Raw genomic sequence first — 57,671 nt, forward strand, 5'->3', positions numbered from 1 at the left:
GCTTTCACTTTAATGAAAGCGTGCAGGTCAAGTTTTTTCTCATTGTAAGCAATGATCACTTCCTCTGCAGAGTAGAACGAAAGGTTTTCACCTTTTACAACACGGGTAGCATCAGTTTTGCGGCCCTTAGTAATATAGTAAAGACCCAATACCATGTCCTGAGATGGTACAGTGATAGGCGTACCGTTAGCAGGGTTCAAAATATTGTGCGATGCCAGCATCAGGATCTGGGCTTCCAAAATTGCCGCGTTACCAAGTGGTACGTGCACGGCCATCTGGTCACCGTCAAAGTCGGCGTTGAACGCGGTACAGGTTAATGGGTGCAGCTGGATAGCTTTACCTTCCACCAGTTTAGGCTGGAAAGCCTGGATACCCAACCTGTGCAGCGTAGGCGCACGGTTAAGCAGTATCGGGTGGCCTTTCAGTACGTTTTCAAGGATATCCCAAACCAGCGGGTCTTTACGGTCAACAATTTTCTTTGCAGATTTTACTGTTTTAACCACACCACGCTCAATCATTTTGCGGATGATAAATGGTTTAAACAGCTCGGCTGCCATATCTTTTGGTAAACCGCACTCGTGCAGTTTAAGGTTAGGGCCTACCACAATTACCGAACGTGCCGAGTAGTCAACACGTTTACCCAGTAAGTTTTGACGGAAACGGCCTTGTTTACCTTTCAGAATGTCTGAGAGCGATTTCAGGGCACGGTTACCTTCCGTTTTAACGGCATTAACTTTACGCGAGTTATCGAATAACGAATCCACAGCTTCCTGCAGCATACGTTTTTCGTTACGTAAGATCACCTCCGGCGCTTTGATCTCGATCAAACGTTTCAAACGGTTGTTACGGATAATTACACGGCGGTAAAGGTCGTTCAGATCTGAAGTAGCGAAACGGCCACCTTCCAGTGGTACTAACGGGCGCAGTTCAGGCGGGATAACCGGAACGATCTTCACGATCATCCACTCAGGGTTATTCTCGATACGGCCTTGTGCTTCGCGGAAAGCTTCAACAACCTGCAGGCGCTTCAAAGCTTCGTTTTTACGTTGCTGTGAGGTTTCGTTTGCAGCCTGGTGGCGCAGATCGTATGATAATTGGTCAAGGTCAAGGCGTTTCAGCAATTCTTCCAATGCTTCGGCACCCATTTTGGCCACAAATTTCTGCGGGTCTTTATCGTCAAGATATTGGTTCTCTTTTGGCAGGGTATCCAAAACGTCCAGGTATTCTTCCTCGGTCAGGAAGTCCATAGCACTGATACCGTCAGCTTCTTTAATACCTGGCTGAATTACTACATAACGTTCGTAGTAGATGATCAGGTCGAGCTTTTTAGTAGGTAAGCCCAGCAGGTAACCAATTTTGTTTGGTAACGAACGGAAATACCAGATATGCGCAACAGGCACCACCAGGTTGATGTGGCCCATACGCTCGCGACGAACCTTCTTCTCGGTTACTTCAACACCGCAACGGTCGCACACGATACCCTTGTAACGGATACGTTTGTACTTACCGCAATGGCACTCATAGTCTTTTACCGGACCGAAGATACGCTCGCAGAATAAACCATCACGCTCGGGCTTGTAGGTCCGGTAGTTAATGGTTTCTGGTTTTAAAACTTCACCGCTCGAACGCTCAAGGATAGACTCTGGCGAGGCTAAACTGATGGTAATGGTGGTGAAATTGCTTTTTATTTTATTATCCTTTTTGTAAGACATATTTCTTTTTTTAAAGGTATTTTTTTGTTAGCTCAAAGGTGAAAGGCCAAAGGTGAAAGGTTTTTCCCTTCCTCATTAATCGGGATGAGAGGTAAAAAGATAAGGCACCTTTCACCTTTATCCTTTTACCTTTCACCTCTTTCAACCTTATTCTAAGGTGATATCCAAACCTAAGCCGCGTAACTCGTGAACCAATACGTTGAATGATTCTGGTACTGATGGTGTAGGCAGGTTTTCGCCTTTAACAATAGCTTCGTATGTTTTGGCACGGCCAATAACGTCGTCAGACTTAACGGTTAAGATCTCCTGCAGGATGTTAGCTGCACCGAATGCCTCTAACGCCCAAACCTCCATCTCACCAAAACGCTGACCACCGAACTGTGCCTTACCACCCAATGGCTGTTGAGTGATCAAAGAGTACGGGCCTATAGAACGGGCGTGCATCTTATCGTCAACCATGTGGCCCAGTTTCAGCATGTAGATGATACCTACAGTAGTTTGCTGATCGAAGCGCTCACCTGTTAAACCATTGTATAAGTAAGTACGGCCCGATTCTGGTACGCCTGCTTTAGCAATCCACTCTTCTACCTGCTCGTGGCTTGCGCCATCGAAAATCGGGGTAGCGAATTTCATACCCAGCTCTTTACCGGCCCAGCCCAATACAGTTTCGTAGATCTGGCCAAGGTTCATACGTGAAGGTACACCCAGCGGGTTCAACACAATATCAACCGGGGTACCGTCTTCCAGGAATGGCATGTCCTCATCGCGAACGATGCGGGCAACAATACCTTTGTTACCGTGGCGGCCGGCCATTTTATCACCAACTTTAAGCTTACGCTTTTTAGCGATGTAAACTTTAGCCATTTGTACAATACCCGATGGCAGCTCGTCGCCTACGCTGATCGCGAATTTATCGCGGCGGTAAGCACCCAGTTCTTCGTTCAGCTTAATGTTGAAGTTGTGCAACAGGGCTTTGATCTGATCGTTCTTGTCGTCGTCGGTAGTCCACTTGGTTGGGTTGATGTTATCGTAAGGTAACTCAGCCAGCATTTTCTGGGTGAATTTAACACCTTTAGCAATCAACAGTTCCTTGTAAACATTGTACACACCTTGCGATGTTTTACCGTTAACAATTTCAAACAGTTTATCAACCAGTGTATTCTTCAGTTCTTTAACTGCTTTATCGTGTTTGGTATCCAGTTTTTCTAACTGTGCTTTTTCTTCGGCTTTCGAAGTCTTTTTAGCACGGCTGAACAACTTGGTATCGATAACCACACCGGCGATAGACGGAGGTGTTTTTAAAGACGCGTCTTTAACATCACCTGCTTTATCACCAAATATGGCACGTAACAGTTTTTCTTCCGGTGATGGGTCTGATTCACCTTTAGGGGTGATCTTACCGATCAGGATATCGCCTTCCTTAACCTCGGCGCCTACACGGATGATACCGTCTTCGTCCAGGTCTTTGGTAGCTTCTTCCGATACGTTCGGGATATCCGGTGTCAATTCCTCTTCACCGCGTTTTGTATCACGTACTTCCAGTTCAAACTCCTCGATGTGCAACGAAGTGAAGATATCCTGCGATACCACACGTTCCGAGATCACGATCGCATCCTCAAAGTTGTAACCTTGCCAAGGCATGAATGCCACTTTAAGGTTACGGCCAAGGGCTAACTCGCCATCCTGTGTTGCATATCCTTCGCAAAGTACCTGTCCTTTTTCAACCTTCTGGCCCTTCTTAACGATAGGCTTCAGGTTCATGGTAGTACTTTGGTTGGTCTTTTTGAACTTGGTCAGTTGGTAAGTTTTGGTGTCGCCATCAAATGAGACCAGCCTGTCAAGCTCGTTACGGTCGTAACGGATCTTAATTTCGTTTGCGTCAACATACTCAACCACACCATCGCCTTCTGCGTTGATCAGCGTGCGCGAATCTTTAGCTACACGGCCTTCCAGACCAGTACCTACAATTGGCGACTCCGGACGCAGCAATGGCACGGCCTGGCGTTGCATGTTCGAACCCATCAGGGCACGGTTAGCGTCATCATGTTCTAAGAACGGGATAAGCGAAGCCGCGATTGATGTGATCTGGTTTGGCGCAACGTCCATGTAATCCAGTTTTTCCGGCTCAATTACCGGGAAGTCGCCTTCATAACGTGCTTTTACGCGCGGGTTCTCAAAAATACCCTTATCATCGTAATAAGCGTTGGCCTGGCCTATGGTTTTACCGTCCTCATCTTCTGCCGACAGGTAAATTACTTCTTCTTCAACCTTAACCTTACCTTCAACCACACGTTTGTACGGGGTTTCGATAAAGCCCAGGTTATTGATCTTGGCGTGTACGCACAGCGACGAGATCAGACCGATGTTCGGGCCTTCAGGTGTCTCGATGGTACATAACCTGCCGTAGTGGGTGTAGTGAACGTCACGAACCTCGAAACCGGCACGCTCGCGCGACAGACCACCCGGCCCCAGGGCCGACAGACGACGCTTGTGCGTGATCTCTGCCAGTGGGTTGGTCTGGTCCATAAACTGCGATAGCTGGTTGGTACCGAAGAACGAGTTGATCACTGATGACAGTGTACGCGCGTTGATCAGATCGGTTGGTGTGAACACCTCGTTATCACGAATGTTCATACGCTCGCGGATGGTACGTGCCATACGCGCTAAACCTACACCAAACTGTGCATACAATTGCTCACCAACGGTACGTACACGACGGTTTGACAAGTGGTCGATATCATCCACCTCGGCTTTAGAGTTGATCAGTTTGATCAGGTATTTAACGATAGCGATAATGTCCTGTTTGGTCAGTACCTTAATATCGTTAGATGTATCCATCTTCAGCTTACGGTTGATGCGGTAGCGGCCAACATCGCCCAAGTCGTAACGTTTGTCAGAGAAGAACAAACGATCGATGATACCACGTGCTGTTTCTTCATCAGGTGGTTCAGCGTTACGTAATTGACGGTAGATGTGTTCAACCGCTTCTTTCTCTGAGTTAGAGGTATCCTTTTGTAAGGTATTATATATAATGGTATAATCACCGCTGGTGGCCGAATCTTCCTTGTTCAGGATGATGGTTTTCACACCTGCGTCGATGATCATATCGATATGGTCGTCTTCTAAAACGGTCTCGCGCTCAAGGATGATCTCGTTACGGTCGATAGATACCACTTCACCGGTATCCTCGTCCACAAAGTCTTCCACCCATTTTTTAAGCACCCTTGCGGCAAGCTTACGGCCAATAAATTTCTTTAAACCGCTTTTGCTTACTTTTACTTCGTCGGCCAGTTCAAACAATTCCAGGATGTCTTTATCCGAATCATAACCGATGGCGCGCAGCAAGGTAGTAACCGGGAATTTCTTCTTACGGTCGATATATGCATACATCACGTTGTTAACGTCTGTAGCAAACTCGATCCACGAACCTTTGAAAGGGATTACACGGGCCGAGTATAATTTAGTACCGTTAGTGTGGCGGCTTTGGCCGAAGAATACACCAGGCGAACGGTGTAATTGCGATACAATTACACGCTCGGCGCCATTGATAACAAAAGTACCTTTAGGGGTCATGTATGGGATGGTACCCAGGTACACGTCTTGTACAATTGTCTCAAAGTCTTCGTGCTCCTCGTCGTTACAAGATAGGCGCAGCTTGGCTTTTAAAGGCACACTGTAAGTTAAACCGCGCTCGATACACTCTTGTATATCGTAACGTGGCGGATCAATAAAGTAATCAAGAAACTCTAAAACAAAGATGTTCCTTGAGTCAGAAATCGGGAAGTTTTCGGCAAATACTTTAAACAGCCCTTCTTTATAACGGTTGTCTGAAGTAGTTTCCAGTTGGAAAAATTCCCTGAAAGATTGCAACTGCACATCCAGGAAGTCGGGGTAATCAATTACGTGCCTGCTGGTTGCAAAGTTTACTCTTTTATTTGTTGTGTTTGCCAAGGGATTATAATTTTAAGTCTATTATTTGTAGATGTGAGATGTGAGATTTGAGACGTGAGATATGAAATTGCCTTTATACGGGCTTTTCTCACATCTCAAATCTCATATCTCAAATCTATAAAACATTATAAACGGCAATAGACCCCGACCAAAAAAGGTCCGGGGTCTTTATGCTTTAGGTGCTATTGGGTTAAATTACTTAACCTCAACTACAGCTCCTGCTTCTTCTAATTGTTGTTTCAAGCTTGCAGCTTCTTCTTTAGTTACACCAGTTTTTAATTCTTTAGGTGCACCGTCAACTAAGTCTTTAGCTTCTTTCAAGCCTAAGCCAGTCAGGTCTTTTACTAATTTAACAACTGCTAATTTAGCGCCACCAGCTTCTTTCAGGATAACGTCAAATGAAGTTTGTTCTGCAGCAGCAGCAGGAGCGTCATCGCCACCAGCTGGGGCAGCAGCAACAGCTACTGCAGCAGCAGCAGGCTCAATACCGTACTCGTCTTTTAAGATTTGAGCTAACTCGTTAACTTCTTTTACTGTTAAGTTTACTAACTGTTCAGCAAATGATTTTAAATCCGCCATTTTATTTAATTTTTTACTTTAATGCTTTTTGTTTTAATGTCATGCTTAACTTGAGGTGCATGAATTAACCTCTTTCTTGTAATGTTTTAACAACGCCGGCCAAAATGTTACCGCCCGATTGAAGAGCAGATACAACATTTTTAGCAGGAGATTGCAGTAATCCGATGATCTCGCCAACCAGTTGTTCTTTCGATTTCAGGTTGATCAATGTATCCAGTTGGTTATCACCAATGAAAACGGCCGAGTCAATATATGCTGCTTTGATGATTGGTTTTTCGCTGCCCGATTTCCTCAGTTGTTTGATCAGCTTTGCAGGTGCAGTTGCTGATTTTGAGAAAAGGATAGACGACGAACCTTTCAGCACATCATAAATTGCAGTGTAATCGCCACCGGCAGCTTCCATCGCTTTTTTAATTAAGCTGTTTTTTGCTACCTGGATAGTGATATCACTCTCGAAACATTTACGGCGGATGTTATTGATCTTAGCAACCGTAAGGTTTGAAGTGTCGGTAATGTAAAAATTACCATATTCCTTCATCTGTTCAGTAAGGGCAAGAACAAGTTCGTGTTTTTCTTCTTTATTCATGATTAGATCCCCGCTACTGTTTTAGTTTCAACCTCGATGCCCGGAGACATGGTTGAAGAGATATGGATACTTTTAAAATATGTTCCTTTGGCTGCTGATGGTTTTAGCTTAGAAATTACTTGCAGTACTTCTAAAGCGTTTTCATAAATTTTATCAGCAGAGAAAGATACTTTTCCTATCGAAGTGTGGATGATACCGGTTTTGTCAACCTTGAAATCGATCTTACCACCTTTTACCTCGGTTACAGCTTTACCAACTTCTGGTGTTACTGTACCCGATTTAGGGTTAGGCATCAGGTTACGCGGGCCCAATATACGACCCAAACGACCTACCTTAGCCATCACACTTGGCATAGTGATGATAATATCAACATCAGTCCATCCGCCTTCAATTTTGGCAATGTAATCGTCCAAACCTACGTAATCTGCACCTGCGTCTTTAGCTTCCTGCTCCTTATCCGGAGTACAAAGCACCAGTACACGTACAGTTTTACCGGTTCCATGAGGTAATGTTGCGATACCACGTACCATTTGATTGGCTTTACGCGGATCGACACCTAAACGAACATCGATATCAACCGATGAATCGAATTTGGTGTTAGTGATATCCTTAACCAGGCTTGTTGCGTCCTGTAAAGAATACGACTTATTAGCCTCAATTTTGGAGAGTGCCACTTTTTGATTTTTTGTTAATCTTGCCACTGTCTTAAACTGATTTGTGTTTGTAATTAATTTTTGATCTGAGATTAAATCTGCGGATCAAATTAGTTCCAGGGAGCCGTACCTGATACGGTGATTCCCATACTGCGAGCAGTACCAGCAACCATTTTCATGGCCGATTCTACTGTAAATGCATTCAAGTCTGGCATTTTATCTTTTGCAATAGTTTCAACCTGCTCCCAGGTAACTTTCGCTACCTTTTTACGGTTTGGCTCTGCAGACCCGCTTTTTAAACCTGAGGCCTCCAATAACTGGATAGCAACAGGAGGGGTTTTAATGATAAAATCGAATGACTTGTCAACGTAAACAGTGATCAATACAGGTAACACTTTGCCAGGTTTATCCTGGGTACGTGCATTAAACTGCTTGCAAAATTCCATAATGTTCACCCCTTTAGCACCCAATGCTGGGCCAATTGGAGGTGATGGGTTTGCAGCGCCGCCTTTTACCTGCAGCTTCACCATCGCACCGACTTCTTTTGCCATTTTACTTTAATTATTTAATACTCAATGTTAGTAGTGGAAGCTATGTAACATTTATCTTTAAAAGTGAGTGGTTGATTGAGTTGCATTAAGTGAGTAGTTATCACTTTTTCGCTTTATCAAGGCACTCTTTTATATTTTTTAAATCAGTTTGGAAAACTAAATCAACTACTCACGCAATCAACTTAATCAACCTATAACTAACTATTCTTTCTCTACCTGCATGTAATTCAATTCAAGCGGCGTACGGCGCCCGAATATCTTTACCATTACTTTCAGCTTTTTCTTTTCTTCGTTAACCTCTTCTATCACACCGCTAAAGCCATTGAACGGACCGTCCATTACTTTAACAGCTTCGCCAACATAATAAGGCACGTTCATGGTTTCGCCTTGTGCGCTCATTTCGTCAACCTTACCTAAAATGCGGTTAACTTCGGCCTGACGCAGTGGAATGGCATTACCAGCCTTATCGCCTAAAAAGCCTATTACGCTGTTCACGTTTTTAATTACGTGTTCCAGCTCGCCGTCAAGCGCTGCTTCCATCAGTACATAGCCCGGGAAATAGTTACGCTCTTTAGCTATTTTTTTTCCATCGCGCATCTGGTAGTATTTTTCGGTAGGTATTAATACCTGCGGTACCAAATGCGATATGCCCAAGCGGTTAACTTCGGCATCAATGTATTGCTTAACTTTTTTTTCCTTGCCGCTGATAGCGCGTACTACATACCATTTCAAATTTTCACCCATCTCTGTCTATCAAATTAAGCAAGTGAAGTGTAAAAATGGCTTAACACATAGCTAATAGCAGTGTCCATACCAAAAATAACCAGCGCGATAATTAACGAGGCAACCACTACCAGTACGCCGCTGCTTTGCAGTTCGCGCCAGGTTGGCCAGGTTACCTTTTGGGTTAACTCTATGTATGATTCTTTTATATATTCAACTACTGCAGCCATTGTTTATTTCGCTTTATATATGGCACGGGAACAAGGATTCGAACCCTGATCAAAGGTTTTGGAGACCTCTATTCTACCGTTGAACTATTCCCGTGTATATTTTACCCTAAATCCCTAAAGGGATTTTTGATTTTGTTATTCTTCTAATTAGTAACAAAGTACTTAGGCATTTGCCTAAGTACTTTGAATATAATTAACCTATCCTTATTCCCCCTTTAGGGGGTTAGGGGGTTTATTTTAAGATTTCAGTTACCTGACCGGCACCTACTGTACGACCACCTTCGCGGATAGCGAAACGTAAACCTTTTTCCATCGCGATAGCGTTGATCAGTTTTACGGTGATAGTAACGTTGTCGCCTGGCATAACCATTTCTACACCTTCTGCTAACGAGATCTCGCCAGTTACGTCAGTGGTACGGAAATAGAACTGAGGACGGTATTTGTTAAAGAACGGAGTGTGGCGGCCACCTTCTGCTTTCGACAATACGTAAACTTCTGCTTTGAAATCGGTGTGAGGAGTTACTGAACCTGGTTTGCAAATAACCATACCACGACGGATATCAGTTTTTTCAATACCACGTAACAATAAACCTACGTTATCACCAGCTTCACCACGGTCAAGGATCTTACGGAACATCTCAACACCAGTTACGGTTGATTTTAAGTTCTCGGCACCCATACCCAGGATATCAACAGGATCGCCAGAGTTGATTACACCACGCTCGATACGGCCAGTTGCTACAGTACCACGACCAGTGATCGAGAATACGTCTTCAACAGGCATCAGGAATGGAAGATCAGTCAGACGTGGAGGGATTGGGATGTAGCTATCAACAGCATCCATCAACTCCATAATTTTTTCAACCCATTTCGGATCAGCGTTCAGGCCACCTAAAGCCGAACCTTGGATCACAGGGATATCATCACCAGGGAAATCGTAGAATGATAATAATTCACGAACTTCCATCTCTACTAATTCTAACAGTTCCGGATCATCAACCATGTCAACCTTGTTCATGAAAACAACAAGTGCAGGTACACCTACCTGGCGTGCTAACAGGATGTGCTCGCGGGTTTGTGGCATCGGACCATCAGTAGCAGCTACCACGATGATAGCACCGTCCATCTGAGCAGCACCGGTAACCATGTTCTTTACGTAGTCGGCGTGACCTGGACAGTCAACGTGTGCGTAGTGACGGTTAGCAGTTGAGTACTCAACGTGAGCAGTGTTAATAGTGATACCGCGTTCTTTTTCTTCCGGAGCCGAGTCAATTGAATCAAATGAACGTGCTTCAGATAAACCTTTATCAGCTAATACTTTGGTGATCGCTGCGGTAAGGGTTGTTTTACCGTGGTCAACGTGACCGATTGTACCGATGTTTAAGTGCGGTTTACTGCGGTCAAATTTTTCTTTTGCCATGATTTATTTATTAATGTTTGTAGGTTAATTTTCCTTATTTAAATAGGCATTTTCATACCTGTTGAGCCAACAATGGGATTTGAACCCATGACCTCTTCCTTACCAAGGAAGTGCTCTACCCCTGAGCTACGTCGGCTTATTTTTTAGTTTGCGGCTTGCAGTTACCAGCTTGCAGTATGTTAATTGACTGCCTACCGCTATCTGCCTACTGCTCACTGTTTAAAGAGCGGAAGACGAGGTTCGAACTCGCGACCTATAGCTTGGAAGGCTATCGCTCTACCAACTGAGCTACTTCCGCTTTTAATTCAGTTAGCAGCTACCAGTTTGTTTATGATAACAAACCGATAACTGCTTGCTGAAAATTTGTGGGGAGAGAAGGATTCGAACCTTCGTAGCCGAAGCAACGGATTTACAGTCCGTCCCATTTGACCGCTCTGGTATCTCCCCAAAGCTTTATCCCGGATATCGCATTTTACATTTCGGATTTGGGTAAATCCGAAATCGAATCTTCGAAATTCGAAATTAAAACTGAGCCCCCAATCGGGATCGAACCAATGACCTACTGATTACAAGTCAGTTGCTCTACCAGCTGAGCTATGGAGGCTTAAATTTTTTCTTTTTAAAGAACCACCCTTTCAATTAGTGGGCTTGGTTAACCACCTCTCCGAAAGGGATTGCAAATCTACAAAAAATAAAGGCTGTGCAAAATATTTTTGCAAAAAAAAATCGACGGGCATTTCACCCGCCGATTTCGCCTTGTTTAAAGGCCTGATTATCTTTAATATTCGTCTTCAGCGGCTGTCAAAACGGCTTTTTTTACAGTCTCGGCAGCAGCGGCTTTTTTCTGTTTATGCTTTTCAATTTGCTTGCGCAGGCTCTCCAGGGCCAGGTCGGTAGCCTCTTCAAAGGTCTTGCATTGCTCTTTGGCGAACAATTGATTGCCCGGCAACTGAATTTTTATCTCCGTTATTTTGTTGGCTTCATCTTCTACGTTCTCTAATTTCAGGTAAACCTCGCCGCTAATGATCTTATCGTAAAACAGATCTAACTTATCTGCTTTCTTCTGGATAAAATCCAACAGCTTCCTGTCTGCTGTAAAATGGATCGATTGAACTGTGATCTTCATTTTTCCTCCTTGTTTTATGCCTTTGGATGGGCTTGTTTATAAATAGATTTTAGTCGTTCCACGGAGTTGTGGGTATATACCTGGGTGGCACTCAGGCTGGCGTGGCCCAAAAGCTCTTTAATAGCGTTCAGGTCGGCGCCCTTGTTTAAAAGGCTGGTGGCAAAGGTGTGCCGTAGCACATGGGGGCTTTTTTTGTCCTGGGTCGATATATCAGATAAGTACGCTTTCACTTTAAGATAAATGAACTTTGGGTATGCGTTCACTCCTTTATTGGTAACGACCAGTGTTAGGGAATTGTTATTAAAATTTTGATTTTTTTTTAACTCCAGGTACTCGGCCATTACACGCTTCAGTTCCTTATTAATAGGGATAATACGCTCCTTATTGCGTTTGCCCAATACTTTTATCGTACCCTCGTAGTTATTGATATCGCTTTCTTTTAAGCCTACCAGTTCGGCCAGGCGGATACCGGTACCGAACAGCAATTCAACTATCAGTTTATCGCGCAGCTTGTCAAAATCAGTGCCCACATCCTGGTCAAGTTTGTTAACCAGTTTATCGGTTTCTACCACTACCGGCAGCCGCCTGGGCGTTTTAGGTGTTTGTATTTTGGCGGTGGGGTTGGCACTGATAAGTTGGCTTTGCAGCAGAAACTTAAAGTATTTACGCAATACTGCCACCCTGCGGTTAACGGTGCGCGCGCTGATGCCATTATCCATCATATCCACCATCCAGTTGCGGATATGGTGATGCGTAATTTCTGATGGCTGGGTGATTAGTATTTCGGGATGGTTAATATGGGCAAAAAACTGCTCCAGATCGGCCCGGTAGGCGGTTACGGTGTGTGGCGAATACCGTTTTTCAAATTGAAGATAGTTGATGAACCGCTCTAAAAACATAAAAACTACTTGTACATCCTTCCGGGAGAATGAATGTACAAATAGTTTTTTTATATATTTTCAGAAAATGTAAAAATTCTTTTTTGAAGAAGAATTACAGGGTTTCTGTGTTCATGCTTTGCTTGTATATGGCATGTTTGATCTCGTGCCTGCGGGCTACAGATTTTTTCTCGAATGCCTGGCGACTGCGTAGTTCGCGTAATACACCTGTCTTCTCAAATTTCTTCTTAAAGCGTTTCAATGCTTTGTCTAACGATTCGCCGTCTTTTACGTTGATGATGATCATAATCCTTATATACCTCCTTTCAGGGACGGCAAAGGTAAGTAAATAGTTTTGATCTGCAAATAGTTAATTGAAGATTAGTGAATTAGATATATTGCTTTTATGCACAATTGTTGTTTACCCGCTATATTTAAAGGCATGAAGCGATCTGTTAAGGCTATTATCATTTGTATAATTTGGGCGATATTGATCATATGGGATCATTATATCGATAAATATCTCGGTGGCCTCGTCCACTTTATATCAATATGCGCTATCCTGGTTTTAACTGTACTGATCCTGATCAATATAGTAAAGGAGTTTATCAATATCTATAAATGCCGGCGCCATTTATCATGGTCTGTTTTTGCCCCGCTAATGCTTTATTTATCAGTACCATTTTTGGGAGGTTTAATTGACCCCGCGAAACTGGAAAGCACTGTAGTAATGCGTGGCTGCTATGAAGGCACCCAAAACCAGGCATACCTATTTTTCAGGGCAGATAATACATTTGAACTTAACTGGACGGGCGTGTTTTTTTATGATAAATGGTATACCGGCAGCTGGAAAAAAAGCAAGGATACTATTGTACTGCAATATAATGGCGATACCGTGAAGGCTTTAGGCGATAAGGTGATTATACGCGATGGTTATTTTAAACCCGTTGGCAAACATGCCGATACGGTTAAATACCATAAACCTATGTTTTATCTTGGTTATTGTAAAGGGGAAAATTAAAAATCATTCCCGATTGGTGGGCGTTGCCTCCGGCGCGCGCTATCCGCTCATACTACACAAGGCCTTAGCCACTGGCCGGTATCCGCTGCTATCGCTAACGCTGTTTGGCTGGCTATTTCTTGTATTTCAGCTTAGGGTTTCTGCTGGTGTGGAATACATGGAGAATGTACACTTCATTTGTTCTCGCCCTATAATCATAAACGATGAGGTAAGGAAAAATATTTACTACAGCCTCTCTCCTGTTTCCTCTTCCTTTTTGATAGGCTTCGGGATGAAGTGAGATATGGATTAATGTTTCTTTAACAGCCTCTACAAATCGCTTCCCTAAACCTATGGCTTCTCCCTCATACCAATCAGACGATTCCTCTAATTCCTTTATCGCAACAAGGGATAGTTTAACATCGCAAGCCATCTATTTCAACCGGTTCATCAAATGATCGATCGACTGTTCCAATGTCATACCCGGATCCTTTCCGCTTTCCAAATCGGCCGATCTTTTATCCAATTCAGCCATTAACTCCTCATCATTCCACCATTCATATTTTTCAATAGCTTCGTTTTTAATATTCGAATACATCGCTTCTACCGAAGCGTCATCAGCTGTATCGATATAATGATGCAATTCCTGTCTTATGGCTAACGTATCCATTCTTATCCGTATTTATACAAATATAACGAAATCTACCAGGAATAAATTATTCTCCTAAGCCCTTTTGCAGATTACGATCAGGCAACCGCGCCGGGCGGAAGCCTTGCAAAATATATTGATATCAGTTTTAATTTTTGGTGGCGTAAGTTTGTCAGTACCCTTAAAAAACAAGGGAGTGGTGAAAAAATGAAATTTTGAACAAAAGCACTTATTTAATTACATATCAATACGTTACGTGTTCAATTTTTGTTCAAAAAAACAAGGTTTTTTGTTCATTTTTTTTATTAGCTGAAACAAGCGATGTTGTTTAACCTAAGTACTCCCCCCCAAAGCATGTACCACTTAGCTAATGACAGTACAATTCAACCGATAAAAAACTATCCCTTCAACACCTCCCTGCTGATCACGATCTTCTGGATCTCGCTTGTCCCCTCGCCTATAGTGCATAGTTTAGCATCACGGTAAAACTTCTCAACCGGGAAATCCTTGGTATAACCATAACCGCCGAAGATCTGCACCGCCTCGTTAGCGCATTTCACCGCCACTTCCGATGCATAGTATTTGGCCATTGCTGCTTCCTTAGTCATGGGCAGGTGGCGGTTCTTCAGATCGGCAGCCTGCATAATCAATAATTCTGCAGCTTCTATCTCGGTAGCCATATCGGCCAGTTTAAAGGCGATGGCCTGGAAATTAGAAATAGGCTGACCGAACTGATGACGTTCCTTAGCGTAATTTACCGCCGCCTCAAAAGCGCCTTTGGCTATCCCCAGCGAAAGGGCCGCGATAGAGATACGGCCGCCATCCAATACCTTCATGGCTTGTTTAAAACCTTCGCCCTCGGCGCCTAACAGGTTGGCTTTAGGTACGCGGCAATTATCAAATATCAACTCGGTAGTTTCGGATGCGCGCATGCCCAGTTTGTTCTCTTTTTTACCATGGGTAAAGCCTGGAGTCCCTTTTTCTATCACCAGCGCCGATATCCCCTTCGAATCGCCTTTTTCGCCGGTGCGCACCATCACTACAGCCACATTGCCGCTTTTGCCGTGGGTTATCCAGTTTTTAGATCCGTTTACCACATATTCATCGCCATCTAAAACGGCAGTAGTATTCATGCGGAGGGCATCAGAACCGGTATTGGCTTCGGTCAGGCCCCAGGCGCCAATCCATTCGGCAGTGGCGAGTTTTGGTAGCCAGCGTTGCTTTTGCTCATCATTACCAAAAGTCATGATATGGCCGGTGCAAAGCGAGTTATGCGCCGCTACCGATAAACCTATCGATCCGCATACTTTGGCAATCTCCACAATCACGGTCACATATTCCTGGTAACCAAAGCCCGACCCACCGAATTGCTCTGGAACCATTACGCCCATCAGGCCCAGTTCGCCTAATTGTTTAAATAGTTCGATGGGGAAGGTTTGGGCCTCATCCCAATCCATCACATTTGGTTTGATATGCTTTTCGGCAAAATCGCGGGCCATCCGGCCTATCATCTGCTGGTTTTCGTCGGTGTTAAAATCGAAGCCTGCAAGGCTGTGTACTGCAAAGGTATCCATGTATGGTTTTATAATCTGGCACAAGATACAATAAAAAAATAAATACTATGCATGCATAGTATTTATACCAAATCAGGATGCAGTTCAAAAACAAGGTGCTATGCTTTGATACGAAATATCCGCCCGAAAATATTTTTTTAATTTATTGCTCATCAGCCGCTTTTGTGCAATCTTTACGGCAATTTTAAAACCAATCCCCTGTTAATCATTATCAACATCAATCACTAAATGAAAAAAGTAATCCTTGTTACGGGCGCATCATCGGGCTTAGGCCAGGCAACCGCTACCGCCCTTGTTGCCGCAGGCCACACCGTTTATGGCGCCAGCCGCAGCGCGGGCAAAAATAAAGACGTATCGTTTAAACCTTTAACTATGGACGTTACCGACGACGCGTCGGTAAGCGCCGCCGTAGATACTATTATAAAAGCCGAAGGCAAAATAGATGTGCTGATCAACAATGCCGGTAACGGTATCACCGGCCCACTTTATGCTATGCCGGTTGAATATGCTAAAAAACAATTCGAGGTTAACTTTTTTGGCGTAGTGCGCGTGTGCAGCGCCGTATTGCCTAATATGATAGAAAAAGGCGAGGGCATGGTCATCAACGTTGGTTCGCTGGCTGGTTTATTTGGTTTGCCTTACCAGGGTTTATATAGCGCCAGCAAATTCGCTATCGAGGGTTATTCGGAAAGCCTGCGTATGGAATTAAGAAGCACTGGTGTAAAAGTAACCGTACTTAACCCGGGCGACTTTAAAACCGATTTTACCGGCAACCGCGAAAAAGTTCCGTTCACCCTGAATAACGCCAAACTGAAAGGTGAATTTGAAGCCGCAGTAGCCGCTATGGAAAAAGACGAAAGCATTGGCGCCGCCCCTTCTAAATTAGCTGCCGAGGTGGTTAAGATAGTTGGTAAAAGCAGCGTTAAACATAACTACCTGATCGGGGCCATTGGCCAAACTATCGCGGTAACACTAAAATCGGTACTACCGGGCGGTTTGTTTGTTAAGCTGATGAACGACCATTACGGGATAAATTAGATAAGTCCGGAAGCCGGGAAAGACCGAAAGTCCGGAAAGTATTATTAACCAAAACCCTGCCCATCCCGAAAGGTAGGGTTCATAAACAAAGCGGCCCTTGAAGTTTTCAAGGGCCGCTTTGTTATCACTCACTCGCCGCTACAAGCGTCCACGCTTGTCGCAACTCCTAATTAAGCGTCCACGCTTAATTTAAAAACGTGAGCGTAGACGCTCACACCAGCCTAACATTCAAGCGTGGACGCTTGAACGGGCGGTAGATTATCATCACAAAACAAAGCAGCCATCACATTTGTGATGGCTGCTTTGTTTTGTAAGAGAGCTTAATGGATTAACGACCACCGCCGCCACCCTGGCCACCGCCGTTCTGATCACCTTGTTTCAAGTCGTCGTTCAGGCCGGTCTTTTTAGGCGCCATTGGGTTATCTTGTTTAATGGTAACCTTACCAAAATTATAACTAAACGTTAAACCAACCGAGCGGAATGGGAACGCGGTATGGCTGGTTTGCACCAGGTGCTTGCTGCGGATCTCCTGGTCAAAGTCGATAGCGTTTTTAAATGGCGACAGGGTATTGATACCGATAGAAGCTTTTTTCTTCATGATATCCTTACGTAAGCCAAAGCCGATGAAACCGAATGAAGGGTTCTGGCCCTGGATGGTACGTGTAGGCGAATTCAATATCGCGAATGTCTCGGCATTGAAACCACCTGGCAGGGTCAATGTACCGTTGCCAAAGATGTTATACTGCACCTTCGTATCTGTGCTCGATTGCAGGTAAGCATACTGCGGGTAAGCCATGCCGTTATAAGTATAAACATTAATGCTTGTACGGAAAGTAAGCGGCTTAATAGGTGTTACCGACCCGAAGAAGCTAACACCTACCGAGTTGTTTTTACCAATGTTATTGTATGTGGCAGTGGTATAATAAGTGGTACCGCCAGGTGTTACTGTTGCTGTAGAAAAAGTATTATTTTCAATCAGATCCTTAGTATGCTTATAATATACCGACGCGTTGATCACCGAAGTACCGATAAAGGTAGAGTAGTTTAACTCTACAGTTTGCGCTACTTCCGGGGCAAGGGTTGGGTTACCGTATGATACGCTTTGCGGGTTACTTTGGTTAACAAACGGGTTTAAAAATTGCAGGCTTGGGCGCTGAATACGTTTGCTGTAGCTTAGTTTATAGGTCTGTGTTCCTTTAACAGTTTTAGATACGGCAAAGCTTGGCACAAAGGTAAAGTAACTGTTGTTAAACGGTATTAAACCTAAAGTGGTATTAGCCGAATTACCATCAATCTTGGTATTCTCGGCACGTACACCTGTTTGCAGCGACCATGCTTTTGGCAGTGTAAACGTAAACACCGAGTAACCGGCGGTAACGTACTGGTTATAATCGTAAACGTTTGAGCGGTTAGGGCTGTATACGCTGTTCACAAACACATCCGACGCGCTGCTGATGATACGCGAAATAGTTTTGCCACCGGCCTCATACTTTACCTTATCATTTATAGGCAGGGTATAATCTACCTGGGCGGTGTATTCGTTATTACGGCCACCATTGGTAGCATCCTGGTTTGAAGCAACAGAACTAAATTTAGTACCATAGTTCAAATCGGTTTGGCTATGGCTCCATTGGCCAGAAAATACGATCTGGTGGCCCTCTTTTTTAAACTTATGGGTATAATCTAAGATCCAGTCGAAACCACCAAATACCGTTTTGCTGTTATTGGTAGAACTGTATTTGCTATCGGTAGTTGAGGTAATAGTCCGGTAATCGGTAGAACCATCGGTTTTAAAACCACCCTGGTTAAACCTGATGCTGGAGTGGATAGCATTATAGTTATTAAAATCGTAGCTTAACTCGCCCGAACCTGTATAAGCATAACGGAATATCTTATTGCTTGATGTTTGGGTATTGGTTACATTCAACGAATCATCATAGCTATAGCGGCTTGTTGGCGTAATTTGTGGCCAGGTATAGTTGCCACCAAAGTTACCGGTAACGCTTAAACGGTTTTGCTTGATGTTTAAGCTGGCGTTACCATTGTTTTGACGGGTACCCATACCGCCGCTGATAGCGCCGCTTACACCCGAAATGTTTTTGCTTTTGGTAACAATGTTGATGATACCGCCCGTACCCTCGGCATCGTACTTAGCCGATGGCGAAGTAATTACCTCGATGCTTTTGATCTGATCGGCAGGGAACGATTTTAATACATCGCCCAGGTTGTTTGACATGGCACCCGATGGCTTACCGTTGATCAACACCTTCACGTTCGCATCGCCGCGTACCGATACGCCGCCGTTAATATCAACAGCAACCAGTGGCACTTTGCGCAAAACGTCGGTAGCGTTACCTCCGGTAGCGGTCAGGTCTTTTTCGGCGTTGTAAACTATCTTATCGATCTTGTTTTCTATCAGCGCCTTATCACCAACCACATTTACCTGCGCCAATGTCTTAGCGCTTGGTGCCAGTATCACGGTGCCCATGTTGTTATCAGGTTTAGAAAGGGTGGTTTCTACCGGGTCGATGGTTTTTGATGGATAGCCAATATAACTAACCACAATTTTATATTTACCCGGAGGCAGATTATTTAGTTTAAAACTGCCCTTCTCATCGGTAAGTACCCCATTCATAGGTGCTTTGCCCTTGGTGTGGAATACGCTCACAGTGGCGTAATCCAAAGGCTTTTTGGTAATTGAGTCTACCACCGTGCCCGATATTTTACCGGTAATGGTAGATCCCCCACCGCCTAATTGCGCGTGGGCCGAAAGCACAGAACAGAATATTGCTAAAAGTAAAATTATACGTTTCATTTATAGTTATTTTGCTAATAAGATTTTGTTTTTGATGAAATGTTACAAGCTAAATGGTATATTTTTCCTACCCTTTAAACTTGCCGCAAAAGTACATTAAGCCTGCAGACGGCACAACGCTTTTAGGGCGAATGGCATAAATTGACAGCCGAATGGTAATAGTCGCCCGATGTGACCTAAGCCACACCTGCTTTTTCATCATTTTTTCATAAAAAACGCCATCCCGCTAAAACAAAAGGGGTGGTTTCTATTGTTTATAGGTTGTTAGGGTTAGCTAAAGCTGTTTTTGCAACCAGGCGCTATCATCAATTTATTTAAGTCGATACGTATACACCATGGCCAAAAAAATACTGGTAATTGAGGATGACAGGGATATAAGGGAAACCATTACCTACGCTTTGGAAGAGCACGGGTTTAATGTGGTCGCATCGGAAGAAGCCGGCATATTAAAGACGCTGGACAAGATAAAACCCGACCTGATACTGCTTGACAACTGGTTAACCGACTGGAAAAGCGACGCAAACGGGCAACAGATCAGCAAAGGTTTAAAAGCAGACCCCAAAACCAGTCATATCCCTATCATCATTGTATCGGCGGTAAGCAATATTGCCGAAATAGCCGAAGCCGGCCAGGCCAATGGCTATCTTAAAAAACCATTCGACCTTACCGATCTGGTAGCCATTGTAGAAAAGTACATCAAATAACTTAGTGTACCGGAATTTTCAGTTTCCTGTAAAAAACATGCTGTAATTTACGCTGCTGTGTTTCGATATAGTTAAATTTGACTACTTTTATAAAATAGTTTTTTTTAACAGGCTTAATGAAGGCGCAATTACTGAAGGTTTTTAACGGACTGTCCCATTCCTTTACCATACGTGAGGATATTGGGATGCAGGCCAACAAAAACTGGCATTACCATCCCGAGATCGAGATCATCCAGATAAAGCAGGGCGAGGGTACGCACTTTATCGGCGACAGCATCCGCAGGTTTAAGGCCGGGGATATCTTCCTGATTGGGTCTAATCTTCCTCACTTCTTCAGGTTTGATGATGTCTATTTTCAGAACGAGAGCCAGCAGGCCAATGTATACGTAGCGCAGTTCAGTGAAAACTTCTGGGGCGATCGCTTCCTGTTACTTCCTGAGAATACCGTTTTGCGCACCCTGCTCGATAAAGCCAAACGCGGCATCGCCCTGGCCGACGACATTAAGGAACCTATATCCAATCTGCTAAATAAACTACTACATACCGAAGGCCCCGAGCGCATCATCATGCTGCTGGAGATCCTTACCACCGCATCTGCCACACGCGAGATGCACCAGCTATCGTCCATCGGTTTCAAAAACGAATACGCCGGGCAGGAAAACGACCGCATTAACGTAGTTTACGATTACTCGTTCACCAACTTTAAACGCAAGATAGAATTGGAGGAAATAGCCGCCATCGCCGGCATCAGCCCCAACTCGTTCTGCCGATACTTTAAAGCCCGCACCAAGAAGACTTACTCGCAATTTATTATTGAAATAAAAGTAGGTTACGCCTGTAAATTGCTGATTGATAACAAATATAGCGTAAAACAGATCTGCTACGAAAGCGGCTTCAACAACTTCGCCAGCTTTCACAAGTACTTTAAACTCATCACCAACAAAAGCCCGCTGGATTATAAAAAGGAGTTTATTACGGCGTAGTTTTAAAAATCATTAGGTCATTCGTTTCGCTGTCATTAGGTCATTAAGCAAGGTTCACCAACTTGTCATTTCGAACGAACCGGGGAGGGCATGTGTAATGGGGTGAGGAGAAATCTTATAGGTCATATAGGGGCTCTTTACACTTATTAGCTGCAAAAGACAACGCAGCCAAAATATCTTCGTGTTGCAAATAAGGATATAGCTTTAAAATATCGTCCGAAGTAAGATCCGAAGCAAGTAAGCCAATAATTGTGCTAACTGTTAATCTCAACCCACGTATGCAGGGTTTGCCGCCCATAATATTCGGGTCAAATGTGATGCGTTCGATATTTTTCATATGTCTGATCAGGTATATAAAAGTAAGTATAACTTCCAAATTCTACCAATGACCTAATGACAACGCAGCGTAATGACCCAATGACGGAACCATTTCCTACCAATTCGGTATACAATTAAGCCTTATTTTTGCTAATTTTGCGCTTTATTTTCGCGCATAAATACTTATGGACTATCAATTTAAAGATATAGAACAAAAATGGCAGCAGTTTTGGGCCGATAACCAAACCTTTAAGGCCGATAACAACTCGGCTAAGCCCAAATACTATGTAATGGATATGTTTCCTTATCCATCAGGCGCAGGCCTGCACGTAGGCCATCCGCTGGGCTATATCGCTTCTGATATTTTTTCGCGCTATAAAAGGCTGAAAGGCTTTAACGTATTACACCCCATGGGTTACGATTCGTTTGGCTTGCCGGCCGAGCAGTACGCTATACAAACCGGTCAGCACCCTGCTGTTACTACCGAGGCTAATATCGCTACTTATCGCCGCCAGTTAGATCAGATCGGTTTCTCGTTCGATTGGAGCCGCGAGGTGCGCACCAGTTCGCCCGATTTTTACAAGTGGACGCAGTGGATATTCATGCAACTGTTCAACTCGTGGTATAACAAGGATGCCGACAAGGCCGAGAGCATAGATAAACTGGTAGCCCATTTCGCCGCCAACGGTTCAGCAGGTGTTAATGCCGTGTGCGATGAGGATATCGATACCTTTACCGCTGCAGAATGGAACGCAAAAACTAACGAAGAACAACAAACGGAATTATTAAAATACCGCCTTACCTACCTGCGCGAAAGCACCGTTAACTGGTGCCCGGCCCTGGGTACGGTACTGGCTAACGACGAGGTGAAGGACGGCTTTAGCGAGCGCGGCGGTTTCCCTGTCGAACAAAAGAAAATGCAGCAGTGGAGCATGCGCATCACCGCCTATGCCGAGCGCTTTTTGCAAGGCCTGGATGTGATTGACTGGCCCGAACCAATGAAAGAGATGCAGCGCAACTGGATAGGCAAAAGCACCGGTGCCAGCGTTAAATTTCCAATACAGACTAAAGACTCAGGACTAAAGACTCAAGACTATATTGAGGTGTTCACCACCCGTGTGGATACCATATTCGGTGTAACCTTTGTTGTATTGGCCCCCGAGCACGAACTGGTAGCTGAATTGACTACGCCCGAGCAAAAGCTGAGTGTAGAGACCTACATTGCCCAAACTAAAAAGAAAAGCGAATTGGACCGCATGGCCGATACCAAAACCGTATCGGGCGCGTTTACCGGCAGCTATGTATTAAATCCGCTTAATGGCGAGCCTATACAGCTTTGGATAGCCGATTACGTTTTGGGTGGTTACGGAACCGGTGCGGTAATGGCCGTACCATCGGGCGATCAGCGCGATTATTTGTTTGCCAAACATTTCAGTTTGCCGATAGTGCCGATCATCGATATACAGAACATCGAGACCGAAGCAGACCCGACCAAGGAAGGTAAATACATCAATTCTGATTTCATCAACGGGTTAGATTATAAGAACGCTACCGCCGCTGTGGTTGCCAAACTGGAAGAGATAGGCGCGGGTAAAGCCAAGATCAACTACCGCATGCGCGATGCCATTTTTGGCCGCCAGCGTTATTGGGGCGAACCGGTGCCGGTTTACTTTAAAAATGGCTTGCCATACCTCATCAGCGAACAGGAATTGCCATTGATACTGCCCGAGATTGATAAATACCTGCCAACCGAGACCGGCGAACCGCCACTGGCCCGCGCGACAGATTGGAAATACCCTGAGGGCGAATACGAACTAAGCACCATGCCCGGCTGGGCTGGCAGTAGTTGGTACTGGTACCGTTATATGGATGCCCATAACGATAAAGAGTTTGCATCGAAAGAAGCTATTGAATACTGGAAGGACGTTGACCTGTACATTGGCGGCAGCGAACACGCTACCGGCCACTTGCTGTACAGCCGATTTTGGAATAAATTTTTGAAAGACCTTGGCCTGGTGGTTGAAGAAGAACCTTTCAAAAAGTTGATCAACCAGGGCATGATACAGGGCCGCAGTAACTTTGTGTACCGTTTGGTTGATGACGAGGGCAGAGCTACAAATACATTTGTGAGCAAAGGCCTTATTGATCAATACAAAACATCGGCACTGCATGTGGATGTGAACATTGTGAAGAACGATATTTTAGATCTGGATAAATTTAAAGCCTGGCGCCCTGAACTTGCCGATGCTGAATTTATTTTAGAGAACGGCAAATATGTATGCGGCCACGAGGTAGAAAAAATGTCGAAGCGTTACTACAACGTTGTTAACCCCGACGACATTGCTACCCAGTACGGTGCCGATACCCTGCGCATGTATGAGATGTTCCTTGGTCCGCTGGAGCAAAGTAAACCATGGAATACCAACGGCATTGAAGGCGTGTTTAAATTCCTGCGTAAATTCTGGCGCTTGTTCCACACGGCCGATTGGACGTTCAATGTATCAGATGCCGAGCCTACCAAGGCCGAACTGAAATCGCTGCACAAGATCATCCGCAAGGTAGAGGAAGATGTAGAACGTTTCTCGTTCAATACATCGGTATCCAGCTTCATGATCGCCGTTAACGAGTTGACCGACCTGAAATGCAACAAACGCGCCATTTTGCAGGATCTGGTGGTGGTGTTATCGCCATACGCCCCGCACATTTGCGAGGAGCTGTGGGTATTGCTGGGTAACCAGGCCGGTACATTATCGTACGCGCCATATCCAAAATTCAACCCGGCTTATCTGGTAGAGGACGAATTCTCGTACCCGATATCCATCAACGGCAAGACAAAAACCAATATCAGCATCCCGCTAAGCATGGATCAGGCTGCCGTTGAAGCGCTTGTCCGTGACCATGATGATGTAAAGAAATACCTGGCGGGTGCGGCGATCAAAAAGGTGATTGTGGTGAAAGGCAGGATTGTGAATATTGTGGTGTAACCCCACCCAACCTCCCCGAGGAGGATGGCTTTAAAAACAAAAAAGCGAAAGGCTAAGCCTTTCGCTTTTTTGTTTATCCCCCCATCGTCATTCTGAGTGAAACGAAGAATCCCCGATAAGCAGGGCGACAATGCATGTTTGGGATGTTTCGCTCCCGCTCAACATGACGGGTTGGTGGAGCGCACGTAAACTAACCAAGGAAAACTCACCCGGTCGTTGCTGCGCTCGACCACCCTCTCTTCGCTACGCGTAAAGAGGGATAGGGTTATCGGATACTGCTCCTGCCCGCTGCCCCGCGCAGCGAAGAGAGGGCCGACCAGCGTAGCGTAGTCGGGGTGAGTAAATCTACTCCAACCCAAAACAATGCCTGCATCTCGGCTCATAACTTTCCATCTCCCCCAAAAGTATCTTAGCCTCACTTGGCACCAGGCGATAGCTGTACAGTGCCTCGTTACCACATTTAACGCACACGGCGTGCACCTTGGTCACACTTTCGGCAATAGCCATCAATGCGGGCATAGGGCCAAACGGTCTTCCCTGGAAATCCATATCCAAGCCGGCGATGATCACCCTAACACCCTTATTGGCCAGTGTACTACATACATAAGGCAGTTCATCATCAAAAAACTGGGCCTCATCAATACCTACCACCTGCACATGGCCGCCTAACAGCAAAATGGCCGATGAACTGTCGACCGGGGTACTTGGTATGGAAACATGATTATGCGATACCACTTCGGTTTCGTGGTAGCGGGTATCGGTTTTGGGTTTAAATATCTCTACGTTTAACCGGGCTATCTGCGCGCGTCTTAACCGGCGGATCAGTTCTTCGGTTTTACCCGAAAACATCGATCCGCATATCACCTCTATGCTTCCGCCAAGTTCGCTACGTCTTTTAAAAACCTCTTCGTTAAACAGCATTTACAAATATCTTAGAGGGGTCTAATATCCGAAATTTAATGTTATTTTTGAATTGCATAATACCAAATTATATCCATGAAGCAGCAGGACGTATTTAAAAAGATAGGTGGGATCATCACGGAAATAAACGAACAATACGAATATCTTCAATCGGTAAACGGCATATCCAACGATCTGGAACTGGAATTGCTGATGGCCAACGCCCACTTCCTGTCCGACCATATCGAGATCCTGCGCAAGCTAAACGTACAGGCCGCTAAGGCACAGGAGGTCGCTGCCAGGGAAGCGCCGGTCCCCGAAGTTAAACCAGAACCCCTTATTGAATTAAAGCCCGAACCAGGGCCTGAGACTAAACCCGAGCCAAAAAATACGCCCGAGCCTCAATATTTTCAACCATTCACGTCAGAGCCCGAGGAAGCGGAAGAATCAGTGGCAGAAATCGAAGAAGAGGAAGAGGCCCCAGTTTTTGAATTTAATATTGATAACCAAATAGAAGCTCCCGAAGAAGAGGAAGCACCCGAACCGGAGCCAGCCCCGGCGCCTATTCGCCACGAACTTACTTTAGAAGATATTGGCGAAGATTGGGACGAGGATGAGGACGAAAACGACCAAAGCGAAGTGGAGACCGGGTTAGCCCCCGAAGAAGTGAAGGCTGTTAAAGCCATCCCCGCAACGCCAATTCCCGAACCGGCTAAACCCACACCTGCCCCCGAGCCCGTGATAGAAGAACCGGTGGCAGTGCACCCAAAGGAAAGGCCCAAACAGACACCCGAGCCTATTGCAGAAAAGCACACGCAGATCATGGTGGCCGAAGAAGAGATCATTACCATCAACCAGCGCATGTCGGCACAAATGGCGGCTACCCGTGTGTCCGATCAATTGCAGCAACCGATCAACGATTTGAAAGGCGCCATCACACTTAACGATAAATTGCTGTACATCCGCGAGTTATTTAACGGCTACAGCCTGGCCTACAGCGAAGCCCTCGACCTGATGAACCGCATGCAAAGCTTTGAAGAAGCACAAACCTTCCTCAAGAACAGCTACGCCACCAAAAACAACTGGGCCGATAAGCAAGCCGTAGCCGATAAGTTTTACGCATTGCTACAACGCAGGTATTTGTAGGTTTTTTCAGTTCCCTCACCTGGGAGGGATGCGGCCGCCTGTGTGGTGGCAGGGAGGGGTTTCTACGTTTGCTACCCCTCAATGATCAATGACAGCTTAGCGGAATGACCTAATGACGTGAAGCTTTTGGGCGTTGCCTGCGGCCCGTGCTATCCGCTCATACTGCACAGGCATTGGCCACATGGTCGGTATCCGCTCCTATCACTAACGCGCAGAAACATGATCTGCGGGATATCAATTTGCAAATTCCGATGTTCCGGAGGGGACTACCTGTTTGTAGAACAAGAAAACAAACAGGTAGCCCCCCTAAGGCACAGAAAGGTGTGCCAAATATAACTCTGTATCTTCTCGGGTCTCTTACCAGAAACCCTATGTCCCCCCGTCATTGCAAGGTTCAAAGCAATCGGTCGATAAGCAAAGCAGACATACATAGCTTAGAGATCGCCCTTCCTTGCAATGACGTGGTGGAGGAATGTCGACACAAACGATAATTCCTAAAAAACATTTGTATATCTCATTTTTATCATTAATTTTGGTTAACCAATTTTTGGTTAACCAATTTACTATGCAAGATCAGCTTACCAAAACATTCCAGGCCGTTAAGGTAGAAAGCCCTGTCGACCAGATCATCAACCAGCTGCGCAACCTCATTAATACCGGCCAGCTAAAACCCGGCGACCGCTTGCCTGCCGAACGCATCCTGGCCGAACGCTTTGCCGTTGGCCGCAGTTATGTGCGCGAGGCTATCCTTAAACTGGAGTTTTACGGCTTGCTGAAAACATCGCCCCAAAGCGGTACCTATGTATCGGGACTAAGTATAAAAGTGCTGGATAACCTGATCAGCGATATTGTAAAGTTCCACAAGGATGATTTTAACGCCCTGATAGAGGCCCGTTATTATCTGGAATTAAGCGCCGTGCGTCTTGCCGCCGACCGCCGTACCGCCGATGACCTAACCAATCTGCGCACCGCATTGGTTGATTACGAAGCCAAAGTGGCCAACAATACTGACGCGGTAGAGGAAGACATGCTTTTCCACCTCAAGATAGCCGCCGCCGCCAGAAACCCGGTGATCGAATCGATGATGATGGTGCTGATCCCCGACCTGATCAAAAACATTGTAGAGAACAAGATCTGCGGCACCGACCGCGGCTACCGTGCCGCCGATGAACACCGTGCCATACTGAAAGCTATAGACCGCCAGGATGTAAAAGCCGCCGAAGCCGCCATGTCCACGCATTTAGATGAGATATTACAATTAAGCAAAACCGGCCAGTCCGCCGCGCAACTAATAGCTAAATAATGATGGGAATAAGGAAAATATGGGCGGCCGCTTTGGTTTTAGGCACCGCCGTGCAGGGTTTTGCACAGCAGCACCCTAATATTATGCTTACTAAGGCCAACATTGCCGCCGTAAGGCAGGGTGTAGCGAAATATCCCTTATTAAGGTCATCGTTCAACGAAGTAAAACAACAAGCCGACAGGGCCATCGCCAAAGGTATCGACGTACCCGTACCTAAAGACGGCGCGGGTGGCTACACGCACGAACAGCACAAGCAGAACTACCAAAGCATGAACGCCTGCGGTATTGCCTACCAGGTGACCGGCGATAAAAAATATGCCGCTTTTGTGAAGGATATGTTGCTGAAATATGCTGCCCAGTACGAAAGCTGGCCGCAGCATCCCAAAAAGAAAAGCAACCAGATACCCGGCAAGATATTTTGGCAATGTTTGAACGATTTTGTGTGGCAGGTATATACCATACAGGCCTACGACCTGGTGCACGATGCCATCCCGGCTGGCGACCGCGCTACGATAGAGCAGCACCTGTTTATGCCGATACTGCACTACTTTACCAACGAGTGTAAAGAGACCTTCGACCTGATCCATAACCATGGCACCTGGTGCCTGTCGGCAGTGGGTATGACGGGCTACGTGATCAACAAGCCCGATTACGTGCAAATGGCGTTGAAAGGTTCGGCTAAGGATGGTAAGACCGGCTTCCTGGCGCAATTGGATCAGCTGTTCTCTCCCGATGGTTACTATACCGAGGGGCCTTACTACCAGCGCTATGCTATGCTGCCTTTTGTTATCTTCGCTAAAACCATACAGCAAAACCAGCCGCAACTACAGATCTTTAAATATCATAACAGCATCCTGTCCAAAGCTATCGACGCGTCGTTGCAATTAACCTATACCAATGGCGCTTTCTTCCCGGTAAATGATGCTATGAAGGATAAAACTTTCCAGTCGGAGGAGTTGGTTTATGGCGTAGATATCGCTTATGCGGATATTAAATCCCAGGCCGACCTGCTTGATGTGGCTAAACAACAAAAGCGGGTAATGGTATCCGATGCTGGCCTTCGCGTTGCTAAAGATATAGCGGCGGGAAAGGCGAAACCTTTTCAATATCGTTCGGCCTGGTTAAGCGATGGTAATAAGGGTGATGAAGGCGGCCTGGGTATCCTGCGCAGCGGCCCGAATACCGACCAGCAATGTATCCTGCTAAAAGCGGCATCGCAGGGCATGGGCCATGGGCATTTCGACAGGTTGAATTTATTGTACTACGATAACGGCGGTGAGATCTTTAGTGATTACGGTTCGGCACGTTTCCTCAATATCGAATCGAAATTTGGCGGCGATTACCTGCCCGAAAATAAGACCTGGGCCAAACAAACCGTAGCGCATAATACGCTGGTGGCTGATGAAACATCGCACTACGGCGGCGAACTAAAAAATGCCGAGAAATATCACCCCGAATTATTGAAATTCGCTGCCAGCGAGCAATTGCAGGTGATCAGCGCCGAAGAAGATCACGCTTACGATGGTATCAAGATGCAGCGTACCAGCATCTTGTTTAAAGTGCCAGGGCTGGATAAAGATCTGCTGATCGATGTGGTGCGCGGCCTGTCGGGTAAAGACCACCAGTATGACCTGCCTTTCTGGTACCAGGGGCATATTACCGATCAGTCGTTCAAAACCAATGTGGTCACTAATAACCTGAAGGCTTTGGGCAAAAAGGATGGCTATCAGCATCTGTGGCTCAACAGCCAAAGCAACCTGCATAATGGCGACGACCATATCACCATCCTGAATAACCTGCGCTTTTACACCATCCATATCGCCGCCGATTCGGCCATGCAGGTAAAGCTGGTTACCCTCGGCGCAAACGACCCTAACATGGATCTGCGGACGGAGGAAAAGGCGTTCATCTTATCTAAACCAAAGGCAGCTAACCAAACCTTTGTTACCGTTACCGAAACCCATGGCCGCACCGACCCCACCGGCGAAACCACCACCGGCGCGGCCAGCAACGTAAGCGATTTAAAAGTGCTGAAAGATGACGAAACGCAAACTATATTTGCCTTCAGGGTGAAGCAAAAGGCTTACAAGCTAACCATTAACTATACTAACAAAAACAATTTTATACAGATAAATTAATATGATACAGAGCAGCGTATTTCAGTTTGAGCAAGAAACAGAGTGGCAGGACGTAGGCAACGGTTGCCAGCGCAAAATATTTGGTTACGATGATAAGGTGATGCTGGTGAAAGCCAAATTTGTGGCCGGCGGCGTTGGCCCGTTACATAGCCACCCGCACTCGCAGGTTACTTATGTTGATAGCGGCGTGTTTGAAATGACCATCGGCGACGAAACCAAAACCATCCGCAAAGGCGACGGCTATTATGTACCGCCTAACGTAGTGCACGGCGTAACCTGCACCGAGGCGGGGATGCTGATAGACGGGTTTAGTCCGTATAGGGAGGATTTTATATAGATCCTACCAACCCTCTAATAACCACATCGTCATTGCGAGCGTAGCGTGGCAATCCCCGATAAGCAGGGCCGCCCTGTAAAGCTGGGGATTGCCACGTCGCTATCGCTACTCGCAATGACGAATTGTAGAGTATTAACCGCTCTGCATGCCGATGAGTTACTCACCCGGTCCTCGCTTCGCTGGACCACCCTCTCTTGCCTTTGGCAAAAGAGGGAATGAGGTTTATCGGACACTGCTCCTGCCCTCTTTTCGCGTAGCGAAGAGAGGGGTCGACGAGCGAAGCAATGTCGGGGTGAGTAATTGCCGTGCGATTATACAGCGATAAGTTTTAACCTATCTAACCAAATGAAAAAAACATTAATAATCCTGCTAACGCTAATGATGGGCATTGGCGTGCATGCACAAACCGTACCGGCGGCTGCGGATTCGCCTAAAGTGGTAAAACCGGTGGCTTTACCATCCGGCTTTACATCGCAACTGAACGTGGTGTATACCGAGGTGAACGGCTGGAAAGGCCGCGTCGATTTATACCTGCCGCCAAACAACGGCAAACCTACACCGGTCATCATTAATATACACGGCGGCGGCTGGAACCATGGCGATAAGGAATCGCAGGGTGGTTTCGCGCTTTACTTTAAATTAGGCTACGCAGTAGCTAATATGGAGTACCGCCTGATGCAGGTAGCCAAAGCACCGGGTTGTGTAGAAGATACCCGCTGCATGCTCATCTACCTGATAAAAAATGCCAAAGCGCTGAATATCGATGTGAATAAGATCGTGATATCGGGCACATCGGCTGGGGCGCATTTAGCATTGATGGGCGGCCTGCTAATGAACGACCATCGCTTTGATACTAATTGCCCGGGTGTAGATAATATTAAAGTAGCGGCCATCATATCCAAATACGCCATCAGCGATGTATGGGATTGGGGCAACGGGGTGATCAAAAGCAAGTCGGTAGCCAACTGGCTGGGGGCTAATAATACGCCTGAGTTCGCTAAAGCGATGTCACCTATATTTTATGTGAACAAGAATAGTCCGCCAACATTTGTGGCGCATGGCAATGCCGATACCACAGTACCCTACCAGCAATCAGTAGACCTGCATAAAAAACTGGTAGAAATGGGTGTAAAGACCGAATTTATTACCGTTGAAGGCGGCGGCCACGGCAAGTGGACCAAAGAGCAGAACGCCGATGTGGACAAAGCCGTAGTGAAATTTCTTAAAGAAGTAGGTATATGAAAGTGCGGGGCTTACGCTGGTTCATCATCGGGTTGATCGGCCTGGCAACGGTGATCAATTATATCGACCGCAGTGCCATCAACATCATGTGGCCATATATCTACAAAGAGTTTGGCATTGCCGATGTGGACAATAAAAGCACGCTGGCGCTCATCACCACTTTTTTTATGATCGCCTATGCTATTGGGCAAACGGCCATGGGTAAAATTATGGATAGCATTGGTACGCGGCTGGGTATGGTGTTCTCCATCTCTTTATGGAGTATATCTATCGCCCTGCATGCACTGGCAAGGGGATTGGCATCGTTCAATATCTTCCGCTTTATGCTGGGCTTTAGCGAGGCCGGCAACTGGCCGGGCGCTACCAAAAGTAACGCCGAGTGGTTCCCGGCTAAGGAAAGAGCTATCGCGCAGGGGATATTCGGTGCGGGAGCATCGTTAGGGTCAGTAGTGGCGGCGCCAATTATCGCGGCCTTGTTCCTGGCTTTCGGCTGGAAACTGACCTTTGCTTGTATCGCTTTGCTGGGTGTGCTGTGGATCATCCCATGGCTGATCATCAATAAGAACACGCCCGATAAACATCCCTGGATAACCGAAGAAGAACAAACGCATATATTAACTAAACCCGCGGAAGCATTTGCAAATACCGAAGTTGCCTACACTTGGAAGCAACTTCTTGCTTTCCGCAATACCTGGGGCATTATCCTCAGCCGCTTTTTTATCGACCCGGTGTGGTGGCTTTTTGTTACCTGGCTGCCTACTTTCTTAAAAGAGCAGTTCCTGTTCGATATTAAACAGATCGGGGCTTTTACCTGGGTGCCCTACCTGTTCGCTGCTATCGGCGGTTTGCTGGGTGGTTTTTATTCGTCGCGATTGATCCGCAACGGTAAAGACCCGGTGAAGGCCCGCAAACTGGCAATAGCAATCGGCTGCGCGCTGATGCTGGCAGGCTTGACGGGCATCGTCATCTATCTTGATAGCCTTAAAGATAACCCAACACTGGCGATGGGCCTGATCAGTACCACACTTTTCGGTTTCCAGTTCCTCATCAATAACCTGCAAACCTTGCCGTCCGATTATTACAGCGGCAAAAATGTGGGGACGGTATCGGGCATGGGCGGCACGGCGGCGGTATTGGGCACCTTGCTCACCACCTGGATGGTGCCGGTGCTGACCAAAACCAGCTATACTTCCTTCTTTGTACTGGGCGCTTTACTGGTGCCCATCAGCTGGTTGTGTATCCAGTTCATTTATTCAAAAAAGACATTAAACTAAAAAATCATATAACAATGCGATTAAAAAATAAAGTAGCGATAGTGACCGGCGGCAGCCGCGATATTGGCCGCGCCGTATGTATAAAACTGGCGCAGGAAGGCGCCAAGATAGTCATCAATTACCGCGGCAATGAGCAGCAGGCGCTGGAGACCTTGAACATGGTAAAAGATGCCGGTGGTGAAGGCATCATCGTATACGCCGATGTAACAAAAACCGAAGACGTAGCCGCGCTGGTACAGGAAACCCGCGACGCTTTTGGCAACGAGATACACTTGTTGGTGAACGTTGCCGGTGGCCTTGTGGCCCGCAAACCCACTGCCGAAATGGACGAAGAATTTTGGGACCATGTAATGGCGCTAAACGTGCGTTCGGTATTTTTGGCGGTGAAACATACGGTGCCGTTTATGCCTGAGGGCAGCGCTATCGTTAACTTTGCATCGCTGGCCGGGCGCGACGGTGGTGGTGGCGGCGCCAGTGCCTACGCTACGGCCAAAGGCGCGGTAATGACCTATACCCGTGCGCTGGCCAAAGAGTTTGGCCCGAAGAATATCCGTGTCAACTCGGTAGCGGCTGGGATGATCTCAACATCGTTCCACGATACCTTTACCAAGCCCGAGATACGCGCCAATGTAGCCAACGCTACCCCGCTAAAACGCGAAGGCCGCGCCGAAGAGGTAGCTGACCTGGTAGCTTACCTGGCCAGCAGCGAAAGCAGTTTTATTACCGGGGCTAATGTGGATATTAATGGTGGGGTGGCGTTTTCGTGACCCCTCCCAAACCCTCCCCGAGGGGGAGGGCTTTAAAATAGCCTGTCGTTGCGAGGAGCAGCGGAGGAATAGTGAAGTGGGGCGACGCGGCAATCCCATAGCTTGAATATCATACTACGAGATTGCCGCGCTATCGCTCGCAATGACAGGTTGTAAATAAGAAACGGGGCTTGAGTTTACAACTCAAGCCCCGTTCTTTATTCTGGTAATTCTTAAATTCTGAAAATTCTGATTCAGACAATTACGCTGAGCAAGTCACGCAACCTTCTTCCATAGAGCAGGTTGGACCGGCTGGTATTTCGTCGACGATCTGGTCAACAATTTCAGGGATAACCGGATCCATGTTTTTGCCGCCCTGGTTCTCCACAGTAAATTTAACCGCTTGCGATGCCGCTTGTGTACGCAGGTAGTACATACCTGTTTTAAGGCCTTTCTTCCATGCATAGAAGTGCATCGAAGTAAGCTTGCTGGCATTTGGTGAGTTGATGAACAGGTTAAGCGATTGCGACTGGCAGATATAAGCGCCACGGTCGGCAGCCATATCAATGATGTTACGCATCTTAATTTCCCATACGGTTTTGTACAGGTCTTTCATATCCTGTGGTATCTCGGCAATATCCTGGATAGAACCATTAGCGCTGATGATCTTGTCCTTCATGGTGTTGTTCCACAGGCCACGGTTCACCAGATCGCGCAGCAGGTGTTTGTTCACGATCACAAACTCACCACTCAGTACACGGCGGGTGTAAATGTTTGAGGTGTATGGTTCAAAGCATTCGTTGTTACCTAATATCTGCGATGTTGAAGCAGTAGGCATTGGGGCTACTAACAGCGAGTTGCGCACGCCGTGGTTCATTACATCAAGGCGCAGGTTTGCCCAATCCCAACGGCCGCTTTCCGGCGATACATTCCACAGATCGAACTGGAATTTACCTTTTGACAGTGGCGAACCTTTAAAGGTTTTGTACGGGCCTTCTTTAATAGCCAGGTCTTTAGAAGCTGTCATCGAAGCAAAATAGATAGTCTCGAAGATCTCCTTGTTCAGTTTGCGGGCTTCGTCGCTTTCAAAAGGCATACGCAGCAAAATAAAGGCATCAGCCAAACCTTGTACGCCTAAACCAATAGGGCGGTGGCGCAGGTTGCTGTAGCGGGCCTCTTCAACCGGGTAGTAGTTATTATCGATGATCCTGTTCAGGTTCAAAGTAGCCTGGTAGGTCACTTCGTACAATTTATCATGATCGAACACACCATTGATCACAAAGCGTGGCAATGCCAGCGATGCCAGGTTACAAACGGCAACCTCTTTATCTGAGGTGTACTCGATGATCTCGGTGCACAGGTTAGAGCTTTTAATGGTACCTAAATTCTGCTGGTTAGATTTACCGTTGGCGGCATCTTTATACAACAGGTATGGTGTACCGGTTTCTACCTGGCTATCTAACACGGCAAACCAAAGTTCCTGCGCCTTGATTGTTTTGCGGGCGCGGCCTTCTTTTTCGTATTTGGTGTACAGGGCTTCAAATTCTGCACCCCAGCAGTCGGCTAAACCCGGTGCTTCGTGCGGGCAGAACAGGCTCCAATCCTCGTTAGCCTCTACGCGCTGCATAAACAGGTCGCTTACCCAAAGGGCGTAGAACAAATCGCGGGCGCGCATTTCTTCCTTACCGTGGTTTTTGCGCAGGTCAAGAAATTCTAAAATATCGGCATGCCATGGCTCTAAGTAAATAGCGAAGGCGCCTTTACGCTTGCCGCCGCCCTGGTCTACATAACGGGCAGTATCGTTAAATACGCGTAGCATTGGGATAATACCGTTGCTTGTACCGTTGGTGCCGCCAATGTACGAGCCGGTTGCACGCACATTATGGATGCTTAGACCGATACCACCGGCGCTTTGCGAAATTTTAGCCGTTTGTTTCAGGGTATCGTATATACCGTCGATGCTGTCTTCCTTCATGGTTAGCAGGAAGCAAGACGACATTTGCGGTTTTGGTGTACCGGCGTTGAACAAAGTAGGGGTTGCGTGGGTAAACCAGCGCTCACTCATCAGGTTGTAGGTTTTGATGGCGCTTTCAATATCGTTTTTGTGGATACCTACCGATACGCGCATAAACAGGTGCTGCGGGCGTTCGGCAACTTTACCATCCAGCTTTAACAGGTACGATTTTTCGAGGGTTTTAAAACCAAAATAGTCGAAGCCAAAATCGCGGTCGTATATAATGCTGCTATCCAGTTCTTCGGCGTTATCCATAATTATCTGGTAAACGTCGTCGGCCAGCAGGGGTGCCGGTTTACCGTTCTTTGGATCCACATATTCATACAGCAGCTTCATCGTTTCAGAGAACGATTTGATGGTATTTTTGTGCAGGTTTGATACCGCTATGCGCGATGCCAGCAAAGCATAATCGGGGTGCTTTGTGGTTAACGATGCCGCCGTCTCGGCTGCCAGGTTGTCCAGCTCGGAGGTAGTAACTCCGTCAAATAAACCTTCAATTACTTTCTTGGCCACATCGATGGGATCTACCAGCGATGGGAAACCATAGCACAATTTTTCGATACGTGCGGTGATCTTGTCAAATTTTACGGATTCCTTTCTGCCGTCTCTTTTTACTACAAACATTTTTGTCCCCCTGTTTTGTTCCGTTTGCGGAACGTGTTCTTGTTTCTGTTAATTAATCTCTATAAGTGTGATGGTTGGTTTCGGCTTATGTGTTTTATTAGAAGTCTTCGTCAAGCGAGAACGATTTCGTTTCGGCGCCGCCGCTGTTCAGTACGCCGCTTTTTTGGTAATCGCCCACGCGCTTTTCAAAGAAATTGGTTTTACCCTGCAGCGATATCATCTCCATAAAATCGAATGGATTTGTCGCGCCATAGTGTTTAGGATAACCCAGTTCGCCCAGCCAGCGGTCGGCCACAAACTCAATGTACTGGCTCATCAGCTTGGCGTTCATGCCTATCAGTGCTACCGGCAAGGCATCGGTAATAAACTCTTTCTCTATCTCTACCGCATCGGTAATAATGCTGGTCACGGCTTCTTTGCTCAGCTTGTTTTCAAGCATGCTGTATAGCAGGCAGGCAAACTCGCAGTGCGAACCTTCATCGCGCGATATCAACTCGTTACTGAAGGTTAAGCCCGGCATTAAACCACGCTTTTTCAACCAAAAGATAGAGCAGAAACTACCCGAAAAGAAGATCCCTTCTACCGCGGCGAATGCCACCAAACGCTCGGCAAACGATCCGTTCTCTATCCAGCGTAAAGCCCATTCGGCTTTTTTCTGTACACAAGGGATGGTATCGATAGCGTGGAACAGGCGATCCTTCTCAACCGGGTCTTTCACGTAGGTATCGATCAGCAGCGCGTAGGTTTCCGAGTGGATGTTTTCCATCATGATCTGGAAACCGTAGAAACAGCGGGCCTCGGGCAACTGCACCTCGCTCATAAAGTTCACGGCAAGGTTTTCATTCACAATGCCATCGCTGGCGGCAAAAAATGCCAGGATGTGCGATATGAAGTGCTTTTCGCCGGGGTTAAGGTTCTCCCAGTGTTTTAAATCGTCAGAAAGATCGATCTCTTCGGCTGTCCAAAAGCTGGCTTCCGACTTTTTGTACATTTCCCAAATAGCCGGGTATTTAATGGGCAGAATTACAAAGCGGTCTTTGTTTTCTCTTAAAAGCAATTCGTTTTCCTGGCTCATTTCTTTCCTGTTAATTTTTTTGATCGTTCCTTCGTTCTTAATTACCGACGACAAAGCCGCCCTGCTTTTTTGGTTGTTAAAAGCAGTTATCAAACCTGTCTTCTAATAAATTTTATTTGTGATAGTTTCCCCGCTGTTTTATTTTAATGTTAACGCATGATTTACAAACCGTTAACTCATCATCGGTAGTTACATGAAAACCGCGGGAGAACAGTAACAAATGTAATAGCCCATCCGATAGGTTTTATATCGAAGTTTTTAACAAATGGCCTACTTATAAACAATTTGGTGCCTTATTTTTTAACACTATTTGGTGCAAAACTTTTTTTAACTTTTTCGAACAACTCATAAGAATATTCGTTACGATTAACCCCGTTAACCGGGACGAACATGCGTTTGCTCAATACGAATAAAACAAGGCAAAAAAAATGCCGCAATAAGCTAATTAGCAATTAAATAACCCGGAGATGAAATTTGATATATTCAACATAACGGGTGTGATATTTTATTTGATAATTAGTTAACCCTGGCTTCACCTATCCAAAACAAAAAGAGGCCGTATCATAAATCAAATGATGCGGTCTTTATTTTTTTAGCCTAATAGCTGAATTTGGTATTGAGTTTCTATGGAATTTTTTGAGGGGGAGGGGGTAGCTTTCTTGGGCGAACCTGAGTGGTAAAACGACTCATTTAAGCCGCTTTTTTCCTTAGATTTTGTGCGATTGCAACTAAACCCCATTCTATTTCTACTTTTTCCTTGCCGCGGAGCATAAACCGTTTAAAGCCATGGTTCTGCTTAATATTACCAAATACAGGTTCTACATCAAAGCAGCGTTTCTTTCGCCGTTGTATGCCTTCTTCACTGTTTAACAGCTCGTGCGCCTTTTGTTTCAGGCGGTTCAGGTTTTCATTGATTTCAATGATCCGATTCCCTTTTGATTTATGGCAAATACCGTTCAGCGGACAGTTAGCGCAGTTAACTGCCTGGTATCTTTTTACCGTTTGTTCAAACTCCGTGCTTGTTTTTCTTTTACTTGTTCCGATGAAATTCATTTGCTGGCCCATCGGGCAGATGTAACAATCTTTCTCCTGGTTGTAAAAAAGCTTATTTGCTGCAAAAGGGTGCTTGTTGTTGTGATTCTCATTTTGTTCCTTATCGAACATCCCATACTTTACAAAGGCGATTGTTCCTTTTTGTTCCAACCGCGTGTAGTTCTCCTCGGAGCCATATCCGGCATCGGCTGTAAGCACTTGCGGTGCTTTGCCAAAGCTGACTTCATGCTGCGCTAAATGAGCACTTAATGTATTGGTGTCTGTGGTGTTGGAGTGAATGGTGTAATTGACAATGAACTGGTTGGATGTGGATATCTGAACATTATACCCCGGTTTTAACTGGCCGTTTTTCATGTGGTCTTCCTTCATCCGCATGAATGTGGCATCCGTATCGGTCTTGGAATAGCTGTTGCGTTCACCCAGCAGAGCTTCCTGCTGCTCATAGCGGGCAATGGCCTGCGGGTAATGTTTGCTGATATACCGCAGCTTGCTTTTGACCTGTTTGGAAACATCCTCACGCGAGGAAAGCTTCTCATTGAGTTTATCTACTGCGGCATTGACCTTTTCACTGTCAATAACAGTAAAGTCAGGCGGATCAGGCAGCCTGTCTTCTTCTTTTGCTACGCTTTGGGCATAGTCCCATATCTCTGACAGCTGCTTTTTCATCTTTTCCTTATTGGTCTGAATCGCTTTCTTCCAGACAAAGGTATACCGGTTTGCATTCGCCTCTATCTTTGTCCCGTCCGTATTCACTTCTTCAATACTGAGCAGGCCTTCCTCTGCCAAAAGTTTCACCACATCTTCGAACACATCACGCAGCGCATGCTTCAAACGTACGCCCCGGAAACGGTTGATCGTATTATGATCAGGATAGTTCATCGAACTCAGCCACATCAGGTAAACGCTTTCCCGGCAGGCTGCTGCCAGCTTTCGGCTGGAGTAGGTGTTGGTTACATACCCATATACCAGCACCTTTAACAACATTTGCGGGTGATAGCTTGAACTCCCGCGGATATGATAAGCTTTCAGCAATGGTTCCAGATAGAGCCTGTCGATCACATCGTTAACTACACGCACCGGGTGCGATGCCGGAACTAATTCGTCAAGTGTCGGAGGAATAGCCATCAACTGCCGTTGCTGGTAGGGCTTGAATACAGGTCTTTTAGAGGACATACTACGCTACTTTCGATACATAAATATATGAAAATCAGATTATTATATCAAATAAATACCCCTCTTTATTCCAATAAATTATGCACAAATAAAAAAGAGGCCATACCATGATTTATGATACAGCCTCTTTTTGTTTTGGATAGCAATATCCCCGGTATCCTTACTTCTTCTTCAACTGCGATTTATCGATCACCACATAAATAGTATCAATTATATGACCCTGCGGTTGCTGGCTTTTGTTATTAAATAAGGTTGCCATGTTCTTATCCAACACTTCCACCTTGTTCACAAAGTGGTCGGTCTCGCCACGGTTGTTGAACCAGTTTTTCCCTTGGTTTCGTGATAGATGAGTTTTACCTTCCAACCGTTTTGGGCGGCACTTACCAGGGTGTTGATCACCGCGGTATCCGGATGATCGTTATCCACCGAAAAATCGAACGGCACACTGCTGTTCATACCGGTTTGGGTAACGTTGAGGTGGCCTTCATAGGATTTCCAGATCACGCCGGTGTTTGACAGTTGGGTGATGACACCAATACGCTCGCCGTTTGAATAATTTTCGGTGCAGGATGCGAAAAGGATGGCTATCATGCCTAAAAGTATCAGTCGTTTCATGGTTGTTTTTGATTGCTGGTTTTAGGATTAGAATGAGGAACTGGGGAATTGTTACACCCCGTTGTTTCCGTCATGCTGAGCGCGAGCGAAGCATCCCCGGTTAGCAGAAGCTGTAATGCATTGTTTGGGATGCTTCGCTCGCGCTCAGCATGACGAATTACTATGTTACGCCAGCGGCACAAATTTCATCGATACCGAATTAACGCAATGGCGGGTGTTCTTAGGCGTCATAAACTCTCCTTCGAAAACATGGCCCAGGTGGGCACCGCAGTTAGCACAAAGTATCTCTACACGCCGGCCATCGGCATCCACCTCGCGGCGAACGGCACCGGGTATCTCATCATCAAAGCTCGGCCAGCCGCAAAACGACTCGAATTTATCGGCCGAATTATACAGCGGCGCATCGCAGCGCTTGCACACATATACGCCTTCTGCCTTGTTGTTCAGCAACTCGCCGGTAAAAGGGCGCTCGGTACCTTTATATAGCATTACCCTTTCTTCTTCGGAGGTTAATTTGTTGTATTCCATATTGTTTATGATTTCTTTTTGTTGATTTCACCGATTGCAGGATCGATTTCACAGATTTATTCTGCTTTTCCGATATATACAATATACGACAATTTTGGGCGATCGAAGTTTTGCGAAGATGATGTTTACATAGCTTTGACCAAGCACAGGGAATTGTCTCAACTCTCATGTCTAAAATCTCAAATCTACATAGACAATATCTTTTGCCATATCGCTTCATCCACCGGGATACCCTCTGCCATATTACGTTCACGGGTTCTCAACGTTCCCTCGCCGGGATATTGGATGTGTTTACCTTCTTCGGTCCGGCTGCTTTTGGTGTAGTTGATTATCTCTTCGATCAATCTATCTGTCAACTCATCGCCATCGGGCTTAATACAGATAAACACCTGCGACACACCTAATTCCTTAGGTCTTGAGGTGATATTTTGAGTAGAGTTACCCTTGCTTAAAACCGTAGCCAGCAGATCTAACACCAGTGACAGGCCAGAGCCCTTCCAAAAGCCTACCGGTAACGGGCGTAATGATTCGATAATGGCGCCGGGATCGGTGGTTAAATTGCCGTCATTGTCGTATCCGCCGGGCAGTGGTAGTTGCTCGCCAGCGTTTTTATATTGATGCAGTTTGCCGAACGAATACTGCGTAATGGCCATATCCAAAACCACATGCCCATTTTTCCGCGGTATGGCGATCACCAGCGGGTTATTGCCCAGTCGAGGGTCTACCCCGCCCCAGGGGGGCAAGTTGGCAATGGTGTTGGTGAACGATATGCTGATGCACCCTGCTTCTGCCGCCTGCCAGCCATAAGTGCCGCCGCGCATCCAGTGGTTGGTATTGCGCAAGGCTACACAGCCAATACCGTTCTCTTTAGTCAGGTGGATAGCCTTGTTCATGCAAAATTCGGCATTCAGCATCCCTGGGCCAAGGTTACCATCCCAACGCTCGATAGCGCCCATACTGTCGGCCAATGTTGGTACAGCATCCGGAATGATCAAACCCTCCTGTACATATTGAACAAAAACCGGGAAACGGTTTAACCCATGCGTATAAACCCCGTCGCGGCTATTCTCTGCAAAAATGCGGGCGCAGGCTTCCGCCTTGTCTTCAGCAAAATTTTGCTTAAGCAGGATCCGTTTAAATTCGGCTTTGAGTTGGGGGAATGAGATGCGCATATTGTTTTAGATTTAACCACAAAGGTCACAAAGAAAAGACCACAAAGTACACAGAGATTTTATACATTTCAAAAAGCCTTTGTGCTCTTTGTGCAAAAACCTTCGTGTTCTTTGTGGTAAATAGCCGCAATTACAAGGTCGCCATATCTATCACAAACCTATACCGCACATCACCTTTTTCCATACGCTCGTAAGCGGTGTGGATATCTTTAATGTCGATCATTTCAATGTCCGATACGATATTATTTTCGGCGCAGAAATCAAGCATTTCCTGGGTCTCGGCTAATCCGCCAATGCCCGAACCGGCCAGGCTTTTACGGCCACCCAATAAACTGAACGCGGCAACCGGTGCTGGTTCAGACGGTGCGCCCACGCAGATCATGGTACCATCGGTTTTCAGCAACGACAGGTACATATTAAGGTCGTGCTCCGCCGATACGGTATCCAGTATAAAATCAAAGCTGCCACGGGCAGCTTTAACCTGTTCCGGGTCGGTAGTAACCACAAAGTGGTGCGCGCCTAATTTTTTAGCGTCGGCTTCTTTTTTAGGCGAAGTACTTAAAACGGTAACCTCGGCGCCGAATGCTACGCCAAACTTAACGCCCATGTGGCCTAAACCACCTAAACCAAGCACAGCCAATTTGTGCCCCTTGCCCACCTTCCAGTGGCGTAACGGCGAATAGGTAGTGATACCGGCACACAATAAAGGCGCGGTAGCAGCCAGGTCAAGTTTATCAGATATGTGCAGCACAAAATCCTCGTGTACTACTATCGAGTTTGAATAACCACCGTAGGTAGGTGTTTTCTTGTCTTGCTCTAAGCCGTTATACGTTTGCGAATTACCATTAAGGCAGTATTGCTCCAAATCCTGTTTGCAGTTCTCGCATTCGCGGCACGAATCTACCAAACAGCCGGTACCGGCCAGGTCGCCTACTTTAAAATTCTTTACGTGGTCGCCTACTTTAACCACGCGGCCTACTATCTCGTGGCCGGGAACCATTGGGAAGATGCCTGGGAACCAGTCATCTTTGATCTGGTGCAGATCGGAGTGGCAAACGCCACAGTATAAAATGTCGAATTGTACATCGTGCGGACCTACTTCACGGCGTTCGAAGTTCCATGGAGCAAGATCTGATGTGTTGCTTTGCGCGGCATAGCCTTTTACTGGGATCATAGTTTTTCTGGTATTTGATGTTGATAGGCCAAAGGTATTTATCCAAGTGTAAAAAGATAGACATGGATTTGTAAAATCGTCTGAACCTTGATTAAACAGATTTTTAAGATGGCAGGATTTTTATATCATGGTAATCCTAAAAATCTGTTTAATCAAGGTTCAGACAATTATACTTTCCGCTGTCCATTGCACGTTAATAGGTTTTGCTATTTTTGCACGATACATGAGAAAAGGAACCGCTTTATTTTTACTGACCGCTTTAGCCGCGTTGTGCCTGGTTGTTAATTCGTGCAAAAAGGATAATTCGGGCACGGTAGAAAACCTGCTGGCCCGTGGCACCTGGCAACTGGCATCGGTAACGCGGTTTAATTATATAGGTGGCACCAACGTAAGCACCGACACGCTGAACACCAAATGCGGCCTTACCCAAAGCTTCACCTTTGTTAACGATAACACCTGTACCTTTCGCAACTTCTCCTGCATTGAACAATCAGCTACAGGACAATGGCAATTGTCGGAAGATAAACTGACCCTCATATCATCCCTAAGCTGTAAAGACACCCTGGCCGGCGCCAACGTAACGGCCAAACCTTTTGTTAATGCCCGTATTGTGAACCTGGGTCAGTACTCGCTGATCATTGAAACCGGCGATCTAAGCTCGTACTACCTCTCTACCGATAAGCGCCATATTAAGCGCTATGGTTTTGTGCGGTTTTAAAACATCAACACCGAGGACTTACCCGGTCGTGGCTACGCCCTACCACCCTCTCTTCGCTGCGCGGAAAGAGGGATATGGATATCGGATACTGCTCCTGCCCTCCATCTGCGCAGCGAAGAGAGGGCCGACCAACGTAGCGTAGCCGGGTGGAGTAAACCGCAATGCAGATCAACCATGCATTTGTCACAAATAAGCCCTTTATTTGTATAGCATACATGATAACAGACAATCACGGCCGTAAAATTAACTACCTGCGCCTGGCGGTAACCGACAGGTGCAACCTGCGTTGCTTTTACTGCATGCCCGAAGAAGGTATCGACTGGCTAAACCGTGCCGAACTGTTAAGTTACGAGGAAATACTGCGCCTTTGCACCCTGCTGGTAGATATGGGTATCGATAAGATACGTATTACCGGCGGCGAACCTTTTGTGCGCAGGGATATGATGCAACTACTGGAAGCATTATCGGCTATTGATGGTTTGAACGAGATCAGCCTCACTACCAACGGCGTGCTCACCGCACCTTACATCCCGGAGTTAAAACGCCTGGGTATCAAATCCATCAATTTAAGTTTAGACACGCTTGATGCCGGTCGCTTTTTCAGTATCACCCGCCGCGATGAGTTTGCCGCGGTAATGCACACTTTGGATGAATTGCTGAAGTACGGTTTTGAAGTAAAAATAAACGCCGTGGTGATGGACGGCCGCAATACCCAGGATATTTTACCACTGGTGGCCCTAACTAAAGACCTGCCGGTTAGCGTGCGTTTTATTGAAGAGATGCCCTTTAACGGCGACAGCCATGTTTACACCGGTCTTGCATGGGATCACCTGCGCATACTGGATCACATCACACAAAGCTATCCCGGGATTCAAAAAATTAAGGATGCGCCATACTCCACATCATACAATTATCATATACCGGGGCATATCGGTAATGTGGGTATCATAGCCGCTTACTCACGTACTTTTTGCGGCACCTGTAACCGTATACGGCTTACGCCGCAAGGCGAAATGAAAACTTGCCTGTATGAGGGCGAGGGCCTGGATGTCAGAGCACTGTTACGCTCAAACGCAAGTAATGATGAACTGCGGCAACAATTAGCAACAGCCATCAGTCACCGCGCTAAGGATGGCTGGGAGGCCGAGGCCGCGCGCAAAACCGGCGACCCGGTACATGAATCGATGGCATTAATTGGGGGATAAATAAATGACCACTGTAGAACAAGCCGAACATATTATCCAAAACCAGGTGCGCGATTACGGAACTGAGTTGGTGCCTTTTGACCGATCTACAGGCCGGGTACTGGCCGAGGATATTTTGGCCGACCGCGATATGCCACCCTTTAACCGGGTGACCATGGATGGCATAGCCATTAATTATAGCACTTACGCCAACGGTATTCGCACGTTCTATATAGCAGCCACGCAAGCCGCGGGCGATAAACCTGTCGCTGTATCAGACCTAAACCACTGTATCGAGATCATGACCGGCGCGGTGCTACCCAATTGGGCTGATACAGTGATCCGTTACGAAGATGTACTGATCAGCGGAAATGAAGCCGAAGTATTGGTTGATACGGTTAACCAGGGGCAAAACATTCATTTTAAAGGAAGAGATAAGCAACAGGGCGATGTCGTGGTCGCTAAAGGACGGTTGATCAATCCGTCTATTATTAGCATCATCGCATCGATAGGAAAAACACAGGTGCTGGTAAAAAAATTACCGCGTGTGGCCATTATTTCATCGGGCGATGAACTGGTGGATGTGCACCAAACACCCGCGCCTTACCAGATCCGCAAATCAAATAACCACACCATCAAGGCCGTTTTGCAGCAACACGGTTTAAATGCCGGTATGCTGCATATTGCCGATAACGCCGAACAAACCCGCGATGCCATCAGCAAATGTTTAGCCAATTACGATGCCATCCTGCTATCAGGCGGCATTTCAATGGGTAAATTCGATTATATCCCGCAGGCACTGGAGCAGGTGGGTGTACGTAAAATATTCCACCGCGTGCAGCAACGGCCGGGCAAACCGTTTTGGTTTGGTGCGGATGCAAAGGGGGTATTGATTTTCGCGTTCCCGGGTAACCCAGTGGCTACGTTTATGTGCCTGCACCGCTATTTTTTGCCATGGTTGCGGGCGGTAATGGATCTGTACGAGCGTCCGGTGTACGCCATGTTAGCCGAAGATTTTTATTTTGAACCCGATCTGCAATATTTTTTACAGGTAAAAACCACGGTCGCGCCCGATGCGCGGCTTATCGCCACGCCACTGGCCGGCAATGGTTCGGGCGATTTTGCTAACTTAGCGGATACGGACGCGTTTTTAGAACTCCCCGCCGGAAGGGATGAATTTGAAGCGGGCGAGGTGTTCAGGTTGTGGCGCTTCTGACGGCTAAGACTCACCCGGTCGTAGCTACGCCCTTCCCCCCTTTCTCGCCTTTGGCAAAAGAGGGGGAAGACATTTCCGATACTGCTTTTGCCCTCTTTCCGCGCAGCGAAGAGAGGGTCGACCAGCAGCGTAGCGAGGTTGGGGAGAGTAAACGCCGTATGGTTGAGATAACAATGAATGACAAAGAATAAGCAATGGGCTTTACGCATTTAAACGAACAAGGCAACCCCACCATGGTAAACGTAGCCGAAAAGCAGGTAAGCACCCGCACAGCTACTGCGCGCAGTATAGTGGCCCTGCCCCCCGAAGTTTTGGCTCATTTAACCGATGGGCAATTGCAAACCAAAAAAGGCCCGGTATTCCAGGTGGCAATTATTGCCGGCATTATGGCCGCCAAAAAAACCGGCGAGTTGATCCCACTTTGCCATCCGCTGGGATTGGACAATTGCGATATCAACATTAGTATAAACGAAGCGCAGGAAGTAGTGATAGATTGCACGGCCGGCATCACTGCCAAAACCGGTGTAGAGATGGAGGCTTTAGTAGGCGCCAGCATGGCGGCGCTGACCATTTATGATATGTGCAAGGCCATGAGCCATGATATTGTGATAAAAGAAACCAGGCTGATGGCTAAAACGGGGGGGAAACGTGACTTTAAAAGGGCATAAAAAACATACCGCGCTGATACGCCCCGATCTTGGCAATTTTGGCCGGAACGAATGGGCTATTGCAGGCGCACCCTGCAATGAGATAAAAGCTTTGGCCGAACAGCTGATCGCTGCACTATCGCCCATGGCTAAAATAGCTTATGCTGATGCGCAGCATGACGACGAGCCACAGGCACCATCAGGCAGGTTAACTGTCGGGGCAGCGATGGAATACACCCAAAAAGCGGGATTACAGGAAGTGGTCTACCAGGGCGAGTTGAACGGTTTTCAAAATCGCGTGTTGTTTAATAATGTCGATATGCTATTATTGAACGGCAACCATCACCAGGGTAAAAAACAGGTGGTAGTTATCGACAGCCGCAAAAAGGCATCCTTACAAAAAAGGCTTAGCCAGTTGACAGATGTACGCCTGTTTTTATTGATCGATGGCGAAACAGACCTATTTGATCTTATAAAGGAAACCATTCCAAACTGGCAGCAGATACCTGTTTGCAAAATGGGTGACACAGAACAGGTGATCGAGTTTTTTAAAGCGGAATTAAACAAGGCCAGGCCACAACTTAACGCGCTGGTATTGGCCGGTGGCAAAAGCGAACGCATGGGTCAGGATAAAGGCGCCATCAACTGGCATGGGAAAGACCAGCGTTATTACATGGCCGACCTGCTAAAAGGCTATACCGATAACGTATACATCTCCTGCCGCGCCGATCAACAACATGATATCGATGCCGTTTACCAAACGCTCCCCGATACTTTTACCGGATTAGGCCCGTTTGGCGCGATACTTTCAGCATTTCGCGAACAGCCCGAAAAAGCTTGGTTGGTGATTGCCTGCGATCTGCCTTTACTGGATAAGGACACGCTGGATTTCCTGATCGCCAGCCGCGATCCATCGGCCATAGCTACCGCTTTTAAATCCCCGCACGATGAGTTTCCCGAACCGCTCATCACCATTTGGGAGCCGAAGAGTTACCCGGTACTACTGTCGTTTTTAGCGCAGGGATACTCGTGCCCCAGGAAGGTTTTGATCAACAGCGATAGCCATATTATTAAAGCACCGAATCCCGGCGCGCTTACCAACGTGAACACGCCCGAGGAATTGAAACGTGTTAAGGCCCTCATCCAACCAAAAAATGTTTCGGCCTGATGGATACCTCGCGTTATAGCTGCCAGGTAGCGTTGCCCGGTTTTGGCCGGCAGGCGCAGCAGCGTTTGCAGCAGTCCCGGGTACTGATAGTCGGTATGGGCGGTTTAGGCTGCCCGGCAGCGCAGTACCTGGCCGCGGCAGGCGTGGGCGCATTGGGTATTACTGATAACGATACCGTGAGCATCAGCAACCTGCACCGCCAAATATTATATACACCTGGCGACGCGGGCAGGGAGAAAGTAGCAGTTGCAGCTGAAAAGTTGCGGTTGCAAAATCCGAACATCAGCATCACTCCGTATAATTTAAAAGTTACAGCGGATAATGTGCTGGCTTTGTTCGGTCAGTACGATGTGATACTGGACGGCACCGACAATTTCGAAACCCGTTATTTACTGAACGACGCGGCAGTACTAAGCAACAAGCCCTTGATCTACGGTGCTATTTATCAATATGAAGGCCAAACAGCCGTCTGGAACGCCCCCAACCCTGATGGCACCCGCGGCCCCAATTACCGCGACCTATACCCACAGGTGGATGCCACCCAGATACCCAACTGCGCCGATGGCGGCGTGATACCCACCATTGCCGGGATGATTGGCTGCGCCATGGCCAACGAAGCTATTAAATACATCACCCAAACCGGCGAATTGCTGGCAGGCAAAATGCTGATGCTTGATACGCAAACCATGCAAAGCCGGGTGATAAAAATTGGCGCTGCCACTAAAACCAATATCACACAATTAGCGCAAACCAGTGTTGCCGAAACCATAAGTGCAACAGCATTGAAAGCTTTACTGCCCGCTGGTACTATTGAACTCATCGACATTCGCGGCAACGAGGAGCATGAAGATTTTAACATCGGCGGCAGGCATATCCCGGCTTATAAACTGGAACGTAGTTTAGATAGTTTTGATGATACCAAAACCATTGTGTTATACTGCACCATTGGCAAACGCAGTGCCGATGCGGTTAAGCGGCTGAGAGAGTTGAAGCCGGGTTTGAATGTGGTTTCGCTGGAAGGTGGGGTGAAGGCTTGGGTGGAATTGGACAATTAAAAACCAACCCGTCATCCTGAGCAATAGCGAAGGATCCCCGGCAAGCAGGGCGGCAATGCATAGTTTGGGATGCTTCGCTATCGCTCAGCATGACGAAATCTTTTACTCACGGCGTAGCCGAAACCCAAACCTCGTCCCGCCACTGGCTTCAGTTTATAACTGAAGCCCCGGATAGAAACAAGTCTATGACTTGTGTTTGCAGGTTTACGAAAGTCATAGACTTTCGTTTATCAGTCGGCTTCAGTTATAAACTGAAGCCAGTGTTTGGGTCGGGGATCCTTCGTTATCGCTCAGGATGACGAGAAAAAAGGAGAGTATCTATGGCGTAGCCGAAACCCACACCTCGCCATCTTCAAAAACTTCCTTTTTCCAAATAGGTACGGTCTTTTTCAAAGTATCGATCAAAAAGCGGCAGGCATCAAAAGTGGCATCACGATGGGCGGCGGCTACGGCTATGATCACCGGTACCTCGCCAACTTCAAGTACGCCCGTGCGGTGGTGAATAGCCACGCGCTGCACCGGCCATTGCCGCATGGCTTGGTCGGCCAGTTTCTGCATTTCGCTGATGGCCATTTTTTCGTAGGCTTCAAATTCCAGTCGTAGTACACGTTTGCCTTTGGTGGCGTTACGCACGGTACCTATAAATACATCAATGCCACCGCAGCCGGGGGCCATTACCCAATCGATACAGGTTTGGATGTTAAGGGGTTGGGGGGATATGTGGATTTGTGTGTTCAATGTTTATTAGTAATAATTGTTATGCCGAACTTGTTTTCGGCATCTCATCATATAGGTAACCTGTCCTGTGGGTTCCTGAAACAAGTTCAGGATGACATAGAATACTACCCCCCGCTCACCGGCGGTATAACTGCTATCTCATCGCGTTCGTTAAGCAACAGATCATCGGCGGCGTATTCGTTATTTACGGCAAGCAGGTACGATGCGATCTGTTTCAGCCGGGGGTAGCGTGCTTCCAAGGCGGCTTTCAGGTCAGCGGCCGAAGCATCACCGGGCAGGTCAACTATAATGGATGACGCGCCGAAAATATCTTTGGCAATACCGAATGCGAGGATAGTTAGCTTCATATTCTTGATCAGTGCTAAGTTAACAAACTCTTGTCATTTCAGCTCGGTTATCATTTGGCTAAAGCCGTTTTATTTCATTGGTTATCCGTCCCATAAATGGGGACGGCAATGAATTATCGTTAATATAACTCATTGCCGTTGGCTTTAGCCAACGGATAGTTGCCATGACAGAGTGGGCTTTAGCCCAATTAATAGCGCACCACGTCCAATGTTAAACCTAAAATCGTATTATTGTTATGCAATGAAAAAACTGATCAGCAACCTTACCTTCCAGGTACTTGTGGCCATACTTTTGGGTGTAATTGTGGGCTATTACTTTAAAGGCTTCGGCCCGACGGCGCAAACCATCAGCAAGGTCTTCATCAGCATGATCACCATGCTGATCACCCCTATCATCTTCCTCACTATTGTGTTAGGCATTGCCGGTATGGACGATATGAAGAAGGTTGGCCGTGTTGGCGGTAAGGCCTTGCTGTATTTCGAGATCGTGACCACCTTCGCGCTGGTGATCGGCTTGGTGGTGGCCAATATTCTGCGCCCGGGCGATGGGGTTAACCCTAGCGTGCCTGCCGATGCCGCCAAACTGGCCGAATATCAGAAAGCCGCTTCGGAAATGAAATGGGGCGATTTTTTCGCGCATATTGTTCCGGGCAACGTGTTTGATGCTTTTGCCAAAGGCGATGTGTTGCAGGTGTTGTTCTTTGCGATACTGTTCGGTTACGGCATCAGCAAAATGGGCGAGACCGGCAAACCGCTTATCGCCACGTTCGATCGCTTATCGAAAGTGTTCTTCAATATCATGAAAGTGGTAATGAAACTGGCCCCTATCGGTGCCTTCGCTGGGATGGCCTATACCATTAGTAAGTACGGCGTACAAACTTTAAAACCGCTGGCCGCACTAATGGGTTCGGTTTATTTAACTATGTTCCTGTTCATTTTTGTGGTACTTAACCTTATTTGCTATATCTACAAATTCAGTCTTTGGCAATACCTAAAATTTATTCGCGAAGAAATATTGATCGTACTGGGCACCTCGTCATCAGAATCGGCCCTGCCGGGGATGATAGAGAAGATGGAAAAGTTTGGATGTTCCCGGTCGGTAGTTGGTCTGGTGATCCCTACGGGTTATTCATTCAATTTGGATGGTACGACCATTTACCTGTCAATGGCGGTAATATTTTTGGCGCAGGTGTTTAAGATCCCGTTATCGCTGGAGCAACAACTGGTGATCATCGGCATCCTGATGCTCACCTCTAAAGGCGCAGCGGCGGTTACCGGCGGCGGGTTCATCGTATTAACATCCACCCTAACGGCCATGAAGCTGATCCCGGTTGAAGGTGTGGCGATATTGCTGGGCGTAGACCGTTTTATGTCGGAAGCGCGGGCTATTACCAACGTGATTGGCAATGGGGTGGCGACAATTGTGATAGCGAAGAGTGAGGGAGAGTTTAACCCCCCGGCCCCCTAAAGGGGGAGTAAATGTCTGAATCAGAATTTTCAGGATTATTGAATTTTCAGAATTCTGTCCATCCTTAAATTCTGTAAATACTGATTCAGACAAACGGCACCGCCCGCTCAACCTAAACCTGATTGCAACGGAAAGCCCGCAAACGCAGCGTAGCGAAGTGCGGACTTGCAGTGTAAAGCAGGGCTACCGACCGCCATGAACTACTACCGTTCATTTTCAAGCCCCCTAAAGGGGAAACTTGTAAAGGGGGCAATAAGAGCTTGCTGTAATTTTTTTATTATCAGTATAAAAATTCCCCCTTTAGGGGGTTAGGGGGCTAAAATTTCTTTTGACATTACGGGCAATAACATTAGCTTTGCGCAAATAAAAAATAGATACATGAGTGTCCTTGTAAATAAAAATTCTAAAGTTATTGTTCAGGGTTTTACCGGTAAAGAAGGTACTTACCATGCAGAGCAAATGATTGCTTACGGCACGCAGCTGGTAGGCGGTGTTACGCCGGGTAAAGGCGGTCAGCAACATTTGGACAGGCCTGTTTTTAACACCGTTAAAGACGCGGTTGTTGCTACGGGTGCCGATGTATCTATCATATTTGTTCCCCCTCCGTTCGGTGCCGACGCTATTATGGAAGCTGCCGAAGCGGGCATTAAAGTGATTGTTTGTATTACCGAAGGTATCCCAACCAAGGATATGATAGCGGTGAAGGAATATTTGGTTGGTAAAGATACACGCCTGATCGGTCCTAACTGCCCGGGCATCATCACTGCCGACGAAGCTAAGATTGGTATCATGCCGGGCTTTATCTTCAAAAAAGGCAATGTTGGTGTGGTTTCAAAATCGGGTACCTTAACTTACGAAGCGGTTGACCAGGTGGTTAAAGCCGGTTTAGGTATCACTACCGCTATCGGTATCGGTGGCGACCCTATTATTGGTACACCAACCAAAGAGGCCGTTGAAATGCTGATGAACGATCCTGATACCCACGGTATCATTATGATCGGCGAGATTGGCGGTGGCATGGAAGCAGAAGCAGCCCGCTGGATAAAAGAAAACGGTACTAAGCCAGTTGTAGGTTTCATCGCCGGTCAAACCGCGCCTCCGGGCCGCCGTATGGGCCACGCCGGCGCTATTGTTGGTGGTGCCGACGATACCGCTGCTGCTAAAATGAAGATCATGGCCGAATGCGGTATCCGCGTGGTGGAGTCGCCTGCTGAAATTGGCGCTGCTATGGCTGAGGAACTGGCGAAGAAAGCTTAAAAGTAAAAGGCGAAAGCCAAAAGGTTTTATATATCAGGAACCCGTTCGTTTTAGGCGAACGGGTTCTTTTTTTGCCTTATTGTCATTGCGGGCGATAGCGCGGCGGTTAGACTCACCCGGTCGTTGCTTCGCCGACCACCCTCTCTTTCCTTTGGAAAAAGAGGGAAGAAGCAATCTCCGATAACCCATTCCCTCTTTTCGCGCAGCGAAGAGAGGGTCGACCAGCGTAGCGTAGTCGGGGTGAGTAATCGCGTCATTTGTTAAAAAATGTGAAAGCCCCACTCACATGACAACAGAATCCTATCTTGCCAGCTGAAAAATAAACCACTCATGCTTAAACCCATTAAATGGCTTTTTACAGCCATGCTGCTCTGCATTATCACCAACCTCGCTTCAGCACAAACTGATCTGACCGAAGCTATTGACAAACAACTGATCCCACTAACCACCACCGATCCTGGCGATGACCTTAGCGACCTTGCTAAACTGAAACCGCTGTTAAAAGATAAAACCATCATCGGCATAGGCGAAGCCACCCATGGCACGCACGAGTTTTTTACCATGAAACACCGCATGCTGCAATTTTTGGTGAAAGAGATGAGTATAAAGACTTTTGTGATAGAAGGCGACATGGCCGGCACCGAATACATGAACAACTATGTGCTTAACAGCAAAGGCGACCTGAACGCGGGCATTTATGGCATGGGCCTTGGCGTTTGGATGCGGCAGGAGTTTGTAGATATGGTAAATTGGGTAAAGGCTTACAATGCTACCCAAACGCCAGAAAACAAGGTGCGCTTTTATGGCTGCGATATGCAATATGGCACCTTTGCCATTAAAATATTAAAGGATGAATTGAGCAGATTGGGCCGTTTTACGCCAGAAATGGAGGCAGGTGCCCCGGGCTTTAATAAATACACCCCATCGCTAACGGGGAAAGAAAAAGCAGCGATGCGCAATACGGTAGCAAAACTTGCCGAAGTAAAATTTACCGATGGCGATACTGCCCTGTTTAACCGCTGTGTGCGCGAATTGCAGCAGGTAACGGGTTATATAGACGCGGCATCTACCTTTTTCCCTGCCAAACAAGACGAATACCGCGATAAATGCATGGCCGAAAATGTGGAATACCTGAACAACCATACCGGCCAAAATAAAATGATGCTTTGGGCACACAACGCGCATATCGGCAAAAACGATGGCAGCGACGGCCGCAAACGCATGGGTATGTGGCTAAGCCCAAATTTTAAGGATAAGTATTACGCCATGGGGTTCGACTTTAACGCGGGCAGCATGCTATCGTACGATGGGAAACTGCACAAAAATGTAGCGGTTGAAATGCCTGTAGCCAAAACAGGTTCAAGCGGGGCTGTATTCGCGCAGTGCAGTGTGCCCAATTTTATACTCGATTTTAAAACGGCATCGGCAGATCCTGTTATTAATACTTTTTTAAATGCCAGTATACCGTCATCATTTTACGGGGCGTCTTATAGCACAGGCGAAACGCCGCATTACGTTACCCACAAACTGGCCGCGGCTTATGATGCCATGATATTTATACGGGATACGCGGCCATCTATGGAGATAAAATAGTTGTGAGGGTAATCACTTATCTATCCATGAGCTAATAATGCGGCCTTGAGATTAAAAATTAAGGTGTAAATTGCCGTAAAACTTAAACTTTATGATAGATAAAATATCGTTAAAATTTGGTTCATCTACAGGGCAGTCTAACTTAGAAATTGATGTAACTCCTATAACCGTTTTTGTAGGCCCCAATAATTCTGGTAAAAGTAAAGTTTTAATTGAGATTGAATTTTTTGCCAGGCGTAGCCATGGCTCTGTATCAGACGTTATTATTAAAGACTTGGTATATACACCATTATCAAAAAAAGAAATTGAAGAGGAAATTGATAAAATAACTTCTGCCCCTAATACAAATGAGCATATAAGTGCAGGCACCGTCATACTTGCAAAGGTGAATGCACAAAGTAATCAAGCATCTCGGATAAGTGTTGATAAGCAAGGATTGATAGATGAAGCACAAAATCCAACCACAAAATACGGATATTATTCGCCATTTGTATCATTATATACCTTAAGGTTAAATGGGACAAATCGATTAAATTTACTAAAAGAACAACCTGCAGGAGATTTACAAGCTACACCTGCTAATCATTTAGCTCATCTCTTCGTTAACAATGAATTAAGGCAAGAAGTTCGAAGAATTATATTCGATGCTTTTGGGAAATATTATGTAATTGACCCAACAAATATTGGGAAACTACGCATTAGACTTGCAGATAGAGCACCTAAGAATGAACGTGAAGAAAAGGGATGGGAAAAAGAATCTGTTGATTATCATAGTCAAAGTACCTTAATAGATGTTGCAAGCGATGGGGTTAAGGCTTTTTCTGGAATTATTACTACATTATTAGCAGGCGATCCTAAAATTACATTAATAGATGAACCAGAGGCTTTTTTGCATCCAGGCCTTGCCAGTAAACTCGGAAAAGAAATTGGCAGGTCTCTTCGGAATTCAAAAAAACGACTTTTTGTTTCTACACACAGTTCGTCATTTTTGATGGGGTGCATACAATCCGGAGCACCGCTAAATATAGTCCGGCTAACTTATAAAAATGAAATACCAACCGCAAGATTACTGCCCCAGGACAAGATCTTACATTTAATGCGGCACCCTTTACTTAGATCGACCGGGGTTTTAAATGGATTATTTTATGAAACTGTAATTGTAACTGAAGCAGACTCAGATAGGGCTTTCTATCAAGAAATAAATGAAAGATTACTATCTCAAAATAACGGAAGAGGCATAACCAATTGTTTGTTTATAAACGCACAGAACAAACAAACAGTTTGGGATATTGTGAGGCCATTGCGAGAATTAGGGATTCCTGCTATTGGGATAGTTGATATAGATGTTGTTAAAGAAGGTGGTCAAGTATTTACTAAATTACTTGAGAATACATTCATTCCACAGTTAAATCACCAAGCCTTTCAGAACCAAAGAAAGACAATATATGATGCATTAGAATTGACTAAAACGAAATGGAAAGTAGCAGGAGGAATAAACGTACTTGATAGGGAAAGTAAAGAAGCCTGTTCTAATTTTTTTGATCAATTAGAGGAGTATGGCATATTTGTCGTTAGAAATGGAGAATTAGAGTCTTGGCTAAAATATCTTGGAGCAACAGGTCATGGATCTAACTGGCTGATAGAGATATTTGAGAAGATGGGGGAAACCCCTGACGCAGGAGACTATGTAAAGCCACAAAATGATGATGTATGGATGTTTATGGACAGCATCCAAAAATGGCTTGAAAATAAAAACAGGAAAGGAATTCCACAATAAATATTAGTCTTCCCTTATCTCCGTCTCCCCTGCCGGCGGCATCAAATGCGCAAATTTTTCCCAGAAGCCATCCTTAGGCAATGGCGCGGTAACTTCAACCGGTTCTTTTTTAATGGGGTGCATAAACTGTAACCTTCGCGCGTGCAGGCTAATGCTGTTATGCAGACTGCCACGCGGATAACCGTACTTATTATCGCCTACAATAGGGCAGTTTAAACTGGCCAACTGCACACGGATCTGGTGCGGGCGACCGGTTATGGGGTTTACTTCTATCAGGTAGTAACCGTTCAGTTCGCCGGCCAGGCGGTAATGCAATTCGCTGCGCAGGCTGCCTTTTACCTCGTGCCCGTGGGCGGTGGTTACATTTTTTTTAGGGTTTTTTACCAACCAGTGCACTAAATTTCCAAAAGGCGGATTGGGGCGGTTACGCACCACCGCGTAATAGGTTTTGCGCATCTGGCGGGTTTTGAAGAGTTCGTTCATCCGCTCAAGCGCCTTGCTGGTTTTAGCGAACAGGATCACGCCGCTTACAGGGCGATCCAGCCGGTGCACTACGCCTAAAAACGCGCCGTTGGGTTTATTATATTTTTTGGCAAGATACTTTTTAACTTTTTCATCAAGCGGCTCGTCGCCGGTATCATCTACCTGCACAATATCGCCCGCGCGCTTGTTTACAACAATCAGGTGATTATCCTCGTAAAGCACATCATCATCGGTAATAGGGCCCGATGGGATGAAAGGGAGTCTTTTGTTCATAGTTCATGGTTGATAGTTCATAGAATACGCCATTGGGCTAAGAATGTTTGCACGGCCATGAACTATCAACCATGAACCATGAACTGATCTTAATACTGCTCCTTATCACTCGGGAAATCCGTAGCCTTTACATCGCTTACGTAGCCTTTTATCGCCTCGTTCATCACATCGTACAAATTGGCGTACTGGCGTAAAAAGCGTGGTGTAAAACCTTTGTTAATACCCAGCATATCATGTATTACCAGTACCTGCCCGCTGCAATGCTTGCCGGCGCCAATGCCAATGGTAGGGATCTGCAGGCTGTCGGTTACTTCTTTGGCCAGCGCGGCGGGTATCTTTTCCAGCACAGTAGCAAAGCAACCCAACTCCTGGAGTTTCAGCGCGTCCTCACGAAGCTTTTGTGCTTCGGCCTCCTGCTTGGCGCGTACGGTATAGGTGCCAAATTTATATATCGATTGCGGTGTCAGGCCCAAATGCCCCATAACAGGGATGCCGGCTGCTAATATCCTGCTTACCGATTCGGCTATTTCCAGGCCGCCTTCCAGCTTTACGCCATGCGCGCCGGCCTCTTTCATAATACGGATAGCCGAGTTCAACGCCTCTTTTGAGTTACCCTGGTACGAGCCAAAAGGCAGATCGACAATAACCAGCGAACGTTTGGCCGCGCGTACAACCGATGACGCGTGATAGATCATCTGATCAAGCGTTATGGGCAGCGTGGTCTCGTGCCCGGCCATCACGTTTGATGCTGAGTCGCCT

General features: G+C 46.4%; 51 protein-coding genes and 5 tRNA genes (2 of these 56 cut by a window edge). 22 read left to right on the forward strand and 34 right to left on the reverse strand.

The genetic code is table 11. The annotated features are described in order from the left end of the window. The 17 genes from rpoC to rpsU all read right to left on the reverse strand — a co-directional run. On the reverse strand, positions 1-1,712 hold the beginning of the coding sequence (gene rpoC / locus HQ865_RS17575) for a DNA-directed RNA polymerase subunit beta' (RefSeq protein WP_173416160.1). The gene continues 2,578 nt to the left of window position 1, outside the view; the window shows 1,712 of its 4,290 coding nt (coding positions 1-1,712); it begins with the start codon at positions 1,710-1,712; its stop codon lies beyond the left edge, outside the window. Positions 1,713-1,859: 147 nt separating this feature from the next. Next, positions 1,860-5,663: a DNA-directed RNA polymerase subunit beta gene (gene rpoB, locus HQ865_RS17580; RefSeq protein ID WP_173416161.1), complete on the reverse strand. Its 3,804-nt coding sequence runs from the start codon at positions 5,661-5,663 to the stop codon at positions 1,860-1,862. Positions 5,664-5,858: 195 nt separating this feature from the next. After that, positions 5,859-6,242, reverse strand: a complete 384-nt coding sequence (gene rplL, locus HQ865_RS17585; RefSeq protein WP_173416162.1) for a 50S ribosomal protein L7/L12 — start codon at positions 6,240-6,242, stop codon at positions 5,859-5,861. Between the two features lie 64 nt (positions 6,243-6,306). Further along, the gene (gene rplJ / locus HQ865_RS17590) at positions 6,307-6,828 is read right to left on the reverse strand and encodes a 50S ribosomal protein L10 (protein ID WP_173416163.1); all 522 of its coding nucleotides are present in this window, start codon (positions 6,826-6,828) and stop codon (positions 6,307-6,309) included. A 2-nt stretch (positions 6,829-6,830) separates the two neighbouring features. Further along, on the reverse strand, positions 6,831-7,529 hold the full coding sequence (gene rplA, locus HQ865_RS17595) for a 50S ribosomal protein L1 (RefSeq protein WP_173416164.1): 699 nt from the start codon (positions 7,527-7,529) through the stop codon (positions 6,831-6,833). Positions 7,530-7,591: 62 nt separating this feature from the next. After that, positions 7,592-8,032 (reverse strand): 50S ribosomal protein L11, encoded by a 441-nt coding sequence (gene rplK, locus HQ865_RS17600; RefSeq protein ID WP_173416165.1) that lies wholly within the window; start codon positions 8,030-8,032, stop codon positions 7,592-7,594. A 201-nt stretch (positions 8,033-8,233) separates the two neighbouring features. Next, positions 8,234-8,776, reverse strand: coding sequence for a transcription termination/antitermination protein NusG (nusG, locus tag HQ865_RS17605; RefSeq protein WP_173416166.1), 543 nt, complete (start codon positions 8,774-8,776; stop codon positions 8,234-8,236). Positions 8,777-8,790: 14 nt separating this feature from the next. Further along, on the reverse strand, positions 8,791-8,985 hold the full coding sequence (secE, locus tag HQ865_RS17610) for a preprotein translocase subunit SecE (RefSeq protein ID WP_173416167.1): 195 nt from the start codon (positions 8,983-8,985) through the stop codon (positions 8,791-8,793). A 20-nt stretch (positions 8,986-9,005) separates the two neighbouring features. Beyond that, positions 9,006-9,079, reverse strand: a tRNA-Trp gene (locus tag HQ865_RS17615). Positions 9,080-9,217: 138 nt separating this feature from the next. Further along, positions 9,218-10,405, reverse strand: a complete 1,188-nt coding sequence (gene tuf, locus HQ865_RS17620) for an elongation factor Tu (RefSeq protein ID WP_173416168.1) — start codon at positions 10,403-10,405, stop codon at positions 9,218-9,220. 64 nt (positions 10,406-10,469) lie between these two features. After that, a tRNA-Thr gene (locus HQ865_RS17625) sits at positions 10,470-10,541 on the reverse strand. An 89-nt stretch (positions 10,542-10,630) separates the two neighbouring features. After that, positions 10,631-10,703: transfer RNA gene (locus HQ865_RS17630), tRNA-Gly, on the reverse strand. Positions 10,704-10,771: 68 nt separating this feature from the next. Further along, a tRNA-Tyr gene (locus HQ865_RS17635) sits at positions 10,772-10,852 on the reverse strand. Between the two features lie 84 nt (positions 10,853-10,936). Next, positions 10,937-11,009, reverse strand: a tRNA-Thr gene (locus HQ865_RS17640). Between the two features lie 174 nt (positions 11,010-11,183). Continuing rightward, the gene (gene hpf / locus HQ865_RS17645) at positions 11,184-11,531 is read right to left on the reverse strand and encodes a ribosome hibernation-promoting factor, HPF/YfiA family (protein ID WP_173416169.1); all 348 of its coding nucleotides are present in this window, start codon (positions 11,529-11,531) and stop codon (positions 11,184-11,186) included. A 14-nt stretch (positions 11,532-11,545) separates the two neighbouring features. Further along, positions 11,546-12,430 carry a tyrosine-type recombinase/integrase gene (locus tag HQ865_RS17650; protein ID WP_173416170.1) on the reverse strand — a complete coding sequence of 295 codons (885 nt, stop codon included), beginning with the start codon at positions 12,428-12,430 and terminating at the stop codon, positions 11,546-11,548. Positions 12,431-12,524: 94 nt separating this feature from the next. Further along, positions 12,525-12,716, reverse strand: a complete 192-nt coding sequence (gene rpsU, locus HQ865_RS17655; protein ID WP_173416171.1) for a 30S ribosomal protein S21 — start codon at positions 12,714-12,716, stop codon at positions 12,525-12,527. 135 nt (positions 12,717-12,851) lie between these two features. On the opposite strand from rpsU, the gene HQ865_RS17660 reads away from it, so the two are divergent. Next, entirely contained in the window at positions 12,852-13,430 is a 579-nt protein-coding gene (locus HQ865_RS17660) for a hypothetical protein (protein WP_173416172.1), read from the forward strand. Positions 13,431-13,542: 112 nt separating this feature from the next. On the opposite strand, the gene HQ865_RS17665 is transcribed toward HQ865_RS17660, so the two are convergent. From HQ865_RS17665 to HQ865_RS17675, 3 genes are all read right to left on the reverse strand, one after another. Then, the gene (locus HQ865_RS17665) at positions 13,543-13,842 is read right to left on the reverse strand and encodes a type II toxin-antitoxin system RelE/ParE family toxin (protein WP_173416173.1); all 300 of its coding nucleotides are present in this window, start codon (positions 13,840-13,842) and stop codon (positions 13,543-13,545) included. Beyond that, a complete protein-coding gene (locus tag HQ865_RS17670) occupies positions 13,843-14,079 on the reverse strand; it encodes a hypothetical protein (protein WP_173416174.1) in 237 nt (78 codons plus the stop codon). A gap of 377 nt (positions 14,080-14,456) precedes the next feature. After that, positions 14,457-15,632, reverse strand: a complete 1,176-nt coding sequence (locus HQ865_RS17675) for an acyl-CoA dehydrogenase (protein ID WP_173416175.1) — start codon at positions 15,630-15,632, stop codon at positions 14,457-14,459. A 228-nt stretch (positions 15,633-15,860) separates the two neighbouring features. Here HQ865_RS17675 and HQ865_RS17680 point away from each other — a divergent pair, with 228 nt between their 5' ends. After that, positions 15,861-16,670: an SDR family oxidoreductase gene (locus tag HQ865_RS17680; protein ID WP_173416176.1), complete on the forward strand. Its 810-nt coding sequence runs from the start codon at positions 15,861-15,863 to the stop codon at positions 16,668-16,670. 328 nt (positions 16,671-16,998) lie between these two features. On the opposite strand, the gene HQ865_RS17685 is transcribed toward HQ865_RS17680, so the two are convergent. Continuing rightward, the gene (locus HQ865_RS17685) at positions 16,999-19,485 is read right to left on the reverse strand and encodes a TonB-dependent receptor domain-containing protein (RefSeq protein ID WP_173416177.1); all 2,487 of its coding nucleotides are present in this window, start codon (positions 19,483-19,485) and stop codon (positions 16,999-17,001) included. A gap of 335 nt (positions 19,486-19,820) precedes the next feature. Between HQ865_RS17685 and HQ865_RS17690 the strand changes: the two genes are divergently transcribed. Together HQ865_RS17690 and HQ865_RS17695 are read left to right on the forward strand one after the other, a co-directional pair. Further along, entirely contained in the window at positions 19,821-20,189 is a 369-nt protein-coding gene (locus HQ865_RS17690) for a response regulator (RefSeq protein WP_173416178.1), read from the forward strand. Between the two features lie 116 nt (positions 20,190-20,305). Beyond that, complete coding sequence (locus tag HQ865_RS17695) at positions 20,306-21,172, forward strand: AraC family transcriptional regulator (protein ID WP_173416179.1); 867 nt, start codon at positions 20,306-20,308, stop codon at positions 21,170-21,172. 115 nt (positions 21,173-21,287) lie between these two features. On the opposite strand, the gene HQ865_RS17700 is transcribed toward HQ865_RS17695, so the two are convergent. Next, positions 21,288-21,509 (reverse strand): DUF433 domain-containing protein, encoded by a 222-nt coding sequence (locus tag HQ865_RS17700; RefSeq protein WP_173416180.1) that lies wholly within the window; start codon positions 21,507-21,509, stop codon positions 21,288-21,290. Positions 21,510-21,675: 166 nt separating this feature from the next. Here HQ865_RS17700 and leuS point away from each other — a divergent pair, with 166 nt between their 5' ends. After that, positions 21,676-24,474, forward strand: coding sequence for a leucine--tRNA ligase (gene leuS / locus HQ865_RS17705; RefSeq protein WP_173416181.1), 2,799 nt, complete (start codon positions 21,676-21,678; stop codon positions 24,472-24,474). A 345-nt stretch (positions 24,475-24,819) separates the two neighbouring features. Here the strand turns inward: leuS and HQ865_RS17710 are convergent, their stop codons facing one another. After that, on the reverse strand, positions 24,820-25,395 hold the full coding sequence (locus tag HQ865_RS17710; protein ID WP_173416182.1) for a thymidine kinase: 576 nt from the start codon (positions 25,393-25,395) through the stop codon (positions 24,820-24,822). Positions 25,396-25,470: 75 nt separating this feature from the next. Here HQ865_RS17710 and HQ865_RS17715 point away from each other — a divergent pair, with 75 nt between their 5' ends. The 7 genes from HQ865_RS17715 to HQ865_RS17745 all read left to right on the forward strand — a co-directional run bounded on the left by HQ865_RS17715 (position 25,471) and on the right by HQ865_RS17745 (position 33,581). Continuing rightward, positions 25,471-26,520 carry a hypothetical protein gene (locus tag HQ865_RS17715; protein WP_173416183.1) on the forward strand — a complete coding sequence of 350 codons (1,050 nt, stop codon included), beginning with the start codon at positions 25,471-25,473 and terminating at the stop codon, positions 26,518-26,520. Positions 26,521-27,085: 565 nt separating this feature from the next. Next, a complete protein-coding gene (locus tag HQ865_RS17720) occupies positions 27,086-27,823 on the forward strand; it encodes a FadR/GntR family transcriptional regulator (RefSeq protein WP_173416184.1) in 738 nt (245 codons plus the stop codon). Continuing rightward, complete coding sequence (locus tag HQ865_RS17725) at positions 27,823-29,961, forward strand: heparinase II/III domain-containing protein (RefSeq protein WP_173416185.1); 2,139 nt, start codon at positions 27,823-27,825, stop codon at positions 29,959-29,961. The genes HQ865_RS17720 and HQ865_RS17725 overlap by 1 nt, the downstream gene beginning before the upstream one ends. Position 29,962: 1 nt before the next feature. Next, complete coding sequence (locus tag HQ865_RS17730; protein WP_173416186.1) at positions 29,963-30,298, forward strand: cupin domain-containing protein; 336 nt, start codon at positions 29,963-29,965, stop codon at positions 30,296-30,298. A gap of 345 nt (positions 30,299-30,643) precedes the next feature. Further along, the gene (locus tag HQ865_RS17735; RefSeq protein ID WP_173416187.1) at positions 30,644-31,540 is read left to right on the forward strand and encodes an alpha/beta hydrolase; all 897 of its coding nucleotides are present in this window, start codon (positions 30,644-30,646) and stop codon (positions 31,538-31,540) included. After that, positions 31,537-32,814, forward strand: a complete 1,278-nt coding sequence (locus HQ865_RS17740) for an MFS transporter (RefSeq protein WP_173416188.1) — start codon at positions 31,537-31,539, stop codon at positions 32,812-32,814. The genes HQ865_RS17735 and HQ865_RS17740 overlap by 4 nt, the downstream gene beginning before the upstream one ends. 14 nt (positions 32,815-32,828) lie before the next feature. Next, positions 32,829-33,581, forward strand: coding sequence for an SDR family NAD(P)-dependent oxidoreductase (locus tag HQ865_RS17745; protein ID WP_173416189.1), 753 nt, complete (start codon positions 32,829-32,831; stop codon positions 33,579-33,581). Positions 33,582-33,822: 241 nt separating this feature from the next. Here the strand turns inward: HQ865_RS17745 and HQ865_RS17750 are convergent, their stop codons facing one another. The 7 genes from HQ865_RS17750 to HQ865_RS17780 all read right to left on the reverse strand — a co-directional run bounded on the left by HQ865_RS17750 (position 33,823) and on the right by HQ865_RS17780 (position 42,988). Next, the gene (locus HQ865_RS17750) at positions 33,823-36,198 is read right to left on the reverse strand and encodes a ribonucleoside-diphosphate reductase subunit alpha (protein WP_173416190.1); all 2,376 of its coding nucleotides are present in this window, start codon (positions 36,196-36,198) and stop codon (positions 33,823-33,825) included. A gap of 97 nt (positions 36,199-36,295) precedes the next feature. Continuing rightward, complete coding sequence (locus tag HQ865_RS17755) at positions 36,296-37,273, reverse strand: ribonucleoside-diphosphate reductase small subunit (protein WP_173417838.1); 978 nt, start codon at positions 37,271-37,273, stop codon at positions 36,296-36,298. Positions 37,274-37,963: 690 nt separating this feature from the next. Beyond that, positions 37,964-39,499 (reverse strand): IS1182 family transposase, encoded by a 1,536-nt coding sequence (locus HQ865_RS17760; RefSeq protein WP_173412997.1) that lies wholly within the window; start codon positions 39,497-39,499, stop codon positions 37,964-37,966. A 285-nt stretch (positions 39,500-39,784) separates the two neighbouring features. Beyond that, the gene (locus HQ865_RS17765) at positions 39,785-40,114 is read right to left on the reverse strand and encodes a hypothetical protein (protein ID WP_202020399.1); all 330 of its coding nucleotides are present in this window, start codon (positions 40,112-40,114) and stop codon (positions 39,785-39,787) included. Between the two features lie 165 nt (positions 40,115-40,279). Then, the gene (locus HQ865_RS17770) at positions 40,280-40,642 is read right to left on the reverse strand and encodes a methionine-R-sulfoxide reductase (protein ID WP_173416191.1); all 363 of its coding nucleotides are present in this window, start codon (positions 40,640-40,642) and stop codon (positions 40,280-40,282) included. A gap of 185 nt (positions 40,643-40,827) precedes the next feature. Then, on the reverse strand, positions 40,828-41,814 hold the full coding sequence (gene yiaK / locus HQ865_RS17775) for a 3-dehydro-L-gulonate 2-dehydrogenase (protein ID WP_173416192.1): 987 nt from the start codon (positions 41,812-41,814) through the stop codon (positions 40,828-40,830). Between the two features lie 130 nt (positions 41,815-41,944). Next, positions 41,945-42,988 carry an NAD(P)-dependent alcohol dehydrogenase gene (locus tag HQ865_RS17780; protein ID WP_173416193.1) on the reverse strand — a complete coding sequence of 348 codons (1,044 nt, stop codon included), beginning with the start codon at positions 42,986-42,988 and terminating at the stop codon, positions 41,945-41,947. Between the two features lie 223 nt (positions 42,989-43,211). Between HQ865_RS17780 and HQ865_RS17785 the strand changes: the two genes are divergently transcribed. The 6 genes from HQ865_RS17785 to HQ865_RS17810 all read left to right on the forward strand — a co-directional run bounded on the left by HQ865_RS17785 (position 43,212) and on the right by HQ865_RS17810 (position 48,976). Next, positions 43,212-43,706, forward strand: coding sequence for a lipocalin family protein (locus HQ865_RS17785; RefSeq protein ID WP_173416194.1), 495 nt, complete (start codon positions 43,212-43,214; stop codon positions 43,704-43,706). Positions 43,707-43,921: 215 nt separating this feature from the next. Beyond that, the gene (gene moaA / locus HQ865_RS17790) at positions 43,922-44,911 is read left to right on the forward strand and encodes a GTP 3',8-cyclase MoaA (protein ID WP_173416195.1); all 990 of its coding nucleotides are present in this window, start codon (positions 43,922-43,924) and stop codon (positions 44,909-44,911) included. A gap of 4 nt (positions 44,912-44,915) precedes the next feature. Continuing rightward, complete coding sequence (locus tag HQ865_RS17795; RefSeq protein WP_173416196.1) at positions 44,916-46,106, forward strand: molybdopterin molybdotransferase MoeA; 1,191 nt, start codon at positions 44,916-44,918, stop codon at positions 46,104-46,106. 194 nt (positions 46,107-46,300) lie between these two features. Beyond that, positions 46,301-46,774: a cyclic pyranopterin monophosphate synthase MoaC gene (gene moaC, locus HQ865_RS17800; protein ID WP_173416197.1), complete on the forward strand. Its 474-nt coding sequence runs from the start codon at positions 46,301-46,303 to the stop codon at positions 46,772-46,774. After that, the gene (locus HQ865_RS25870) at positions 46,755-47,921 is read left to right on the forward strand and encodes an NTP transferase domain-containing protein (protein ID WP_202020400.1); all 1,167 of its coding nucleotides are present in this window, start codon (positions 46,755-46,757) and stop codon (positions 47,919-47,921) included. Before moaC ends, HQ865_RS25870 begins: the two co-directional genes overlap by 20 nt. After that, positions 47,921-48,976, forward strand: coding sequence for a HesA/MoeB/ThiF family protein (locus HQ865_RS17810; RefSeq protein WP_173416198.1), 1,056 nt, complete (start codon positions 47,921-47,923; stop codon positions 48,974-48,976). The genes HQ865_RS25870 and HQ865_RS17810 overlap by 1 nt, the downstream gene beginning before the upstream one ends. A 318-nt stretch (positions 48,977-49,294) precedes the next feature. On the opposite strand, the gene HQ865_RS17815 is transcribed toward HQ865_RS17810, so the two are convergent. Both HQ865_RS17815 and HQ865_RS17820 read right to left on the reverse strand, forming a co-directional pair. Then, a complete protein-coding gene (locus HQ865_RS17815; RefSeq protein ID WP_237073488.1) occupies positions 49,295-49,714 on the reverse strand; it encodes a molybdenum cofactor biosynthesis protein MoaE in 420 nt (139 codons plus the stop codon). 104 nt (positions 49,715-49,818) lie between these two features. Continuing rightward, the gene (locus HQ865_RS17820) at positions 49,819-50,061 is read right to left on the reverse strand and encodes a MoaD/ThiS family protein (RefSeq protein ID WP_173416199.1); all 243 of its coding nucleotides are present in this window, start codon (positions 50,059-50,061) and stop codon (positions 49,819-49,821) included. A gap of 241 nt (positions 50,062-50,302) precedes the next feature. On the opposite strand from HQ865_RS17820, the gene dctA reads away from it, so the two are divergent. The 4 genes from dctA (at position 50,303) to HQ865_RS17840 (ending at position 56,156) form a co-directional block, all read left to right on the forward strand. Further along, complete coding sequence (gene dctA, locus HQ865_RS17825) at positions 50,303-51,529, forward strand: C4-dicarboxylate transporter DctA (RefSeq protein ID WP_173416200.1); 1,227 nt, start codon at positions 50,303-50,305, stop codon at positions 51,527-51,529. A 378-nt stretch (positions 51,530-51,907) separates the two neighbouring features. Continuing rightward, positions 51,908-52,786, forward strand: a complete 879-nt coding sequence (gene sucD / locus HQ865_RS17830) for a succinate--CoA ligase subunit alpha (protein WP_173416201.1) — start codon at positions 51,908-51,910, stop codon at positions 52,784-52,786. A gap of 330 nt (positions 52,787-53,116) precedes the next feature. Continuing rightward, positions 53,117-54,379 (forward strand): erythromycin esterase family protein, encoded by a 1,263-nt coding sequence (locus tag HQ865_RS17835; protein WP_173416202.1) that lies wholly within the window; start codon positions 53,117-53,119, stop codon positions 54,377-54,379. Positions 54,380-54,470: 91 nt separating this feature from the next. Continuing rightward, positions 54,471-56,156 (forward strand): ATP-dependent nuclease, encoded by a 1,686-nt coding sequence (locus HQ865_RS17840; protein WP_173416203.1) that lies wholly within the window; start codon positions 54,471-54,473, stop codon positions 56,154-56,156. A gap of 3 nt (positions 56,157-56,159) precedes the next feature. Here HQ865_RS17840 and HQ865_RS17845 read toward each other — a convergent pair whose 3' ends face one another. Then, positions 56,160-56,912 carry an RluA family pseudouridine synthase gene (locus HQ865_RS17845; RefSeq protein ID WP_173416204.1) on the reverse strand — a complete coding sequence of 251 codons (753 nt, stop codon included), beginning with the start codon at positions 56,910-56,912 and terminating at the stop codon, positions 56,160-56,162. An 89-nt stretch (positions 56,913-57,001) separates the two neighbouring features. Then, positions 57,002-57,671, reverse strand: partial view of a 3-methyl-2-oxobutanoate hydroxymethyltransferase gene (panB, locus tag HQ865_RS17850; protein WP_173416205.1) — the 3' portion only. It continues 146 nt past the right edge of the window; only the last 670 of its 816 coding nucleotides appear in the window; its start codon lies off the right edge, out of view; the stop codon is at positions 57,002-57,004.

The organism is Mucilaginibacter mali (genome assembly GCF_013283875.1).
GTDB classification, from domain to species: Bacteria; Bacteroidota; Bacteroidia; order Sphingobacteriales; family Sphingobacteriaceae; genus Mucilaginibacter; species Mucilaginibacter mali.

Coding starts and splice junctions, on each gene's coding strand:
- tuf (WP_173416168.1), bottom strand. CDS start 10,405: ATGGCAAAAGAAAAATTTGACCGCAGTAAACCGCACTTAAACATCGGT.
- HQ865_RS17780 (WP_173416193.1), bottom strand. CDS start 42,988: ATGATCCCAGTAAAAGGCTATGCCGCGCAAAGCAACACATCAGATCTT.
- rplK (WP_173416165.1), bottom strand. CDS start 8,032: ATGGCAAAAGAAGTCGGTGCGATGGTGAAGCTGCAGGTAAAAGGCGGC.
- HQ865_RS17730 (WP_173416186.1), top strand. CDS start 29,963: ATGATACAGAGCAGCGTATTTCAGTTTGAGCAAGAAACAGAGTGGCAG.
- dctA (WP_173416200.1), top strand. CDS start 50,303: ATGAAAAAACTGATCAGCAACCTTACCTTCCAGGTACTTGTGGCCATA.
- leuS (WP_173416181.1), top strand. CDS start 21,676: ATGGACTATCAATTTAAAGATATAGAACAAAAATGGCAGCAGTTTTGG.
- HQ865_RS17785 (WP_173416194.1), top strand. CDS start 43,212: ATGAGAAAAGGAACCGCTTTATTTTTACTGACCGCTTTAGCCGCGTTG.
- HQ865_RS17765 (WP_202020399.1), bottom strand. CDS start 40,114: ATGAAACGACTGATACTTTTAGGCATGATAGCCATCCTTTTCGCATCC.
- HQ865_RS17670 (WP_173416174.1), bottom strand. CDS start 14,079: ATGGATACGTTAGCCATAAGACAGGAATTGCATCATTATATCGATACA.
- HQ865_RS17835 (WP_173416202.1), top strand. CDS start 53,117: ATGCTTAAACCCATTAAATGGCTTTTTACAGCCATGCTGCTCTGCATT.
- HQ865_RS17685 (WP_173416177.1), bottom strand. CDS start 19,485: ATGAAACGTATAATTTTACTTTTAGCAATATTCTGTTCTGTGCTTTCG.
- HQ865_RS17820 (WP_173416199.1), bottom strand. CDS start 50,061: ATGAAGCTAACTATCCTCGCATTCGGTATTGCCAAAGATATTTTCGGC.
- HQ865_RS17750 (WP_173416190.1), bottom strand. CDS start 36,198: ATGTTTGTAGTAAAAAGAGACGGCAGAAAGGAATCCGTAAAATTTGAC.
- HQ865_RS17760 (WP_173412997.1), bottom strand. CDS start 39,499: ATGTCCTCTAAAAGACCTGTATTCAAGCCCTACCAGCAACGGCAGTTG.
- HQ865_RS17720 (WP_173416184.1), top strand. CDS start 27,086: ATGCAAGATCAGCTTACCAAAACATTCCAGGCCGTTAAGGTAGAAAGC.
- HQ865_RS17695 (WP_173416179.1), top strand. CDS start 20,306: ATGAAGGCGCAATTACTGAAGGTTTTTAACGGACTGTCCCATTCCTTT.
- HQ865_RS17740 (WP_173416188.1), top strand. CDS start 31,537: ATGAAAGTGCGGGGCTTACGCTGGTTCATCATCGGGTTGATCGGCCTG.
- nusG (WP_173416166.1), bottom strand. CDS start 8,776: ATGGGTGAAAATTTGAAATGGTATGTAGTACGCGCTATCAGCGGCAAG.
- HQ865_RS17755 (WP_173417838.1), bottom strand. CDS start 37,273: ATGAGCCAGGAAAACGAATTGCTTTTAAGAGAAAACAAAGACCGCTTT.
- rplL (WP_173416162.1), bottom strand. CDS start 6,242: ATGGCGGATTTAAAATCATTTGCTGAACAGTTAGTAAACTTAACAGTA.
- HQ865_RS17845 (WP_173416204.1), bottom strand. CDS start 56,912: ATGAACAAAAGACTCCCTTTCATCCCATCGGGCCCTATTACCGATGAT.
- HQ865_RS17810 (WP_173416198.1), top strand. CDS start 47,921: ATGGATACCTCGCGTTATAGCTGCCAGGTAGCGTTGCCCGGTTTTGGC.
- HQ865_RS17795 (WP_173416196.1), top strand. CDS start 44,916: ATGACCACTGTAGAACAAGCCGAACATATTATCCAAAACCAGGTGCGC.
- HQ865_RS17680 (WP_173416176.1), top strand. CDS start 15,861: ATGAAAAAAGTAATCCTTGTTACGGGCGCATCATCGGGCTTAGGCCAG.
- moaA (WP_173416195.1), top strand. CDS start 43,922: ATGATAACAGACAATCACGGCCGTAAAATTAACTACCTGCGCCTGGCG.
- rplJ (WP_173416163.1), bottom strand. CDS start 6,828: ATGAATAAAGAAGAAAAACACGAACTTGTTCTTGCCCTTACTGAACAG.
- HQ865_RS17660 (WP_173416172.1), top strand. CDS start 12,852: ATGAAGCGATCTGTTAAGGCTATTATCATTTGTATAATTTGGGCGATA.
- HQ865_RS17710 (WP_173416182.1), bottom strand. CDS start 25,395: ATGCTGTTTAACGAAGAGGTTTTTAAAAGACGTAGCGAACTTGGCGGA.
- HQ865_RS17690 (WP_173416178.1), top strand. CDS start 19,821: ATGGCCAAAAAAATACTGGTAATTGAGGATGACAGGGATATAAGGGAA.
- hpf (WP_173416169.1), bottom strand. CDS start 11,531: ATGAAGATCACAGTTCAATCGATCCATTTTACAGCAGACAGGAAGCTG.
- HQ865_RS17675 (WP_173416175.1), bottom strand. CDS start 15,632: ATGGATACCTTTGCAGTACACAGCCTTGCAGGCTTCGATTTTAACACC.
- HQ865_RS17715 (WP_173416183.1), top strand. CDS start 25,471: ATGAAGCAGCAGGACGTATTTAAAAAGATAGGTGGGATCATCACGGAA.
- rpsU (WP_173416171.1), bottom strand. CDS start 12,716: ATGATCATCATCAACGTAAAAGACGGCGAATCGTTAGACAAAGCATTG.
- HQ865_RS17665 (WP_173416173.1), bottom strand. CDS start 13,842: ATGGCTTGCGATGTTAAACTATCCCTTGTTGCGATAAAGGAATTAGAG.
- sucD (WP_173416201.1), top strand. CDS start 51,908: ATGAGTGTCCTTGTAAATAAAAATTCTAAAGTTATTGTTCAGGGTTTT.
- HQ865_RS17700 (WP_173416180.1), bottom strand. CDS start 21,509: ATGAAAAATATCGAACGCATCACATTTGACCCGAATATTATGGGCGGC.
- HQ865_RS17770 (WP_173416191.1), bottom strand. CDS start 40,642: ATGGAATACAACAAATTAACCTCCGAAGAAGAAAGGGTAATGCTATAT.
- HQ865_RS17745 (WP_173416189.1), top strand. CDS start 32,829: ATGCGATTAAAAAATAAAGTAGCGATAGTGACCGGCGGCAGCCGCGAT.
- moaC (WP_173416197.1), top strand. CDS start 46,301: ATGGGCTTTACGCATTTAAACGAACAAGGCAACCCCACCATGGTAAAC.
- HQ865_RS17650 (WP_173416170.1), bottom strand. CDS start 12,430: ATGTTTTTAGAGCGGTTCATCAACTATCTTCAATTTGAAAAACGGTAT.
- yiaK (WP_173416192.1), bottom strand. CDS start 41,814: ATGCGCATCTCATTCCCCCAACTCAAAGCCGAATTTAAACGGATCCTG.
- HQ865_RS17840 (WP_173416203.1), top strand. CDS start 54,471: ATGATAGATAAAATATCGTTAAAATTTGGTTCATCTACAGGGCAGTCT.
- HQ865_RS17735 (WP_173416187.1), top strand. CDS start 30,644: ATGAAAAAAACATTAATAATCCTGCTAACGCTAATGATGGGCATTGGC.
- HQ865_RS17725 (WP_173416185.1), top strand. CDS start 27,823: ATGATGGGAATAAGGAAAATATGGGCGGCCGCTTTGGTTTTAGGCACC.
- secE (WP_173416167.1), bottom strand. CDS start 8,985: ATGGCTGCAGTAGTTGAATATATAAAAGAATCATACATAGAGTTAACC.